Here is a 55,382-nt window from a genome sequence, read left to right as displayed (position 1 = left end):
GGGTGGGCGGCGGGACGGTGGGGGGAGCGGCCGTCCCGCCGCCGGGGAGAGGGGTCCGGGGTCAGCCGTTGGCCCAGCCCGAGCCCCGCAGTTGGGCGAGGAAGCGGTCGCGGATCGTGGGGTTCGCCTGGATGCGGGAGTCGCCCCAGTAGCCGTTGGCGCAGCCGGGACCGCCGGCCTGGGCGCCGTCGGCGCAGCTCCACTGGGCCTGGCCGTCCCAGTCGGTGTTGATGTAGGCGGCGGCCCGCACCACGTCCCGGTTGTCGGCGATCCAGTCGAACCAGGGCTGGTACCACTCGTTCCAGATGGTGTCCGCGTCCGTGGCGGCCGGGCCCTTGCGCATGATGCAGCTCTTGGTGCCCGCGCCGTTGTCGTACCCCTGCGGCGCGGACTCGGCGACCATCACCGGCTTGCCGTGTCCGCGGGCGAAGTCGAGCACGCGGTCATGGAGATCGGCCGGCGCGGTGTCGGTCGCGCTGCACCCCCACTGGGTGGCCACGGACCCGGCGGAGTAGAACGAGGACAGGCCCACCCAGTCGACGTACTGGTCACCGGGGTACCAGGCGTCGAAGTGGTGCGGGTCGGTGACGACGTAGTTCCACTCGGGGTGGTCGGTGCTGGTGTTGAGCGGCCACGCCGCGGTCTGCCAGACCGTGGCGACCTTCGTGGCGCCGAGGGCGTCGATGCGGCCCTTGATGTAGGCGAAGGCCTGCTTGTAGAAGTCGGCGTTGTAGCAGTTCCAGGGGCCGTCGAACTCGTAGCCGATCCGCAGGAACACCTGACGGTCGTAGCTCTTGAGCCTGGTCACCATCTCGTCGACCTTGTCGCGGTAGCGCGTGATGAGGTTCGGGCTGCCCGAGGTGACGTCGCTGTCGTTCGTGCCGAGGATGGCGCGCAGCGGCTGGTTGTTGCAGCCGGTGGTGGCGTCGGAGAGATAGAGGCCGACGGCGACGGCCGCGCCCGGGTACTGGGCGAGGGTGCTGGAGAAGTCGACCTTCCCCGCGCCCCAGTCGGCCGGTCCGTTCATCCCGGCGAGCGGCTCCGGGGTCCCGCCGAGCACCAGGTTCGTCGTCGCCCGGCTCGTCGCCGCGCTCCCGCCGGGCAGCTACCTCACCCTCACCAACGCCTCGCCGGACTGGCGGCCCGACCTCGCCGCGCAGGTCGTCGACGAGTACGAGCGCGCGGGCATCCGGCTCGCCTTCCGCACCCGGGCCGAGGTCGCCCGCTTCTTCGACGGTCTCGACCTCCTGGAACCGGGCCTGGTCGCGGTCACCGACTGGTACCGCGGCGACACCGCGCCCGCTCCCGAGGAGAGCGGGATCTACGGCGCGGTGGCGCGCATCCCCTGAGCGGTTCAGGACCCGGTCAGGACCCGGTCAGGACTTGGGCAGGACGCACACCGCGTCGAGCCCGAGGACGTGGTTGAGGCGGCCGAACGCCAGCCAGGAGCCGATGGCCATGCTCAGCTCCACGATCTGGGTCTGGCTGTAGTGCGCGGTCATCCGCTGCCAGAACGCGTCGTCCAGGCCGTGGTGGTCGAGCGCGTACCGCTCCGCGTACTCGGCGGCGAGCCGGGTCCGCTCGTCGAAGGCGTCCGTGGTGCGCCACTCGGCGACCGCGTCGATGAAGGACTCCTCGACCTTCTCCTCGCCGTCGCGCTCGGTGCGCCAGTCCAGGCAGAACAGGCATCCGTTGATCTGCGCGATCCGCAGCCGCGCCGCCTCGAACTCCCGCAGTCCCAGCGTCGAATGGTCGTAGACGGACATGGAGAACTGCGCCGCTGCCACGCCGATGCCGGGCACCATCTCGCCCCACACGTACGCGATCGGGTCCTTGTCGTCAGGTACGTCGATCATCATGACTGCGGCTTCCTTCCGAGGCGGCCGGTGGCGGGGAGCAGGGGCACGTCGAGCGCGTCGTACAGGCCGGGCTCGGCGGCCACCAGCCACTCGACGGCGCCGACGAGCCGGCCGACGGCGGTCGCGTTGCCCCCGGCGGAGTGATTGCCGCCCTCATCGGTTGCCTGCACGGTGACCTCGATGCGCGGGCGGCCCTCGATCACGACCCGGTGCGCTCCCGCCCCGCCGCCGGGCGGCGTCGGCCAGTCGGGCGCGCAGGACGGGTGGATCCGGGTGACGTGCTCGACGACGAGCCGTATCTCGCCGTCGACGACGCCCTGCACCTCGAAGCGGACCGCGCCCTGGGTGCCCGCCGCGAAGTCGCCCATCGTCGCCGTCGTCACGTCGCTCTCCAGCGCCCGGCGCTCCAACGACTCGCGTATCTCGTCGACCTGGACCCCGAGCGCGCGGGCGAGCAGCCGGATCTGGCCGCCCCACACCATCGTCGGGATCGACTCGGCGAGCATCAGGGGTTCGTAGTCCATGGGGTGCCCCATGCCGATCAGGTCGCGGACCGCGTCCGGCTGGTCGTACGTCGAGTAGTCGAAGATCTCCTGGCAGCGGACCGTGTCGATGTGCGTGCCGAGGCCGCTGACCAGGAGCGGCAGCACGTCATTGGCCCAGCCGGGGTCGACGCCGGACACGAACAGGGAGCCGCCGCCCTCGGCGATCGCCGCACGCACCGGGTCCGTGAAGTCGGGCGGCGCGCTCGCCGGATCGTAGAGCGGGTAGAGGGCGGGCGTGACGACGACGGCACCGGCGCGGACCGCCCGGCAGATGTCGTCCAGCGCCTCGTCGGGACGCAGATCGCCGGAGGCCGCGTACACGACGGCACCGGGGCGGGCCGCGAGCACCGCCTCGACGTCGGTCGTGGCCGCCACCCCGAGGGCGCGGTCGAGTCCGGCGAGGTCGCCCGCGTCGCGGCCGGCCTTCGCGGGATCGTGCACGAGTACACCTGACAGGGCGAGCGCGGGGTGAGCGGAGACGGCCCTGATCGCCGCGCGGCCCACGTTGCCGGTGCCCCAGACCACCGTGGATGTCATGCGCCGGAGCGTAACCTGATGGAGTGTCAGTTCATAGACTCATCACGTGAGTTGGCTACGAGCGGCGGCCACGGCCTGGGCGGCGTAGGCCCGGCCGAAGAGCACCGTGTGCACCAGGAGCGGGAAGAGCTGGTGCAGTCGGATGCGCTCGCGCCAGCCGTCGGCGAGCGGCGCCGCGTCCTGGTAACCGGCCAGGATCCGGTCGAGGTGCGGCGCGCCGAAGAGGTCCAGCATCGCGAGGTCGCTCTCGCGGTGCCCGCCGTGCGCCGCCGGGTCGATGAGCCAGGCGGCGCCGTCGCCGTCCCACAGCACGTTGCCATTCCACAGGTCGCCGTGGAGCCGTGCGGGCGGCTCGGCGGGACCCGCGAGGCCGGGCAGCAGCGCGCAGACCCGCTCGACGGTCCGGGCCTCGTCGGCGCGCAGCGTTCCGCCGTCCACGGCCTGCCGCACATAGGGCAGCACCCGCTGCTCGGCGAACCACTCCGGCCAGGTGTCGCCCGGCGCGTTGCGCATCGGCGCGAGCCCGATGTACGCCTCGGCGGGGCCGTCCGGTGGCGGGGCGCCGAACGCCGGGGCGCCCGCGGCGTGCAGCGCGGCCAGATCACGGCCGAACCGCTCGGCGCCCGCGGCGCTCGCCCGCCCCTCGGCCACCCGGTCGGTGACCAGCCAGGTGCCGTCGTGCCCGTGCACCGCGGGCACCCGCACCGCGTCCGCGGCGGCCAGCCAGCGCAGTCCGGCCGCCTCCGCCCGCGCGGCCCCCGGATCGTCGCAGTGCTTGACCACGACCACCCGCCCGTCAGTGAGCGTGACCTCCGTGAGCCCGCGGGAGAGACGGTGCTCGCCGACGGCGGTCGAGCCGGTGAAGTGTTCCGCGGCGGCGGAGGGGGTGGCGGGCACAAGGGCAGCGTAGAGGGGCGGCCCCGCCGTTGACGCGCGCCGCCACGCCTTGATCTGCTGCCTTCCGAGGGGCAGATCGTCGTGAGGGCGGAGGAGTTGCGGATGGTGCCGGGTGAGCGTGCGAGCGGTGACGTCCTCGTGGTGCAGCACACCCCGAGCGGCGGCCCGCGCCGGGTCGGCCGCTGGCTGGCGGAGGCCGGATGCGGGGTCCAGGTGGTGCGGGCGTACGCGGGAGAGGCGCTGCCCGCGACGCTCGGCGGACGCCCGCTGCTCGTGCTCGGCGGCGGCTACCTCCCCGACGACGACGCGCGCGCCCCCTGGCTCCCGGCGGCCCGGCGCCTGGTCGCCCAGGCGCTCGACGACGGCAGCCCGTTGCTCGGGATCTGCCTGGGAGGACAGATGCTCGCCCAGGTGGCGGGCGGCACGGTCGAGGCCGAGCACGGCACACCGGAGTACGGCAGCACGCCGGTGCGGCTGCGCCCGGAGGCCGCCGCCGATCCGCTGCTGCACGGGCTCGGCCCGGTGGTGCCCGCGATCGAGCGGCACGTCGACGCGATCACCGCACTGCCGCCGGGGGCCACCCTGCTGGCGTCCAGCGAGACCTGCGCGTACCAGGCGTTCCGAGTGGGGGAGCGGGCGTGGGGCGTGCAGTTCCACCCCGAGGCCGAAGCCGAGCGGATCGCCGCGTGGGACCGCGATCAGCTCGCCGCGCGGGGCGTCGACCGCGACCGGCTCCACGCCCGCGCGCTGGCCGACGAGCCCGCGGCGGTCGCGGCGTGGTCGGTCTTCACCGCGCGATTCGCCGCGGTGTGCCGGGGCTGACTTCGGCCTGGGCGGGCACGGGGGCGGCAGGCGTCCTGCCGCGCCGGGCCGAGGTGATCAGACTGGTCAGCGCTCCGGCGAGCAGCCCCCAGAACGTCGAACCGATCCCCAGGAGCGTGACGCCGGACGCGGTTGCGAGGAAGGTCACCGCCGCCGCCTCGCGCGCCGAGGGATCGGAGAGCGCCGCGGCCAGGGCCGCCTCGATCGTCGCCAGCAGGCCGACTCCCGCGACCGCCATGACGAGCGCGTGCGGCATCGCGGCCAGCAGGGAGACCACGGTCGCGCCGAGCAGCCCGACGCACAGATAGAAGACGCCCGACCAGACCGCCGCGAGATAGCGCTGGGCCCGGTCGGGGTGCGCCTGTTCGCCGGTGCAGATCGCGGCCGTGATGGCGGCCAGGTTCAGCCCGAACGCGCCGAACGGCGCGAGGACGGCCGTGACGGCGCCGATCCACGTCATCATCGGCGACACCGGCACCTGGTAGCCGGAGTTGCGCAGCACCGCGACGCCGGGCAGGTTCTGCGAGGCCATCGTCACGACGAACAGCGGGACGCCGACGCTGATCAGCACCTTCCAGTCGAACGACGGCGCGGTGAACACCGGCTGGGCCAGTGAGAGGCGGATCCGGTCCAGGTGCCAGCCGCCCGCGAGGACCGACGCCGCGACGCCGCCGCCGAGCGCGACGAGCACCGCGTACCGGGGCAGCAGCCTGCGGGCCAGCAGGTACAGGACGAACACGGGGAACGCGATGGCGAAGCTGCCGTCCATCGAGGCGAAGAGCCCGGTGCCGAAGTGCAGCAGCACCCCGGCGAGCAGCGCCGACGCCAGGGGCACGGGAATGCGGTCCATGGCCTTGGCGAACCACCCCGTCACGCCGCTCACGACCATCAGGACCGCGCTGAAGACGAACGCCCCCACGGCCTGCGCCATGGACACCCCCGCCAGACCGGTCGCGAGGAGCGCCGCCCCGGGTGTCGACCAGGCGGTCACCACCGGCGCCCGGAACCGCAGCGAGAGCCCGATGGACGACACGGCCACGCCGATGCCGATCGCCAGCATCCACGAGGACGTCTCCCGCGCGTCCGCCCCGGCGGCCCGCGCGGCGGTGAACACGAGGGCGGCCGAACTCGTGACGCCGACCAGGACGGCGACGAGGCCCGCGGCCACGGCCGAGGGCGGCGCGGCCGCGCGTATGCGGGCGAACGGTGAGAGGGAGGGCGGCGGGGACGCGGACATGCGGGCATCACTTCCGGGGACGTACGGCGGGCGAGTGTTCCATAAACAGAACGTTCCGTTTATGGAACACTAGAGAAGCGGGCGACGGCCCGTCAACCAGCTATGGACGGGAGCCGGGGCGTTGGGCCTGAACGACGAAGTGGGGCGCCGGCTGAAGGAGCTGCGCCAGGACGCCGGTCTGTCGCTGTCCGAGCTCGCCCGTCGCTCGGGCGTCGGCAAGGGCACCCTCTCGGAGCTGGAGAGCGGCCGCCGCAACCCCACCCTGGAGACCCTGTACGCGCTGACCACCGTGCTCGGCCGCCCGCTCAGCGCGGTCCTGGACGACCCGCGGGCCGGGGTGGGCGAGCGTGCCGCCGGCGTCTCCGGCAGTGCCGTCACCGCGGTGCTCATCGAGCGGTACGAGGACGAGGAGGCCGCCACCGACGTCTTCCGCGTCACCATCGCCGACGGGGCCACCCAGGAGTCGGCCGCGCACGTCCCGCGCACCACCGAGAGCCTGATGGTGCTCTCCGGTACCGCTGTCGTCGGCCTGCCGCACACCCCGCAGACGGCGGGCCCGGGCGGTCATGCGCACTGGCCCGCCGACGTGCCCCACGTCTACGGCGCACCCCGTGGAGAGGTGCACGGCGTCCTCTTCGTCCGGTACCCCAAGGCGCCTTCGGACTCCTAGGCGCTTCAGGACTCCTAGGCCTGCGGCGGCGTCTCGTCCGGGTTCACGTCGTGCAGCTGGGAGACGTCGACGGACTCGCCCGGGGACGGGGTCGCCGAGGGGACCGGCTTGGCGTAGTCGGTCAGGGTCATCGTCAGGTTCTCGTCCGCGCCCTTCTCCGTCGCCTTCACCAGGCGGTGCGGCGCGTCCGTGGTGATGTACATCGTGAGCGTGTCGCCCTTGTCGCTGCCGGTCAGCGGCACGACAGCGGTGCCGTCGACCTCCGTCGCGTCGCCCTTGGACAGCTTCTGCTGAGCGGCGTGGGCCGAGCCGTCGTCCAGCTGCGCGCGGAACGCGTCGAGGTCGCACGTGTCGGCGAAGCTCTTGAGCATCTCGTCGTCGGTCGTGCCGTGCACGTACTTGCCGTCGAACAGCTGCGCCGCCAACGTGCCCGCGCCGCCGCCGACCTGCGTCTTCCAGAAGGTGCCGTCCGGCTTCATCCAGACCTCGTCGCCCCGCTTGACGAGGTCGACCGAGCCGCCGTTCGCGCCGCCCACGCCCATCCGCAGCGAACCGGTGCAGTTGCCGTCCTCGTCGAGGCGCAGATCGAACCGGGCCGGGGTGCGGACGTCCCGCTCGGCGTCCGACCGGTTCGTCACGGTGATGTGCAGGGACGTCGCGTCGAGGAGTTCCTGCTTCGCCTCGTCGGCCAGCTGTCGCGCGGAGAGATCCGCGGCTCCGCCGTCGTCGGCGAGTGCCGGCGCCGCGGCGAACACGCTCGCGCACACGCACACGGCCGCCACTGTCGTTCGGGTCATGAGGTCACCTCGCCGTCCAGGGCGCCCGCATCGGGACCTGCGCTTCCGAGTGCCCGGAATACCCGTAAATTGTACGTTCGTTCCCTCGGAGGTGTCCTGGTGGGAGCGGCGCCGTCAGTCGCCCTTGCCGCACACCCGCAGTCCCACCGGGGTCCCGCACGGCAGGTGGCCGTGGGCGGCGACCACGCCCTTGCCGGTGCCGTTGTCGACCGCGTACGACAGGAAACTGGAGGCCAGCGAGTCGGCGGGCGGACGCCCGTAGGTGTAGGCGTACTCGATCTCGCGGTACGGGTAGCCGCCCTTGTCGAGCCGGTCCGGGTCGGGGGTCCGGCCGTCCAGCGTCACCGTGTGCAGTCCGTGCGGCGCGTCCGGTGGCGACCCGGCGCGCAGCTCGCTGTAACCGAGGGCGCCGGGGGTGCGGGCGACGGCCTGGAGGACCTGCTCGGTGGAGTCGAGTTCGCAGCGCAGGACCGACGACGTGCCGCGCACGGTGCGGTTCACGCAGTCGTCCGACGTGGCCGGCGGCTCGTCCGTGCCGCCGAGGACCCGGTTGGTCAGCGCGGAGCGGGTGCCGGACCCGGAGCTGCGGCTGACGAGCACGACCGGCAGACGCGGGCCGCCGAGCTGCGACCAGTCGCGGATCTCGCCGCGGTAGAGGCGGCGCACGTCGCTGACGGAGAGGTTCTTCAGGCGGACGTCGTCGTGCACGACGAGGGTGAACAGCGAGACCGCGATGCGGCTCTCGCCGAGCCCCGTGTAGCTCGCCGGGCGCGGCCCGTCCGAGAACGCGACGACACTCGCTCCCTGCTGCGGCTCGCCGCCGGACAGGGCGAGTTCGCGCACCCCGGTGCGGCTGCCGTACGCGGCGACGGTGATCGTCGGCCTGTCCTGGCAGTGGTCCCGGTACTGCTTCGCGAGCTCGTTCAGGACCGGCTCGAACGCGGTCGAGCCGGTGAGCCGCAGGGAGCCGGTCTCGCAGTCGGCGGGCAGCGCGGGGGGCAGCAGCAGCGGGAAGGTGACCGAGGCGATCAGGCAGAGGCCGAGCACGACCGTGGTCCAGCGGGCCCGCTTGCTGAACACCGGCGGCTTCTCGTCCGGAGTGAGGCTGTGGTTCTCGTGCAGGCTGCCGTCGCGCACGTCCCCGGTGACCGTGACCGGGTCGCCCTCCTCGCCGCCCGTGAGCAGCACGAGGATCTTGTAGAACGCGCCCGGCCGCAGCGGCACCCGGGGGATCAGCAGGGTGCTCGACCCCACCACGCGCAGTCCCGGTTCGTCCTCGAAGTAGCCCATCAGGTTGGTGTGCCCCGGCGGCAGCGTGACGTCCTGCGCCTCGATGCGCCGCCCGGTGAACTCGGCCGTCAGCCCGTACTCCCGCGGGGAGTGGATGTAGTCGGACTCCTCGATGTGCCGGGTGCCGTCGTTCTCGATGCGCAGCAGCACGAGCGTCGCGTCGCGCATCGAGGGCAGGTCGTTGAAGAGGCCGAGCCGTGGATCCGACGCGTGCGGCGGGCCGTTGTGCCCTATGGCGATGTCCATCTGCTTGCGGAAGCCGATGCGTCTGCTGCGCCGCGCGCGCAGGTCGGCGATGAACGGCGTGGCCATGGAGAGCACGCCGAGCGCCAGGCCCGCGATCGTGAAGGTGATGTCGAGCCGTCCCATGCGTTGACGGTACGGACTCTCCCGGCCGCCCAGGAGAGTCCGGCGCCGCCCTTCGCCCAGTGTTCGACGGCTGTTCAACTACGCTGCCAGACAAGGGTGTTGGGTCAGCCTCCGGTGGTCGAACCCGGCCGGACGATCATCAGGACCGTGACCGAGGCCCACAGCAGGTTGAAGATTCCGGTGACCATGGCGAGCCGCCCGGCGGACAGCCGCGGCCCTCCGGCGCCGGGCTCCTCGACGGCGGCGAGGGCCGCCTCCTGGCCGGGCAGGATCCCCACGATGAGCACCACGGCGGCAGCGGCCGTGAGCACGATCGACACGATCAGCCACGGGCTGCCGAGGACGCCGAGACTGCTCGCCGTGGCGAACCCGAACAGCGGCACGGCGAGCCCGACACCCGCGTACACCCGGCAGATGCGGTGCAGGACGCGCAGGGTCGCCGCCGTGTCGCCCCCGCCCGGCGAACCGGGCGCCGCACGCAGCGTCGCGGGGAACATGCTGGCGGCCACGGCGACCGGTCCGACGGCCAGGACGGCGGCCAGCACGTGCAGGATGAGCAGGAGCTTCGTCATGATCAGGCACCGTCCGCCGGGGCGGCCGCCCGGCGGCTGCCGGTGACCTTCGAGGCGGGCAGCCGCCCGGCCCTGGACGTCCCGGCGAGGGTGTCGCCCTCGACGGTCACGGCGAACGCGAGGTTCAGCCGCAGCGGCCTGGTGACGGCCTGCCGCCAGGAGAGCCGGTCGCCGTCGAGCGCGACGTCCGTGAGGGCGACCTCCTCGCCCGCCCCGTGTGCCACGCCCGTCAACTCACCGTCCTTGTCGTGGAGTTCGAGAACGGCCTGAAGGGTGCCGATCGGAGTGGAGACGGTCAGGTCCCAGGTGCCTGCGACGTTCATGTGGATGTTCCTCAAATGATGGTTGATCGGTTCTTGCGGGGGAGCGGGCGGTCAGAGGACGGCCGGGAGCGGCCCGTGCGGGTGCCACACCGTGCCGCGCCGTTCGTACCCGAACAGCTCCTCGACCGCGTGGGCGATCCGCGGCCCCACCTCGCGCTCCAGCAGATACAGGCCGAGGTCCAGACCCGACGTGACGGCGGCTGCCGAGACGAGATCCCCGTCGTCGACGACCCGGGCGCGCACGGCGATCGCGCCGGTGGCGTCCAGCAGGTCGTGGCCCAGGTGATGGGTGGTGACGTGGCGTCCTTCGAGAAGGCCCGCCATGGCCGGGACGAGCGCGCCGCCGCACACCGTCGCGAGGACGGTGCCGGGGCGGTCCAGGGCGGCCTTCAGCAGCGCGGGCAGCTCCGTGGAGAGCGTGCGGCCGAGCAGTACCGGGATCGACGGCTCGGCCGCGTCCGGGTCGGGTTCCCCGTCCGGGTCGCCGACGCGGCCGGCGGCGCCGGGCACCAGGACGACACCGGATCGCGCGGGATCGAGGGCGGCGGTGGCCCGCAGCGCGAGACCGCCGGTACCGCCGACCACCTCCCGGGGGCCCTCGGCCGACACGAGCTCGACGCTCACCGCCCCGTCCGAGGCGGCACCTCCTGCGTGCAGGACCTCATAGGGGCCGATGACGTCGAGCGGGTCGAAGCCGTCGAACAGGACGATCTGTACGTGCATGGGGCGAGTCCTTCATGGTCCTTCGTCGGGGACGGCCCCGGTCCGCGCCGGCGCCGTCCCCGACGCTAGACAGCGGATGATCTCCCTCCCAGTGGCATTCATGACACCTTTCGACGGGATAGCGACAGCGTGGTGAGAGGGGCTGCTGCCACACCATCGCTGACAGACGCCTCTGGCGACTTTTCGTTGGTGGGGTAAATTCTGGCCATGCACACCATCGCGCTGCTCGCCCTGGACCAGGTGATCCCCTTCGACCTGTCCACCCCCATCGAGGTGTTCGCGCGGACCCGGCTTCCCGACGGCCGTCCCGGCTATCAGGTGTGGGTCTGTGCCGAGACGCCCGAGGTCGACGCCGGCGCCTTCCGGATCCGGGCGCCGTGGGGGCTCGACGGGCTGCGCGGCGCGGACACGGTCGTCGTGCCCGGGACGGCCGAGCCCCTGGCGCCGCTCCCGCCCGCCGTGCGCGACGCGCTGCGCGCGGCCGCGGCGGACGGTACGCGGATCGCCTCGATCTGCTCCGGCACGTTCCCGCTCGCGGCGACCGGACTGCTCGACGGGCTGCGCGCCACCACCCACTGGATCGCCGCCGACGCGCTCGCCGCCGCGTACCCGCGGATCGACGTCGACCCGGACGTCCTCTACGTCGACAACGGGCAGATCCTCACCTCGGCGGGCGCCGCCGCCGGACTCGACCTCTGTCTGCACATGATCCGGCGCGACTACGGCTCGGCGGTCGCGGCCGACGCCGCCCGGCTGTCCGTCATGCCGCTGGAGCGCGAGGGCGGACAGGCCCAGTTCATCGTCCACGCCCAGCCGCCCGCCCCGCGGGGCTCCACGTTCGAGCCGCTGCTCACCTGGCTCCAGGACAATCTGAGCCGCGATCTCGCCCTGGCCGACATCGCCGACCGCGCCGGGGTCAGCACCCGCACCCTGATGCGCCGCTTCCGCGAACAGACCGGCACCACACCGCTGCAGTGGCTGCACCGCGCGCGCATCCGCCGCGCCCAGCACCTGCTGGAGACCACCGGACACCCGGTCGAGCGGATCGCCGCACAGGTCGGCTTCGGCTCCCCGACGGCCTTCCGCGACCGCTTCAAGCGCACCACAGGCGTCAGTCCGCAGGCGTACCGGCGCAGCTTCAGCTGACGGCGGCCCGGCCCGCACGGGCGGCGCCGCGCAGCCACCCGTACAGGACCAGCGAGCAGACGGCGGCGCAGGCGCACCACGTCGAGATGAACTCCCAGCGCCACAGCGCCGCGCACAGGGCCGCGCCGACCCCCGCCAGCACACCGAGCAGGACGAGACCGGCCTCGCCGGACAGCAGCAGCGAGCCGATCGTTGCGAGCAGATATCCGGCGAGCAGCCACGGAGCGTGCGGCAGCCCGATCGCGTAACCCATCGTGTGCCCGCGCACCTCGGCCGTGACCGTACTCGTCGCCAGCACCTGGGCGAGGACCGCCGACGTGACGACGCCGGACGCAAGCGGCAGCGCCAGTCGACGGCGCGCGTGGGGCGGCGCGGCGCACAGGACGCCCAGCGGCACCCACAGGGGGAGCAGTGGCAACGCGATCACCGCCCACGCCACGGTGGCCGGTCCGCTGCCGCCGGCGTCGTTCCAGATCAGCGCCTCGACGATCTGGTGCGCCCCGAGCAGCAGCGGGAGGGCCGCCAGCGGCAGGGCGCGGGGGCGGGTGCGGGCGGCGCGGGCCACGCAGGCGATCCCCACCGCGCCGATCGCGCTGCCCGCCACCAGATCCGCCGTCGCACTCCAGCACATGCCGGTCACGCTACGTCGCCCCGGCCCCGCGCGACATCGGGGCGGCCCCCCTGCGCGAGTGGATGTATTAGACATGTATATTCTTTCTATATGCATCTATCTGAGGGGTCGCGCGGCGGTCCGGTCGTCGACCCGGTCGACGTCGGGACGCAGCGCATCGAAAGTGCTGCCCGAGGGCTCCTGCGCGGGATCGCGGCACTGTCCCAAATGCTGTTCAGGGCGGGCGAGTTCGGACTCACCCGCAGTCAGGTCGCGGTGCTCGACGCGCTGGAGCAGGGGCCGAGCCGGGTGACCGCGCTCGCCGCCCGCACCGGGATGGCCCAGCCCCGGGTCACCGTCATCCTGCAGCAGCTCCAGGAGGCCGGGCTCGTCGAGCGGCGCCGCTGCGAGGACGACCGGCGGGCCGTGGAGACCTCGCTCAGCGCCGCCGGGCGCGGCCTGCTCGAGCGGGGCCGGCAGCGGATGGCCGCCGCCCTGCTCACCGCTCTCGACGGAGGCGCCGGGAGCACCGATGAGTCCGAGCGCGCGGTCGCCGCCGCACGCAGCGCCATCACCCCGCTGGTGGATGCCCTGATCGCCCAGAACACTTCCGCGAAGACCGTTGAATCGGAGGCCAGTTGACCACCCCGGGCACCCTGCCTGACCTGTCCGTCACCACCGAGAGCACCGCCGACGCGGGTCTCGCCCCGCACCGGGTCGCCGGACCCCGCAGATGGTGGGACTGGGTGCTCGCCGCCGACCCCGGACTCGGCCAGCTGCAGTCGGGCTGGCGGTCACTGGTCGCCATGGTCACCTCCCTCGCCGTCGGCTACTGGATGGCCCAGGCGCTGAACATCCCCGCCATGATCGGCATGATGGTCGCCGGGATGATGGGCCTGATGAGCGCCTTCGCGGTCGCCGAGAACACCTGGGACCGGCTCGCCCGCGCCATCCTGTGGATGCCGTTCCCCTACAGCGCGGTTCTCTGGGTGTGCGCGAGCCTGGACGGGCGGCGCCTGACGCAGATGACCCTCATGGTCGCCGCGCTCGCCCTCACCTTCCTCCTCGCCAGGTTCGGGCCGTTCGCCCTGATCACCGGCATGATGCTGTTCAACGGCCTGATGGTCGGCATGCTCGCCGGGATCCCCGCCTCCCTCGTCGGCAAGGCCTTCGCCGTCGCCCTGGTGGCCGCGGCCGCCGTGCTCGCGACCCGGCTGCTGCTCTGCTTCCCGATGCCCCGCGAGGACCTGCTGCGCACCCAGCGCGCCTTCGTCGTCGAGGCCCGCCGGGTCGCCGACGCCGCCGTCGACGCGCTCGACCCGGACGCCGACCAGCAGCGGGCCGTGCGTCGGATGACACGCGCCCTGCGCCGCCTCAACGTCACCACCGTCACCATCGACGGCCGGCTCGCCCAGCCCGAGGTCGCCGCCGACCCGGCCGCGGCCGAACTCCTGCACCGCCACCTCTTCGACGCCGAGCTGGCCCTGCGCGGCATCGGCCAGGCCGCCGCCGATCTGACCCGGCTGCCCGTGCCGGGACCGCTGCGCGAAGCCCTCGCCGTCGGCCTCGTCCTGGCGCGCGACACCCCGCTGGGCCGCGCCGAGGGGCTGCGTCCGGCCGCCGCCCACATCCAGGAGCGGGCCGAGGCGATCCTCCGCGACGCCACGGCGTCCCCCGACGACGTCGAGGCCGCCGTCCTCGCCCGGCGCACCGGCGACCTCCTGAACACTCTCGCGGACGCCCTCGGCAACTGGCTCGCCCTCGGCCGGCGCACCTGCGCCAACCCGGCCGACGTCCCCTTCCAGCCCACGGTCGCCCTGGAGAACAACCGCCTCCCGGGCTCCGCGGGGCCGGCCCGCCGGGTCCTCGCCGCGGGCTCCGAGACCGGCTGGCGCCGCGTCGTCCCCTACATCCGCGTCCCCGCGCACGCCGCGATCGCCGCCGCCATCGTCTGCCCCATCGCCGACGCCATCGACCCGCACCGCTTCTACTGGGGCCTGGTCGGCGTGATGATCACGCTGTTCGGCACCAACACCACCCACGAACGGCTGCGCAAGTTCGCCCACCGCATGGTCGGCACCGCAATCGGCGCCGTCCTCGGCATCGTCCTGCTCCACCTCATCGGCCGCGACCACGTCTACGCCACGCTCGCCGTCATCGTCGCCGGGCTGTCCCTCGGCGCCTGGGGCATCCAGCGCGCCTACGCCTGCTGGGTCGTCGGCCTCGTCGTCGCCCTCACCCAGCTCTACGGCATGACCACCCCCGACAGCGGCATGGAGCACCTGCTGGGGGAGCGGATCCTGGACAACGGCATCGGCATCCTCGTCGCCACCGCCTGCGCCGCGCTGATCTTCCCGCTCTCGCGCCGCACCGTCGTCAAGGAGGCCGAGCGCGGCTGGGTCGACGCGCTCGCCCAGGTGATCCAGCAGGTCGAGCAGCGCTGGGACGGGCCCGAGGCGCCGGTCCGGCTGCGCGGCGCCGCCCGCACCGTGGACGCCGCCCTGCTCCAGGTGCAGGGCATCGTCCAGCCACTGGTGCGGATGCCGCTCGGGGTGCGCGGCCCGTCCGCCGACCACCGGGTGGCACTGCTGGCCACGGCGACCGGACACGCCCGCTCGCTCGCCGCGGCCGCCGACATCGACGTCGACCTGCCCCCGCGCCTGGCCGAACGGGCCCGCCTCGTGACCCAGACGCTCACCGCGTCCCTGAAGGAACTCGACCGGTTCTACGCGACCGGCGAACCGGAAGGCGCCTGGCGACGGGTCGGCCCGCTGGTCCGTGAACTGGAGACCGAGCTGGCCCCCGCCGCGCCCGGCCCCCGCGCCGGCCGGCTGCGGACCGCGCTGCGGGAGATCGCCGCGCTGGACGAGACACTCGCCGCCTACGCCGAGCAGGCCGGCCTCCCGGTGGCCGCGCCGGGCCGCACGGCGCCCGCCGCCACCACACCGATGCAGCGCACCACCCGCGCGCTGATGGCCGCCTGGGGCGAACCGCAGGCCCGTACCCGCGAGACCGGCACCACCCGGCTCACCGGCACCGTGCGCTGCGACCTCCACCCCGAGGGCTGCCCCGCCTGGATCACCGTGATCAGCGCCCGCGGCAAGCGCCTCGCCAAGGCGCAGGTGCACCACGGCGCCTACACGGTGGAGACGGTCCCGGCCGGCACCCACACCCTGGTCGTCTCCGGCGAGCGGCACGCGCCCCGCGCCGAACTGGTCACGGTCGCCCCGGACGCCGGGACCGTACGGCACGACATCACGACGACCCCCTGACGGACGGGGGCGGCGTGTCCGCCGTGCTGGCGGAATCCGGTCAGCGCGCGGCGCGGAGCTGCGGGGCGACGGCGAACGAGCCGCTGTAGGCACGGGCGCCGCCCGCGCGGGCGGCCAGCTCGATCGCGTAGCCGTCGCCGTTCACGACGGTCGGCAGCACCGTGGCGGACTCGCCCTCCGCCGCCCCGCTCAGCTTGGCCGCGAGCCGTATCACCCGGCCGTCCCCGCCGTGCACGAGCCACATGTCCAGCTCCTGTCCCGTGGTGTTGCGCCAGGTCACGAAGACGCTGGCGCCCGCCCGGTGCACCGAGCCCGTGGCGGGTGCGGTGACGGTGAGCGCGCCGTCCCCGGCCGCCGTGCCCGAAGGAGCGACGACCAGCACGGGGAGCGCGGCCAGGGAGAGGGACAGGGAGAGGAATCCGGTGCGGCGCATGCGACGACCTCGTTCCGCGGGAGACGACGGACGGATCTCCCGCGCCGTGCGGCACGGGAGGCGGACACGACAAGGTTTCCACCCCGGCAAGATCACTTAAGGGATCGCGGCGCAGCCCCACCCCATGGGGTACCTCCCTGTCCCCGAACCGGCGGGTTCGGCAGGACAGCTCCGCCGCGCACGCGCATCCTCGCGCCCGCGCGCCCGGGGGAGCCGCATCACACCCGTCGCGCCTGCACGGCCGACGGGCGTGATCGGGCGCAGACTGGATAGGCGACAGGGACGGAAGACAACGGGGATCCCGGAAGGAGGAGACACCGGATGACCGAGCCGAGTGACATGACGGCCATGGGTGACGAGGTGTACCAGCCGGGTGATCCGGACGCCCGGGAGGACGAGGGCATCCTCGAGGTGGAGGACACCCTCTACGACCGCGGGGTCGACCCGTACGACGAGGGCTGGTCGCCGCCGGAGCGGCCGCTGGGTGTCGAGCACAGCGGGACCACGGCGGCGGAGCGACTGCACGGCGAGACCCTCGACGAGCGGCTGGCCGAGGAGCGCCCGGACCCCGTCGTCGAGGAGTACGAGGCCCTCGAGTCGGGCGAGGGAGCCGATGACGGCATCGGTGACCTGACCGGCGGCGCCGGAGAGCCGTTCGACAACGAGGTGGGGACGCTGCGCGCGGGACGGCTCGTCGCCCCTGACGAAGGCGCCCACGAGGACGCCGAGAAGGACATGGTCGCCACGGACGTGGGATTCGGCGGCGGCGCCGCGTCGGCCGAGGAGGCCGCCATGCACCTGGTGGAGGAGGGCGAGGGGACGGCCTACTGATCACTGGCCGGTGTAGGCCGCGGCCAGCATCAGCGCGACCGACAGCAGAGCGGTGCACAGGGCGGTGAGGGGTGGTGTGAGCGCGAAACGGTCCGTCGCGAGCCGGCGGGCCGTGAGACCTATGCAGACCACACTGACCGCCCCCAGGATCATCGCCACGTAGATGAGCACGAACCGTCCTCCTTGTGCGGGCCGGGATCCGGGCTCAATGATCGCGTGACGTACGGCGCGGCGCACCCGGACCGCGCGCGGGGGCACGGAGGGGATTCATGGACGGAAACACCTGGCTCGTACTGGCGGCGATCGTGGTCCTCGCCATGGTGGTGGCCGCGGCGGTGCTGCTCGTGCGGGTGTTCAAGGCCCGGCGGCTGCTCGTCGACGCGGGGATCCCGCTGCGCGACAAGGCCCTGTTCTGGACCGCGGTGATCTACACGATCTCACCGGTCGACCTGCTGCCCGACCCCATCTACCTGGACGACATCGGGGTCCTGATGGTCGCGCTCAAGGTCCTCCACTCCGCGGCGCAGCGCGCCGGTCTGGAGCGCGCGGGCCACGAGCGGGCGGACCACCAAGGTGTGGGCCGCGAAGAAGTGGGCCGCGACTGAAGGAGGGCGGCCGGGGCGGCCACGGACATGAGCCCGGACCGCGTCCCCGGCCGCCCCCGGCGCATCGTCAGACCGTCGCGCCCCGCGCGTCCTCCACCGGCACACCGCCCGCGGGCCGCTCGCCCAGCTGCGGCGTCGGCACCCGGAACGTCTCGCGCGCCGTCAGCGCCGCGATCACCGGCGGTACGCACAGTGCCGCCGTGAACAGCGCCACCGCGAACCAGTCGTCGCCGTCCGGGCCCGCGATCTGCGCCGCGAACGTCACCGCGAACCCGGCGACCGCGAAGCCGATCTGCGTACCGATCGCCATCCCGGAGAGCCGGACCCGGGTCGGGAACATCTCTCCGTAGAACGCCGGCCACACCGCATTGGCCGCGCTGTAGACGACACCGAAGGCCAGGATCCCGAGCGCGAAGGTGAGGATGTACGAGCCCGTGGAGATCGCCCACAGGTAGCCGGACATCGTCAGCATGCTGCCGGCGGCGCCCACCAGGTACACCGGGCGCCGCCCGATCCGGTCGGCGAGCCGGGCCCACAGCGGGATCGCGCCCAGCGCCACCACGTTCGCCAGGGCGCCCACCCAGAGCATGGCCGACCGGTCCATGCCGACGGCGTCGCTGGTCGCGTACGACAGGGCCCACACCGTGAAGATCGTGCTCACCGAGGCGACCAGCGCACCCGCGACGACCCGGAGCAGCCCCGCCCAGTGCTCGGTGAGGAGCACGACGAGCGGCAGCGGGGCGGCCTTGCCGGTCCGGGCCGCCTGCCGGGCGAACTCCGGCGGCTCCTCCAGGGTGCGCCGGATGACGTAGCCGACGACGGCGACGACGAGGCTCAGCCAGAACGGGATCCGCCAGCCCCACGACAGGAGTTGGTCCTCCGGCAGCGCGGCGACCGGCAGGAACACCAGGGTGGCCAGGAGCTGACCGGCCTGCGTGCCGCTCAGCGTGAAACTCGTGAAGTACGCGCGGCGGTGCTCCGGCGCGTGCTCCAGGGACATCGAGCCCGCGCTGGCCTGCTCGCCGGCCGCGGAGACGCCCTGGAGCACCCGGCACAGGACCAGCAGGACCGGTGCGAGCCCGCCGACCTGGTCGCGGGTCGGCAGACAGCCGATGAGGAACGTCGACAGGCCCATCAGGACCAGCGTGAACACCATGATCGTGCGCCGCCCGAGACGGTCGCCGACGTGTCCGAGGAAGAGCGCGCCGACGGGGCGGGCCGCGTAGGCGACGCCGAACGTCGCGAGGGAGAGCAGCGCCGCGTTCGCCGGATCGGATTCGTCGAAGAAGACCTTCGGGAAGACCAGCGCGGCGGCACTGCCGTAGATGAAGAAGTCGTAGTACTCCAGGGCGCTGCCGATCCAGGCGGCGAGAGCCGCCTTGCGTGGCTGGCCCTGCGGCGGCGGGGGTGCGGGGACGGACACACGGGCTCCTTCGGGGGACGGGAAGCACTCGGCTCGGCATCCGGTTAATTAACCCACTGGATAGTTAGTAGTGGATGGCCTGAGATGTTGCGCCGGTGTCAACGGCCTGTCAAGAGGTGTGTCGCGGCCGGTCGTCGGTCGAGGGCTAGGAAGCCGTGAGGTACGCGATCACCATGTCGCCGAGCATGGTCCGGTAGTGCTCGCGGCGGTCCGCGGCGGTCAGGTCGCGGCCGAACAGGGCGCCGAACGTATGCCGGTTGGAGACCCGGAAGAAGCAGAACGAGCTGATCATCGCGTGCAGATCGACCGCGTCCACGTCCGCCGTGAACACGCCCTCGGCCCGGCCCGCCTCCAGGATCCGGCGGATCACGTCGATCGCGGGGGAGTTGAGCGAACTCAGCGTCTGCGACGCGGTGATGTGCTCGGCGTCGTGGATGTTCTCGATGCTCACCAGGCGGATGAAGTCCGGGTGCGCCTCGTGGTGGTCGAAGGTCAGCTCGGCGAGCCGGCGGATCGCGGCGACGGGGTCGAGGTGCTCGACGTCCACGTCCTGCTCGGCCTCGCGGATCACCGTGTAACTGCGCTCCAGGACCGCGGTGAACAGCTGCTCCTTGCCGCCGAAGTAGTAGTAGATCATCCGCTTCGTCGTACGGGTGCGGGCGGCGATCTCGTCGACCCGGGCGCCCGTGTACCCGGCCCGGGCGAACTCCTCGGTGGCCACCGCGAGGATCTCGGCCCTGGTGCGGGCCGCGTCGCGGATGCGGCCCTCGCGCCGCGCCGGTTCTTCCGTGGTGGTCATCAGGATCGATCCTTCGGGCGGCGGGCGGACGTGCGGTGGCCTGTACTGGTGGTGATTGTAGAAGCCGCCTTTCCGGTCCGGCGGTGTCGCGTCCCTTCCCAGGAGGCGCTGCGCTTGATATGAGTAACGAACCAGTTCGTACATTAACCGGGAGTCCGCCGTGCGCACCTCCATCGCCACAGTCTCGCTCAGCGGCTCGCTCACCGAGAAGCTCACCGCCGCCGCCCGCGCCGGCTTCGACGGCATCGAGATCTTCGAGAACGACCTGCTCGCCAGCCCGCTGACCCCCGAGGAGATCCGCGCCCGCTGCGCCGACCTCGGCCTGACCGTCGACCTGTACCAGCCGATGCGCGACGTCGAGGCGGTGCCCGCCGACGTGTTCGCGCGCAACCTGCGCCGCGCCGAGCACAAATTCCGCGTCATGCGGCGGCTCGGCGCCGACACCCTCCTCGTCTGCTCCAGCGTCTCCCCGCTCGCCCGGGACGACGACGCGCTCGCGGCGGAGCAACTGGCGCGTCTCGCGGACCGGGCCGCCGAGTCCGGGATCCGGATCGCCTACGAGGCGCTCGCCTGGGGGCGCCACGTGAACACGTACGACCACGCCTGGCGCATCGTCGAGGCCGCGGACCACCCGGCGCTCGGCACCTGCCTCGACAGCTTCCACATCCTCGCCCGCGGCTCCGGTCCCAAGGACCTCGAAGGGATCGAGGACATCCCCGGCGAGAAGATCTTCTTCCTGCAACTGGCCGACGCGCCGCGCCTCGCGATGGACGTGCTGCAGTGGAGCCGCCACTACCGCTGCTTTCCCGGGCAGGGCGACCTGGACGTCGCCGGTCTGCTGCGGCACGTGCTGCGCGCGGGCTACCGCGGGCCGCTGTCCCTGGAGGTCTTCAACGACGTGTTCCGGCAGGCCGAGGCCGGGCCCGCCGCCGTCGACGCCCTGCGCTCGCTCCTCACCCTGCGGGAAGCCGTGGGGGAGGGGGACCTGCCCGCCCCCGTCGTCCCCACCGGCATCGCCTTCGCCGAACTCGTCACCCCCGACATCGCCCCCGCCGCGGACCTGCTCACCGCCCTCGGCTTCACCCGCACCGGCCGCCACCGCGGCAAGCCCGTCGACCTGTGGGAGCAGGGCCGGGCCCGCATCCTGCTGAACACCGGGCCCGCCGCCCGCCGCGACGGGACCGTCGTCGCCGCCGTCGGCCTGGAGAGCCCCGACCCGGCCGGCGCCGCCCGCCGCGCAGAGGCGCTGCTCGCACCGGTGCTGCCGCGCCGCCGCGGCACCGGCGACGTCCTCCTCGACGCGGTCGCCGCACCGGACGGCACCGAACTCTTCTTCTGCGCCACCGACCGCCCCGGACTCCCCGACTGGAAGGCGGACTTCGCACCCACCGGCGAGGAGCCCGCGCCCGGCACCGTGCGCCGCGTCGACCACCTCGCGCTCACCCAGCCCTGGCACCAGTTCGACGAGGCCTCGCTCTTCCACCGCGCGGTCCTCGGCCTCGACGCCCGCGCCAGTGTCGACGTCGCCGACCCGTACGGACTGCTGCGCAGCCGCGCCTTCTCCACCGCCGACGGCAGCGTCCGCTTCGCCCTCGGTGTCGGCCCCGGCCCCGCCGACGACCACGACCGGGCCCAGCACATCGCCCTCGCCACCGACGACGTGATCATCGCCGCCCGCCGCTTCCGTGCCGCCGGCGGCCGACTCCTCGCCGTACCCGGCAACTACTACGACGACCTCGCGGCCCGCCACACGTTCGCCCCCGGCGAGCTGGAGGCCTACCGGGAACTCGGCATCCTCTACGACGAGGACGACCACGGCACCTTCCGGCACTGCTACACCCGCACCGTCGGCCGCGTCTTCTTCGAGCTCGTCCAGCGCGACGGCGGCTACCGCGGGTACGGCGCCCAGAACACCCCGGTGCGGCTCGCCGCGCAGCACGACTCGGCCTGAGTGGCCGCACGCTGACGGAGCGTCACCTCCGGTCGCGGATTTGCCTCTATCTCATCCGTTCCCAAGAAACCCCGCATACGCTCAAGGCGCGACATGTCCGAACGCCGACGGGCCGTCCTGACGGGGAGAGCGATGACGAAGGCGAAGTTCCCGGCCGCCCGGGCCCTCGCCGCCCTGCCGTACGCGGTGATGGGCGTGGTGGTGCTCGCCGAGCTGGTCACGCCGACCGGCTTCGGCCTGCTGTCCCTGATGGCGCTCGGCCCCGCCTTCGCCGGACTGAGCGGCGGCAAGCGGCGCACCGCACGGATCGGCGCGTTCGCCGTACTTCTGTGCGTGCTGCTCGCCGCGTCCGACGGGACCCTCGGCAAGCGCCGCGTCTACATCGCGTCCATCAGCGTCGCCGGAGTCACCGCGGCCGCCCTCGGCGCGGTCGTCATGCGCGAGCGCCGCGACGCCGAACTCGCCAGTGTCCGCTCCATCGCCGAGGTCGCGCAGCGCGTCCTGCTGCGGCCGGTCCCGCGGGTCGCCGGTGCGCTGCGCGTCGCCGTCTCCTACACGTCGGCCGTCGCCCAGGCACGGATCGGCGGCGACCTGTACGAGGTCGTGGTCGCCCCGGGCGGCACCCGCGTCATCATCGGCGACGTCCAGGGCAAGGGCCTGGAGGCCGTGGAGACCGCCGCGCTGGTGCTCGGTGCGTTCCGCGAGGCCGCCCACGACGAGGCCGAACTGGCGGGGCTCGGCAAGCGCCTCGAGCGCGCCCTGGAGCGGGAACTGCTCGGCGAGCGGTTCGTCAGCGCCCTGCTCGTCGAGGTGGCCGCGGGCGGCCGCGAGGCGACGTTCCTCAACTTCGGACACCCGGCTCCGCTGCTCGCCCGCGCCGACGGCACCACCGAGTTCCCCGAACCGCCGCACTACGCCCTGCCCCTCGGCCTCGGCGTGCACGGCGGCGACGAGCCCGTACCGTACGCCGTCCCCTTCGCGCCCGGCGACCAACTGCTGCTCTACACGGACGGGGTGAGCGAGGCCCGCGACGGCGACGGCACGTTCTATCCGCTGGAGGAGCGGATGTCCTTCCTCAAGGACACCGATCCGCAGGCCGCCCTGGAGCGGCTGCGCACCGATCTCGTCGAGCACGCGGCGGGCCCGCTGCACGACGACGCGGCGATGCTGCTGCTGCGCCACCGAGAGGACTGAACCGGCCGGACGGCCACCAGGGGAGTGACGTACGCGGACGCGCCGCCGCGGCCGACGGCCTTCCCCCGGCGCGCGCATCCAGAATGGCGCGTCCACCCCGTTCCACCACTGGAGTGCGCCGTGTCCCGATCCACCACCCCGCGCGGGGCGAGCGTCTGATGGCCGCCCAGCGGAAGACGTACGCGGGCCAGGACATCGAGGTCACCTTCGAACCGGCCCGCTGTCTGCACGCCGCCGAGTGCGTGGGCGGTCTGCCGGAGGTCTTCGACACCGCGCGCCGCCCCTGGATCGCGCCGGACGCGGCGGCCGCACCGGACGTCGCCGAGGTCGTCCGCCGCTGTCCTTCGGGCGCCCTCACCTACCGGCTCGCCGACGGCACCGGCGAACAGCCGCGGACGCCGACGAGCATCGCCCGGACCGCGTCGGGCCAGCTCGCCGTGCGCGGGGATCTGGAGACGCGGACGGGCGCGGGCCCCCGGAGGGAGACCCGCGCCCTGCTCTGCGCGTGCGGCGCCAGCGCCCACCAGCCGTACTGCGATCACTCGGGCCCCTGCGGACACGACGGCTGAGCACGGCGGCCGGCGCCTCCGCTCAGGACTCCAGCCGCAGCGAGATGTCCGCGAGGTGGCGGCCCTGGTAGCGGGCGGCCTCGAGGACGGCCTCGTCCGGGCCCTCGCCGCCGCCGCTGGGCCAGCTCACGCCGTAGGGGTTGCCGCCCGCGTCGAAGATCAGGGGGTCGGTGTAGCCGGGCGGCACGATGACACAGCCCCAGTGGTAGAAGACGTTGTTCAGCGCGAGGATCGTCGACTCCTGGCCGCCGTGCCGGTTCATCGCCGAAGTGAAGCTCGTCGCGGGCTTGTTGTGGAAGACACCCGCGTTCCACAGCCCACCGGTCGTGTCGATGAACTGCTTGAGCTGCGCGGCCGGCGTACCGAACCGGGTGGGCGTGCCGAAGGCGTACGCCGTCGCCCACTCCAGGTCCTCGAGCGTCGCCTCCTGCACCGTGTCCCGGGTCGCGTCGACGTGCGCGCGCCAGGCCGGGTTGGCGTCGATCGCGGCGTCCGGCGCCAGCTCGGGCACCCGGCGCAGCCGCACGTCGGCATTCCTGCTCCGGGCACCTTCGGCGACGGCCTCCGCGAGGGCGTGGACGTTGCCGGTGGCGCTGTAGTAGACGACGGCGACACGTGCTTGCATCGGGTTCTCCTCGGACGGGAATTTCGGCGTCACGGACATCCTCGCCCGGCGTGACCGGTGGCGAACGGGGCTTTGGGCCAGGGGAGTGAGGCCCTTCGTCCCGGCCGTCGCGGGCTCAGGTCCCGGACTCGTGCCCGGTCTGCGGGGCGCCCGGTCCGGCCTCCCGGGCGATCCGCTCCAGCCGGTCGCGGAGCTCCTCCCACCAGGCCGGATCGTGCGAGGGCAGCGAGTCGTTGTCCTGCCGGTACCCGACCGTCCCGTCCAGTCCCTCCCGCAGGACGTCGGCGTGGCCCGCGTGCCGCTGGGTGTCGGACAGCGTCCGGACCAGCGCGTGGTGCAGGGTGATCGCGGCGCGCTCCGCCGGCCACCACGGCACCGTGCCCGACGTGTCGAGCGGAAGGGCGCGGACCGTCGCGTCGGCCAGGGCCCAGGCCCTGCGGTAGCGCTCCACGATCAGCTCCCGCGACTCGTCGGCGGCGGCGAACATGTCCGCGTTGGGATCCGCGCCGTCCTCGAAGTCGGGCAGCGGCTCGCCGTGCGGCCGGCCGAAGGTGTCGCAGAGATACCCCAGTTCCACCCCGGTGAGGTGCTTCACCAGGCCCAGGAGGTTGGTTCCGGTCCCGGTGAGGGGGCGGCGCACGTCGTACTCGCTCAGCCCGTCCAGCTTCCACACCAGCGCCTCACGGGCGTCCTGGAGGTAACGCAGCAGGTCGTTCTTGTGATCGTTCTCGGTCATGGGGGCAGTCTGCCGGGGCGCGGAGCGGCGCTCCATGGGTTTCGATGGACGGGTGCGACACGACCAGGAAGGCCCCCCGGGCGACCCGCTGAGCGGACTCCTCGACCAGGTGCGCCGCAGCCTGCGCGATCTGGGCGGCGGCGCGCCCGCCTCGTACATCCCCGAGCTGAGCCGGGTCGACCCGGACCTCTTCGGGCTCAGCCTGTGCGCCCTCGACGGACAGGTCTACGGCAGCGGCGACACGGACGCGCCGTTCACCGTCCAGTCCGTGTCGAAGCCGTTCGTGTTCGCGCTCGCCCTCGCCGACCGCGGCCTGGAGGAGGTGCTCGCCCGGGTGGGCGCCGAGCCGAGCGGCGAGGCGTTCAACTCCATCCGGCTCGAACCCGGCACCGGGCGCCCGCCGAACCCGATGGTCAACGCCGGGGCCATCGTCACCACGTCGCTGGTCGCAGGAGACACCCCCGAGGCGCGCTTCGACCGCATCCTCGACGGGCTCAGCGCCTTCGCCGCCCGGCCGCTCGCCGTCGACGAGGCGGTCTACGCCTCCGAACGCGCCACCGGCGACCGCAACCGCGCCCTCGCCTACCTCATGCACAACGCGGGCTCCCTCACCGGCGACGTCGAGGACCAGCTCGACGTCTACTTCCGCCAGTGCTCCGTCCTCGTCACCAGCGACGACCTCGCCGTCATGCACGCCACCCTCGCCGCGGGCGGCATCAACCCCGTCTCCGGGACACGCGTCGTCGCCCCGCGCCACGCCCAGCACGTCCTCGCCGTCATGGCGACCTGCGGCATGTACGACGCGTCGGGCCAGTGGATGCTCCAGGTCGGCATGCCCGCCAAGAGCGGTGTCTCCGGCGCCATCGGGGTCGCGCTGCCCGGCCAGTTCGGCATCGGCGTGTTCAGCCCGCCGCTGGAGGAGAAGGGCAACAGCGTGCGCGGCATCGCCGCCTGCCACCTCCTGTCCGACCAGTTCGGGCTGCACCTGATGCGGGCCAGCGTGCCCGAGCGGCGCCCGATGCCGCCCCGCTCGCTCGACCCCGCGCCGCTGCGCTCCCTGCGGCACCGCCCGCGCGACCAGCGCGCCGCACTCGAAGCCCACCCGAACCGCATCCGCGTCCACGTCATGCAGGGCGACCTCGACTTCGCCACCGCCGAACAGACCCTGCGCGCCGCCCGCGAACTCCCTGCTGCGGTGGGCTGGTTCGCCCTCGACCTCACACGTGTGGGACGCATCGAACCCGTCGCCGCCGACCTGCTGCGCGCCCTCGGCGAGAGCCTGCGCGGTCGCGACGTGCGCATGGTGCTCGCCGACCCCGACCAGCGCCAGGCCATGGTCCACGCCGCCGACGAGTTCCCCGACCTCGGCCGCGCCCTGGAGTCCTGCGAGGACGCCTTCCTCGCCGAGCTCGGTCTCGACCCGGCCGCACCGGTGCCGCTCGGCGAGTGCGACCTGTTCGGCCGCATCGACCCGGGGCTGCGGTCCGCCCTCGCCGACGCCTTCGACACCCTGCGGCTCCCCGACGGGGAGAGCGTCGCACCCCCGGCACGGCAACTGCGCGAACGCATCGTCCTCTGGTACGTCGAATCCGGCCGCCTCGCCGTCTGCGCCGACGCGGCCAAGGCCGTACCCGCCCTGCGCACCTGGTCCGCCGGTCCCGGTGCGGCGCTCACCCCCGCCGACTTCCCGGCCCGCATCGCCCGGCGCGTCCTCGCCGAGGGCGACACCGTCTGCCGCACCCTCACCGCCTCCGGCCTGATCCGGCTGCGCTCCCTCGCCCCCGAAGCCGTGGCCCATCTCGAACGGGCCCCGCTGGAGGGCGCGGACACCGTGGACCGGCCGGACGCCGGATAGTCACGCGCCGCGCCTGCGCCTGCGGGCCGCGACCGCCTGCGGGTCGATCTCCGGATGCGACCAGGCGGCCGCCAGCGCCAGCGACTCGGCGCGCCCGTCCGCGACGTGGCCGAGGGCGAGCGCGGCCGCACGGTCCGCGGCGCCGGCCGCGATCGCCTCGTACAACTCCTCGTGCTCCGCGCACTGACGGGCGGCGTCCCGCTGCGCCGTGAGCCGGAACAGCCAGAGCGTGCGCGCCTCCAGGGGGCGCATCATGCTCGTCAGGAGCGGGTTGTCGGCCAGCTCCACGATGTCGGTGTGGAAGCCCGCGTTCGCCGCCGCGATCGCCGCCCGGTCCCGCCTCCGCGTCGCCGCGCGCGCCGCGTCCAGCCGGCTCGCGAGCCGCGCCAGCCCCTCCGCGTCGGCCCGCTCGGCCGCGAGCCGCGCCGCGAGGGACTCCAGAGATTCCCGTACGTCGAACAGATCGCGGACGTCGGAGGGCGTGAACGGCGACACCAGGGCCCCGCGCCGCGGCACCAGGACCACGAGCCCCTCCGCCTCGAGGCGGCGCAGCGCCTCGCGCAGCGGGATCCGGGAGACCTCCAGCTCCGCCGCGAGATCGCGCTCCACCAGCCGCGCGCCGGGCTGCAGTTGAGCCTCCACGATGCGCCGCCGCAGCGTGTCGTACGCACGGTCGCGCAGCGAACCGCGCTCCGCGCCCGCCGCCTGTGCCGCTGTCACCAGGGTCTCCTCCGCTCGGGTCCGGATCTCACAGTAAGCGGACCGCGGGGGAGTGCGCGCAGTGCTAACCGGCCGCTAACACACGGGCAACATGCGGCTCCCAGACTGAGGGCGCGTAACGGTATACCACTAACGGGCCCACGGGCCCCGCCCTTTGGAGGCACCTCAGTGGCACACACCCCTCTTCGCCTGCCCGGCGCGCTGGCGGCCGGAGCCTGTCTCGCCCTGCTCACCGGATGCGGCGGCGCGTCCTCGGCGCAGGACGCGCCGAAGGGCTCCGGCGACGGCCTCACGGTCGGCGTCCTCTTCCCCGGTTCGCTCTCCGACGACGGGTTCATGGAGTCGGCGTACCGGGGCTATCGGCGCGCCGCGGAGCAGCACACCGGCAAGGTCGCGTTCAGCAAGGTCGAGCAGGTGCAGGCCGCCGACTACGAGCAGGCGCTCGTCCGCTTCGCCACCCACTCCGACCTGGTGATCTCGCTCGGCGGGCAGACCGACGCCGCCGTGCGCAAGGTCGCCGCCCGCTTCCCGAAGGTGAAGTTCGCCGAGATCGGCGGCCCGGCCGACGCCGAGCCCACCGCGAACCTCGCCCTCTACGACCCGCAGCAGGCCCAGGCCGCGTTCCTGTCCGGCGCGGCGGCCGCCCTGCTGTCGAAGAAGGACACCGTCGGCTTCGTCGGCGGCGCCGAACTGCCCGCCATCGTCAACGCGGCCAAGGAGTTCGAGCGCGGCGCCGAGGCCGCCGACCCGAAGGTCAAGGTGCTCGCGCCGCAGTACGTCGGCGACTTCAACGACGCCGCCAAGTCCAAGCAGTCCGCGCTCGCCGACTACGGGGCGGGCGCCGACGTCCTCGGCCAGGTCCTCAACCTCGGCCACAAGGGCATCGCGCAGGCCGCCGCGGGCCGCGGCGGACGCCTCGTCGGCGGCCCCCTGGCCCACGACTGCGCCGCCGACACCGCCTACGCCGGATACGTCGAGACGGACATCGGCGCCGAGATCGAGTACGCCACCGACCAGCTGGTGAAGGGGTCCTGGAAAGCGGAGTCGGTGCACTTCGGCCTCACCTTCGACACCCCGCACAACGACCTCGTGCTGTGCGGCAGCGGCGACACGGTGACCGCCGCCAAGAAGAAGCTCGACGCCATCAAGGCGAAGCTCGTGTCCGGGGAGATCACCACTCGATGACGCACCCGGCACCCGCACTCGAGATCACCTCGCTCGCCAAGTCCTACGGCGGCGTACGGGCGTTGGACGGCATCGACCTCGTCGTGCGCCCCGGCACCGTGCACTGCGTGCTCGGCGAGAACGGCGCCGGGAAGTCCACCCTGTGCCACGCCGTCGGCGGATCGCTCGTCCCGGACACCGGCACCCTCGCCCTCTACGGACGGCCGTACGCCCCGCGCCGCCCCGCCGACGCGCTCGCCGCCGGAGTCGCCCTCGTCCACCAGCACTTCAGCCTCGTCCCCACCCTCACCGTCGAGCAGAACCTGCGGCTGCTGCGCCTGCCCGGACTCAACCGCGCCCTCGCCCGGGTCCGGGACACCCACGGCCTGGAGGTCCGGCTCGACGCCCGGATCGAGGAGCTGCCGGTGGCCGCCCGGCAGCAGGTCGAGATCGTCAAGGCGCTGCTGCGCTCGCCGCGACTCCTCGTCCTCGACGAACCGACGGGCGTCCTCGGCCCGACGGAGACCGACGCGCTGCTCGCCACGTGCCGGAGCATCGCGGACGCGGGCGGCGCCGTCGTCCTCGTCACGCACAAGCTCGGTGAGGCGCTGCGCGCCGGCGACGAGGCGACCGTGCTGCGCGGCGGCCGGGTCGCGGGCGGCGGCCCGCTCGCGGAACTCGGCACCCGCCGACTGGTGCCGATGATGATCGGCCGCGCCGCCGACTCCCTGGACCCGGCTCTCGCCGGAGCGGTCGGCCTCGCCGAACCGGTCGCCGTCGCCGAGCGGGAGACGTCCCGGGCGGCGGGCTCCGCCCTCGCGCTGAGCGGTGTCACCGTGCGCCGCCCCGACGGCACCCACGCGCTCGACGGCGTCGACCTCGACATCGGCAGCGGCGAGATCGTCGGCATCGCCGGGGTCGAGGGCAACGGGCAGAGCGAACTCATGGCCCTGCTCGGCGGTTCCCTCGCACCGGCCGGCGGCCGCATCGCCCTCGGCGGGCGGGACGTGACCGGTGCCGGACCCGCCGCCCGCACCCGCGCCGGGCTCGGCGTGGTCCCCGAGGACCGCCATCACGAAGGCTGCGTACCGGAGTTGTCCATCGCGGAGAACCTGCACCTCGGGCGGCTCGGCCGGTTCCGCAAGTGGGGCGTCGCCCTCGACCGGCCCGCGCTGGCCCGGGCCGCCACCGATGCGATCACCGCTCACGGCATCCGGGCCCCGGGGCCGGACGCGCCGATGTCCGCCCTGTCCGGCGGCAACCAGCAGAAGGTCGTCCTGGCCCGCGAACTGGCCCTGGACCCGCTGGTCGCCCTCGCCGCCGCCCAGCCGACCCGCGGCCTCGACATCGGCGCCGTCGACGCCGTGCACTCCCGGATCAGGGAAGCCGCCGCACGCGGCGCGGGTGTGCTCCTCGTCTCCGCGGAACTGGACGAACTCCTCGCCCTGAGCGACCGCGTCCTCGTCGCCTACCGGGGCCGCCTCCTCGGCCCCGTCGACCCGCGCGACACCGGGGCCCGTGACCGGATCGGGGAGCTGATGGTGGGTGCGGACCCGGCACATGCAGCCGCACCGGCACCGGCCACGTCCTGACACGCCTTCCCACCCCTCCGTCCCGTACCGAGACCTTCCGAGGAAGCCCGTGACCGCCACCACCACCGCGTCCCCGCCGGGCCGCCGAACGCTCCCGCGCCCCACCGACCTCGCCCGGCATCCCGTCTCCGTCGCCGTCCTGGCCGCCCTGCTCGCCCTGGGCGTCGGCATCCTGCTCGTCGTCGCGGCCGGCGCCGACCCCGCCACCGCCTGGGCCGCGCTCGACGAGGGCATGTTCGGCTCCCCGTACGCCATCGGCAGCTCCCTGAACTCCGCCGCCGTGCTGGCCCTGATCGCCACCGGCTTCACCGTCGCCCACCGCGCCGGACTCGTGAACGTCGGCGGCGAGGGACAGCTCTGCGCGGGCGGCACCGCCGCTGCCGCCACCGGGCTCGCCCTGCCCGCCGCCGTGCCCGGCGCGCTCGGTGTGCCCCTCGTCCTGCTCGCCGGGTTCCTCGGCGGCGCCGCCTGGGCGGGCATCGCCGCCTGGCTGAAGGTGCGGCGCGGCACCAGCGAGGTGATCACCACCCTGTTGCTGAACTTCATCGGGCTCGGCCTCGTCTCCGTGTCCGTCCACGAAGCGGCCCTGCTGCGCCAGCCCGTCACCTCTTCGGAGACGCTGCCGCAGTCCGCACCGCTGCCCGCCGGCGCCCAACTGCCGCTCATCGGCGGCGCCGAGTCGCCCGCCACGGCCGTCGTCGTCATCGCCGCCGTCCTCGCCCTCGGGACCGGAATCGCCCTGCGGCACACCGCGACCGGGGTGCGGCTGCGCGCGGTCGGGCACTCGCCCGCCGCCTCCGCCCGCCTCGGGCTGCCCGTCGCCCGTCTGGAGGGCGGCTCGCTCGCCTTCGCCGGCGGCCTCGCGGGGCTCGCCGGGGCGGCCCTGATCGCCACCGCACCGTACGTGCTCGCCGAGAACTTCTCCTCCGGCTACGGCTTCTCCGGCCTGGTCGTCGGACTGCTCGCCCGGGGCTCGCTGACCGCCGTCGCCGCCGCCAGCCTGCTCTTCGGCTTCCTCACCAGCGGCGGCATCAACCTCCAGCTCGCCGCCCAGGTGCCCGCCCAGACCGTCCAGATCGTGCAGAGCCTGCTCGTGCTGTTCATCGCCGCCGCCATGCTGATCACCCACCGGACGAGGAGCCGCTCATGAGCGCCGTCGTCGACGAACTCGCCTCCGGCGGCGTCCGCATGGCGCTGCCCCTGCTCCTCGCCTCCTCCGGTGAACTGCTCAGCGAACGCGCGGGCGTCCTGAACCTCTCCGTCGAAGGCATGATGCTCACCGGGGCCTTCGCGGGCGCCGCCGGGGCCCACGCCTCCGGCAGCGCGGGCGTCGGCGTGCTCACCGCTCTCGCGGCGGGCCTGCTCTTCGCCGCCCTTCAGGCGCTCCTCAGCGTCACCCTGCGCGCCGACCAGATCGTCACCGGCATCACCGCCAACGCCCTCGCGCTCGGCGCGACCACCTTCGGCTCCCGGCTCCTGTTCGGCGACGGCAGCCGCGAGAGCGCCCTGCCCGGCTTCGACCCCCTGCCGGTGCCCGGACTGCACGCCGTCCCCGTGCTCGGACCCGCACTCTTCGAGCAGACGGCCCTCGGCTACGCGGCGTTCGCGATCACGGCGCTCCTCGCCCTCACCCTGAGCCGCCGGACGACCTGGGGGCTCGCCGTCGACGCCGTCGGCGAGGACGCGCTCACCGCCGACCGGTGCGGGCTCCCCGTCCGGCCGATCCGCTACGCCGTCGTCCTGCTCACCGGCGCCACTTCCGCCCTCGCGGGCGCCCACCTCGCCCTCTCCGAAGTGCACGCCTTCAGCGACAACATCACCGGAGGCATCGGCTACCTCGCGGTCGTCGCCGTCATCGCGGGCCGCTGGCGCGCCTGGCCGACCCTGCTCGCCTGCCTCGTCTTCGGCCTCGCCCAGTCCCTCCAGTTCGCGGCCCCCGCCCTCGGCCTGCACCTGTCGGCACCGCTGCTCGTCACGCTCCCGTACGTGTTCGCGCTGCTCGCCGTGAGCGGCCTCGTCGGCCGCAGCCGCGCCCCCTCGGCCCTTACCGTGCCCTTCGTGCGCGGCAGTTGACCCGCTACGCACCCGCCCACGCACCCGCACCCGCATGTCCTACGTCAGGAGCACCCCCACCATGACCCTGATCCTCACCCGGTCCACCATCCGCGAGCTGCTGGCCGACCAGGTCGAGGAGGTGGAGGCGGCCGTGGCCCGCGCCCACCGCGACCTCACCCTCGGCGCGGCCGTCCTGCCCGCCCCGCCCGCCCTGAGACTCCCGGGCACCCAGGACACCTTCCTCGCCATGGCCGCCGCCTCCGCGCCCGACGCCCTCGCCGTCGTCAAACTCCTTGCCGACCTCCCCGGCAACCGGGACCACGGCCTCCCCGTCCAGCGCTCCGCGGTCCTCGCCACCGACACGGAGAGCGGCGCCTGTCACGCCCTGCTCGACGGCGCCGAACTCACCCGCGTCCGTACCGCCGCCGCCACCGCCGTCGCCACCCGTGCCCTCGCCCGCGCCGACGCCGGCACCCTCGGCCTGATCGGCACCGGACCGCTGGCCCGCGCACACGCCAGGGCCCTGCTGCCCGGCCGCCCCTACACGCAGGTCGTGCTCTGGGGCCGCACCCCGGCGGGCGCCCGCGACCTGGCCGCCTGGATCACCGCCGAACTCGGCGTCCCCGCGAAGGCCCTGGACGGACCACGGGCCGTCACCGAGGCCTGTGACGTGCTGTGCACCCTCACTCCGTCCCGCGAACCACTCGTCGAAGGAGCCTGGCTGACGCCCGGTCAGCACATCAACGCCGTAGGCGCCCCGCCCCGGCCCGACCACCGCGAACTCGACACGGAGGCGATGCGCCGCTGCCGCATCGTCGTCGACGCCTACGACACGGCCCGCAGCAAGTCCGGCGAGGTCCTGATCCCGCTCGCCGAGGGCGCGCTGCGCGATGACGACTTCCGCACCGAACTCGGCGACGTCCTCGCGGGCACCGCGCCCGGCCGCACCGCCGACAGCGACCTGACCCTCTTCAACTCCGTGGGCGTGGGCCTCCAGGACCTCGCCGTGACCCGGCTGCTCACCGACCTCGCCGAGCGGAAGGGGCTCGGCACCCACATCGATCTCGGGGCCTGACGCCCGTCCGCGCCCGCCCCCATAATGACCGCGTGACCCTGTCCCGGGAACCCAACTCACCTGTTGCGGAACGCTGTTCTGTGGTCGTCGTCGGAGCGGGCCCGGCCGGACTCACCGTCGGGAACATCCTGCGCGCCGCCGGCCTCGACTGCGTGGTCCTGGAGTGCGAGACCCGCGCGTTCATCGAGCACCGCCCGCGCGCGGGCGTCATCGAGGAGTGGGCGGTCCGCGCCCTCGACCGGCGCGGCCTGGCCACACCCCTCCTGGCGCACGCCGAACGGCACACCGCCTGCGCCTTCCGCTTCGAGGGCGAACAACACCGCCTCGACTACCACGCACTGACGGGCCGTCACCACTACGTCTATCCGCAGCCGCTGCTCGTCACCGACCTGGTGCGCGAGTACGCCGACGTGCGCGGCGGCGACATCCGCTTCGGCGTCCGCGACGTCACCCTGCACGACGTGGAGTCCGACCACCCCGCCGTCGCCTACACCTGCCCCGACACCGGGCGGCGCCGCCTGCTGCACTGTGACTTCGTCGCGGGATGCGACGGCGCCCGCGGCACCGGCCGGGCGGCGCTGCCCGCCGGCCGGGTCCGCACGGCCCGGCACGACTACGGCATCGGCTGGCTCGCCCTGCTCGCCGAAGCGCCGCCCTCCGCGGACTGCGTGCTGTTCGGGGTGCACCCGGACGGCTTCGCCGGACAGATGCCGCGCAGCCCCGAGGTCACCCGCTACTACCTCCAGTGCCCGCCGGGCGACACCCCGGACGCCTGGCCCGACGACCGCGTCTGGGCCCAGCTGCACCGCCGCCTCGCCGCCACCGGGTCCGACCCCCTGACCGAGGGCCGCCTCGTCGAGAAGCGGATCCTGGACATGCACGACTACGTCGTCGAGCCGATGGCGGTCGGCCGGCTCCTGCTCGCCGGAGACGCCGCCCATCTCGTCGCCCCCATCGCGGCCAAGGGCATGAACCTCGCCCTGCACGACGCCTTCCTCCTCGGCGACGCGCTCGCCGCCCGCCTCACCGGCGCCGACCCCGACGGTGTCACCCTCACGGGCTACTCGCCCACCTGCCTGCGCCGCGTCTGGGACTACCAGGAATTCTCCCAATGGCTGTCGGAGGTCTACCACGGCGCGGCCGCGGGGGACCCGTTCCGCACCGGCACGAGCCTGGCCAGGCTGCGCCGTCTGTTCACCTCGGAACGGGCCGCCGCCGCGTTCGCCGAGCAGTACCTGGGCACGGCCGAGCGCTACTGATCGGTAGGGGGACATTCGGGCCGTCGCGCGGTCCCGTCACCGTGCCGATATGGTGACGAAGCGGTACACCGGAGAGTCATATGGGCCCTGCACACGAGCCGGAGATCGGCCTCGAAGAGCGACTGCGACTGACCGGCATGGGCAGCTTCGACTGGGATCTGGAGGGCGGCACCCTCCGCCTGGACGACAACTGCCTGGCCGTCCTCGACCTGCCCCGGGAGGAGTTCCGGGACACGGCGGAGTCCGTGCTGTCACGGATCCCGCCCGAGGAGGCCGTCCGCGTCACCGCGGTCATCAACGAGGCGGTCGCGACCGGCAACGACGCCTACGGCGCGTACTTCCAGATCGGCATGCGGGACGGCACCGCACGCCTGACCCACGTCTCGGGGCGCATCCTGCGCGACGCGCGGGGGCGGGCCGTGCGGGTCGTCGGCGTGGTGCGCGCCGCCCCGCACGAACCGGCCGAGCTGGCCGGACTCGACGACGCCGACGGCAAACGCCGCCGAGTGGCCCTCATGGTCCAGGGCACCACCGAGGCGCTGTCCCGGGCCGTGACCGTCGACGACGTCGTGGCCGTGCTGTCCGGCGCCGGCGGCCTCGACCGGTTCGCCGCCGACGGGCTCGTCCTCGGCCTGGTCGAGGGAGCCGACCTGAAGCTGATCGCCCTGGTGGGCCAGTCGATGCAGGCCCTCGACGAACTCAAGCTGCACCAGATCGACGACTCCCTGCCGCTCGCCGAAGTGGTCATGAGCCGGCAGCCCCGGTTCGTCGGGGACCTGTCCGACCTGGCCCACCGCTTCACCCGTCTGGCCCCTTACATCGACCGGCTCAGACTGGAGGCCGCGGCGTTCCTGCCGCTGGTCGCCCAGGACCGCGCCATCGGCGGGCTCGCCCTGTTCTACCGGGGCCGCCGGGAGTTCTCCGACGCCGACCGCAATCTGTGCATCGGCCTGTCCGGCATCGTCGCCCAGTCCCTCCAGCGGGCCATCCTCTTCGACGAGGAACGCGACCTGGCCCGCAGCCTCCAGGCGACGATGCTGCCCAAGTCCGTCCCCGAGGTCCCCGACACCGAACTCGCCGTGCGCTACCACGCCGCGTGGGGCGGGCGGCAGGTCGGCGGCGACTTCTACGACGTCATCGTGCTGCCGCGCGGCCGGTTCGGGATCGTCGTGGGCGACGTCGAGGGGCACGACACCCACGCGGCGGCGATCATGGGCCAGCTCCGGATCGCGCTGCGGGCGTTCGCGGGCGAGGGGCACCCGCCCGCGACGGTGCTCTCGCGGGCCTCCCGGTTCCTGGCCGAACTGGACACGGACCGCTTCGCGACGTGCACGTACGCCCAGTTCGACCCGGCCACCGGCATCGTCCGCGCCGTGCGGGCCGGACACCTGCCCCCGCTCGTGCGGCACACCGACGGCCGGGTCGGCATTCCCCGGCTGCGCGGCGGACTGCCCCTGGGTCTGGCCACCGAGTTCGAGCAGGACGACTTCCCCGAGACCCGCCTCGACCTCGTCCCGGGCGAGACCCTGGTGCTCTGCACCGACGGCCTCGTGGAGGAGCCCGGCGCCGACATCGACGAAGGGCTGCGCGCGCTCGCCGACGCGCTGAGCGCCGGGCCGCCCACGGCGGAGCAGATCGCCGACCACCTCTCCCGCTCCCTGTGGGAGAAATGGGGCAGCGGGGACGACGTGGCGCTGGTCGTCCTGCGCAGGGTGCCGGACTCGGGCACCCCGCAGGCGCCCCGCATGCACCGCTACGTCCACCAGGCCGACCCCGAGGGCCTGGCGGACGCGCGGGCCGCCCTGCGCGAACACCTCACCGCCTGGGGGCTCGGCAGCATGGCCGACGACGTGGAGACCGCCGCCGGCGAACTGCTCGTCAACGCCCTCATGCACACCGAGGGCGGCGCCGTGCTCACCCTCGAAGTGCTCACCGGGCCGCCGCGCGCGGTCCGCCTGTGGGTCAAGGACCGCTCCAGCTCCCGCCCGCAGCGGCGCACGCCGGGGGAGACGGCCACCTCCGGACGCGGCATGGTCATGGTGGAGGCGATGGCGTCGCGCTGGGGAGTCGAGCCGCGCGGCGAGGGCAAAGCGGTGTGGTGCGACTTCGCCGTGCCCGACTCCTGAGAGCCTTTCTTCGCCCCCCTGTCAGCGCAGCTTGTTCACCGCCGTCACCGTCGTCTTCTTGAAGGCGGCCACCGGCGCCTGCGCGAAGGAGCCCATCTCGCCCCACTGGACGACCGTCACGACCGCGCCGTCCCGGCCGACGGAGAAGAGATTGATGTCGGAGGCGCCCCACGAGGCCTCGGTGTGCACGCCGTAGACGTACGCACCCTCCTCCACGGACAGCTTGCCGTAGTACTTCTGCTTGGCGGTGACCTCGGGGTCCGCTGCCATCACGTCCTTCGCGCAGCTGTCGAGGTGCCGGCGCAGCAGCGCCACGAACTCCTTGGCGGCCCGTGCGTCCCGCTCGACGACCGTCACCTGGAGCGCGCCGGTGTCGAGGTCGGTGCGGTAGACGCGGTGCACCGACGTCGACGGCAGGGCGTCGCCCACGCACAGCGGCAGCGGATCGGGCTGTCCGGCCGTGACCGGCCCCGCGGTCCAGGCGGAGGAGGAGTGCGGCGGCAGCTCCGACTGCGACAGGAAGCGGGGCGTGCCCGCCGCCGACGCCGGTGCGGCCAGGGCGGCCACGGCCACCACGGCCGCCGCCGCGCCCGTCGCGAACAGTGCCCGGTTCTCTCGTACGTTCATCAGTGTCATCCCCCGTGTCGGTCGTTCGGCCGGACGGTCCGGCCCCGGCGTTCCCCGCCGCACCTGTTACGACCCGCGATCCCCCGCGTGCGTTGCCCGCACCTTTGTCACAGCTTTGTCCCCGATGTCATCGGCGGTCGCGTCGAGCACCGCGAGAGGGCGGTCAGCCGGTCGGCGTGCCGGGCTCCGCTCTCGGCCGCGATCTCGTCGAGGGTCTGGGCGTCGCGTACGGGCACGAACCGGACGCCTCCGTCGGCGTCCGTGGCGTATCCGTGCACGCCGGGCCTCGGCAGGCTGTTGTAGGCCCAGGGCGTCGAGAAGTAGTAGGCGCCGGTGTCGCGCAGTACGACGAAGTCGCCCTCCGTCAGCGGCGGCAGCGCACGGTCCTCGGCGACGACGTCCCCCGCGAAGCAGCAGGGCCCCGCCACGTCCTGGGGCACGGGGACGCCGGTCTTGGGGCGGCCCTGCGCGTCGAAGGCACCCACGCGCAACGGCCAGGCGCCCGGCATCAGCACGGTGCGGGTCGCCGTCTGCGCTCCCGCGTGCGTCACCGCGATCCGGCGGCCTCCGGCCTCCTTCGCGTACTCCACGCGGGCCGCGATGAAGCCGTTCTTGGCGAGCAGCGACCGGCCGAACTCCGTGACCAGGCCGTACCGGCCGTCGAACAGGCGCGGCTCCGCGGCGCGCAGGGCCCGCGTGTAGTCCTCGTAGGTGGGGCGTACCTCGTCGTCGGTGAAGTTCACGGGCAGTCCGCCGCCGATGTCGAGGCTGGTGATCTGCTGCCGGCCGACCGCCGTGTTGATCTCCTCGGCGAGCCGGTACGTCTCCGCGACACCCTCGGCGATCAGCTCCAACGGGCAGCCCTGCGAGCCGACATGGGCATGCAGCCGGGTCAGCCAGGGTCGGCGGGTGAACGCCCGGACAACACGCTCGCGCGCGCCCGCGTCCCGCAGCGCGACGCCGAACTTGGAGGTGGCGGTGGCCGTGCTCATCGCACCGATCGAGCCGGAGCCGACCTGCGGGTTGACGCGCAGCCCGATCACGGACGTGCTGCCGGCCGGGCGCAGCGCGTCGACGCGCTCCAGCTCGTCGAGGTTGTCGGCGTTCAGCGCCACGCCCAGGGCGAGCGCCTCGGCGATCTCCTCGCGGGTCTTGGCGGGCGAGTCGAGAACGATCCGGCCGGGAGCGCAGCCGGCGTCCAGGGCCAGGCGCAGCTCGCCGGGGCTCGCCACCTCGCAGCCCATCCCCAGATCGGCCAGCAGCCGCAGGACGGGGACGAGTGAGGATGCCTTCACCGCGAAGGTGTGCAGCACGTCGGGGAGTTCGCCGAACGCGGCGTGCAGCGCGGCGACGGACGCCCGGATGCCGTCGGTGTCGAGGAAGCCCGCCACAGGCTGCTCGGTGCCGACCAGCCTCCGGTCGACAGCGTGCCGCAGCACAGTGGCGACGCGCTCCTCTGCCGTGCGCGGGTCGAGGATGGGGGCGGAATCCAGAGTCACGGGGCGGCCTTCGTCACGGGAACGGGGGAGATGCCCCGAGCCTGGCCGCCGCCGAGGGACACGTCTTCGTATGCCGGGCCAAAACAGCGGCCTTCTTTTGTGCGCTGCTCCGAACACCCTCTCGAACCGGGTCAAATCTCCGTGACGTCCCGGGCGTTGTCCGAGGTGGCCAGCCGCATCGCGAGGGTGACGATCAGCCGGGTGTCCGGATCGTCGAGGTCGAGGCCGAAGCGCTCCCGCACCCGCTTGAGCCGGTACCGCAGCGTGTTGGGATGCAGCACCAGACGCCGCGCAGCGCGCGGTATGTCACCCGCAGCGTCCAGGTAGGCCGTCAGCGAGCGGACCAGATCGCCCCCGGCGGCCCCGTCCGCGGCGACCATGGCGTGCACCGGACCGCCGTGCCGCTCCCACAAGGGCCGGACCGCGTCCAGGACCCGGAGCACCGCCACGCTCTGCCGGACGTCCTCGGGGCCCGCGTGCCGCAGCGGCGGCTCGCCGTCGGATCGCGCGGCGCGCACTTCGCGTTCCCGCAGGGCGCGCACGATCAGCCGGGCCTCCTCGGCGGACTCGGTGGCCGCCAGCGGCGACGCCACGACCGGGCCCGCGCCCACCCGCACCGCGGGGGCGTCCGGCATCGCGGCGGCCAGGGAGGCCAGATCCCGGGCGAGCACCACCGCGTCCCGGTCCTGTCCGTCGGGGACCGGGATCAGCACGGTGAGCCGGCGGCTCTCGCGCAGGTACCGCGTGCCCGACCTGTGGGCCCTTGCCCGGAGCGCCAGCGCCTGGAGGACGCGCTCGGGAAAGGGCGCGGTGGACTCCTCCTGCTCGGCGACGACCACCGCGCAGGGCGTCCGCGCGGTGAGCCCGAGCGACCACATGTGGGTGCGCCGGTCGCCCTCGCCGGACAGCAGCCCGCGCAGGGCGTGCTGCTCGCGGCGCCGCTCGGAGCCGACGCGCAGCCGGTGCTGGAGCAGATACGGCACGGCCACCTCGGCCGCCCGGCGCAGCGCTTCCGGCGCCTCGGGCGTGAAACCGCCGCCGTCGGCGGCCGCCCAGATCGAGCCGAGCATTTCGCCGCCGTTGCGGATCGCGACGATGAGCCGCTCCGGGTCGCCGCCGTCCGCGGCGCGGTGGATGACGTCGCGGGAGCTCCACAGCGCGCGCAGCAGACCGGCCCGCCGCAGCTCCGCCACCCGCCAGTCGGGGACCTTCCCGCCGAGGATCGTCGACTGCCGGACGGGATCGGCGTCGGGTCCGGTCGCGGAGTGCGCCAGCACCCGGAAGCGGGTGTCCTCCACAGTGATCGAGGCGCCGCAGTGCCGGGCGACCTCGGCGGCCAGCAGAGCGAGTTCGCCGCCCGCCAGGTCCCCCACGAGCCGGTCCGCGGTGCCGAGCGCCGCGAAGGCGCACGCGGAGCGGACCAGTTCCACGGCGTCCGCCCAGTCGGCCCACCCGGCCCGCACCAGCAGGGCGAGACCCGTCTCCCGCGCGGCCGCGACGATCTCCGCCGGGGGCGGCCCGTCGCCGGTGTCCCTGAGGACGAGGGCGGTGGCGCCCCGCCGTGCCAGCTCGTGCATGTGCTCCACCGCCGCGACCGGGTCCGGCGTGAGCCCCGCCCCGAGCACCAGGTGACCGTCGTGCGGCCGGTCGGCGCCCTCGTCGCCGATGAGCACCCCGCGCACCGGGGCATCGGACCCGGACGGGGCGAGGACGAGGCGCAGCACACCGTCCTCGTCGTGGTCGAGGACCTGGCGCAACGTGGCGTCCCTGGGCGAAGTGATCACAAGGGGCAGGATACGAACGCGCTCCGGGCCGTTCGCCCGTACCGGTCGTGACTTTAGACCTTAAAACTTAACCATCCGAATATATGGTGCGCGATCCGGGCATCCCAAGAGGGGTGCGACGTCAGGGGCGCACACTCAGGGGCCGAGCGGCAGGGGGCGCGAGGAGAGGAAGAGGCGGTTACGTGGCGAGGGACATGGTCGTGCGAGCGGCGGGTCCGCCCGGCCCGGGACGTGCGCCGAAGCGGGTGTACGCCGTGCTCGCCGCACTGGCGGCCCTGTACGTGATCGGTCCCGTGCTCAGGGCCGCCGCGGGACCCTCGCTCTCGCGCGACCTCGGCGTGAGCCGGGAGTCGATGGCCGCGGGCGAGGTGATCGGCGCCGTCGCCGGGATCGTCGCGCTCTTCGTCACCGGCAGGGCGGGCGACCGGCTCGGCCGCCGCCGGGTGCTGGTCTGGTCGCTGGCCGCGTTCGGCACCGGCTGCCTCTTCGTGGCCTTCGTCGCACAGCCCTCCGCCTACATCGCCGGACGCGTCCTGGTGACCATGGCCGCCTCCGCGATCTTCGTGACCTGCCTGGCCTTCGTCCCGTCCCTGTCGCTGCCCGGACGCCTGCGCCAGATCATGGGAACCTGGCTCGCGATCATGTCCCTGGTGTTCATGGGCGTCAGCAACGCGGCCTCGGTGATCGTCTCCGCCGTGGGCTGGCGGACCGTCTCCGTGGCCTTCGCCGTGCTCGCCGTCGCGGGTACCGTCGCCGTGCTGCGCATCGTGCCCGAGACGGCCGTGTCGGGCACCTCGACCCGCCTCGACATGCTGGTCTCCGGCTGCCTCGGCGCGGCGGTGCTGCTGATCACGGGCCTCTATCTCGCGCCCGTGCGCGGCTGGTCCGACCCCTGGGTGCTGGCGCCGCTCGCCGCGTCGCCCGCCGCGGTCGCCGCCGGTCTGCTGGGCTCGCGCAGCCGCCGACGCCTGACCGGTGCCCCGCTGCGCCAGCCCGGCACGGCACTCGCCGCCGGAGTCGTCGTCGGTTTCACCCAGATCGTCATCGCGCTCGCCCTCCCGGCGCTGGTGATCGCGGGCGGCGGCACGCGCACCCAGGGCGTCCTGGCCGTCTCCGCGTTCGGCCTCGGCGGCGCCGCCGCCTGCCTGCTCGCCCGGCGCACCGCCTTCACCCCGCTGACGGGCTGCTCGCTCGGGCTGCCCCTCGCGGCGGTGGGCCTGGCGCTGCTGCACACCGTCCCCGCGGGCGCGGTCGCGGCGACGGCCATGTGCTGCGCGATGTCCGCCCTGGTCGGCTTTGGCATCATGACCGCCCAGACCCCGCAGATGGCGGGCTTCCTCGCCGCGCTGCCGCACTCCCGCCTGGGCGCCTTCTCCGCCCTCCACCCGACCGCCATCGTCCTGGGCACGGCCGCCGCGCAGGCCATGCCCGCCTCCTCCGTCCTGCGCACCGGGCCGACCTCCGCCGAGACCGGCGAACTGCTCTGGGTCGCCGTCGCCGTGGTGTCCGCCGCGGCACTCGTCGTCGGACGGCCCGCCGTCGCCCTGGCCGTCGCGGGCACGGCCGGCCTGGAGTACCTGCTCATCCGCGGCTTCGCCGGAGAACAGGTGGCGCAGCGGCCCGGCACCGTCGTCACGGCCCTCGCCATCGGCGTTTTCGCGGGTGTCCTGACGTTCCTGCGGCGCCAGCAGACCGAACGGCACGCCCGCACCGAACAGGCCGCCGGGGCGCTCCAGCACGCCGTGCTGCACCCGATCCCGTCCCGGCTCGGCGGTCTGCGGCTGGCCGGTCTGTACCGGCCCGCCACCGTCGGCACCGGGATCGGCGGCGACTTCCTCGAAGCCGTCGACACCCCCTTCGGTACCCGCATCCTCGTCGGCGACGTCCGCGGCAAGGGCATGCCGGCCGTGCAGACCGTCACCGACGTCCTCGGCGCCTTCCGGTGCCAGGCGCACGAGGTCGCGGACCTCGGGGAACTCGCCGCCCGCCTGGACCGGCAACTGGTGCGCGCCGCGGGCGCCCGCGGCGACGAGGAACTGTTCGCCACCGCCGTCCTGCTGCAGCACGGCGGCGCGGGCGACGCGGTCGACGTGGTCAACTGCGGCCACCTCGCGCCCCTGGCCGTCTCCCGGCGCAGCGTGCAGGAGATCGCCGTACCGGCCCTGCTGCCGCTCGGCTTCGGCGCTCTCGGCGACGACCTTCCGCTTCCCTCCACCGTCGAACTCGCCCCCGACGAGACGCTCCTCCTGCACACCGACGGGCTCAGCGAGGCCCGCAACTCCTCCGGCGAGTTCTACCCCCTCGCCGAACGCCTGGAAGTGGCGGCGGGCACCGAGCCGGGCGCGCTCGTCACCCACCTCAACCGGGACGTCCACGACTGGACCCACCACCTCACCGACGACATCGCCGTCGTCGCCCTCACCCGCGAGACGGCGCCCGCGCCGCACTCCCGGCAGGCGGACCTGTCCCTGGCCTGACGACCCGTCATTGTCAGTGGCACCAGGCAGGATGAACTGCATGACGACGACTTCTGCCGTTCCCTCCGGCCTGCCCGCGCTGTCCGATTCCGCCGCCTACACCCGGGCCGTGCGGGACGCCCGCCGGGCCGCCGCCGCGTACTACGACGGCGGCACCTCCGCCCTGGACGACGACGCCTACGACCGGCTCGTGCGGGCGATCACGGTGTACGAGACCGAGCATCCCGACGAGGTGCTGCCCGACTCGCCCTCGGGCAAGGTCGCGGGCGGCGCGGTCGAGGGAGACGTCCCGCACACCGTGCCCATGCTGAGCCTGGACAATGTGTTCTCCGGCGAGGAGTTCACCACCTGGGCGGCCTCCCTGGAGCGCCGGATCGGCCGCGAGGTCGCGAGCTGGAACGTCTCGCCGAAGCTGGACGGTCTCGCCATCGCCGCCCGCTACGAGGACGGCCGCCTCGCCCGCCTCGTCACCCGGGGCGACGGCACGGCGGGCGAGGACGTCTCCCACGCCATCGGCACGATCGAGGGCCTGCCCGACCGGCTCACCGAGCCCGTCACGCTGGAGGTGCGCGGCGAAGTCCTCATGACCGCGGCCCAGTTCGAGTACGCCAACGAGGTGCGCACCGGACACGGCGGCGACCCGTTCGCCAATCCGCGCAACGCCGCGGCAGGCACCCTGCGCGCCAAGGACCGGGCCTACACGGTGCCGATGACGTTCTTCGGCTACGGACTGCTGCCGCTGCCCGGCACCGACGCGGCCCTCGCCGCCGAGCTCCAGGAGTCCGCGCACGGCGCCCTCATGGACCGGGCGGCGGCCTGGGGCGTCAACACCCCGGCGAGCACCCAGGTGCCCGGCGTCGTCGTCACGAGCGTCGAGCAGGTCGTGGAGCAGGTCGAGCGGATCGCGGGGCTCCGCGCCGACCTGCCGTTCGGGATCGACGGCATCGTCGTCAAGGCCGATCTCGCCGCCGACCAGCGGACGGCGGGCTCCGGCACCCGGGCGCCGCGCTGGGCGGTGGCGTTCAAGCTCCCGGCGGTCGAGAAGATCACCCGGCTGCTCGACGTCGAGTGGAACGTGGGCCGCACCGGCATCATCGCGCCGCGCGCCGTCCTGGAGCCGGTCGAGATCGACGGCTCCACCGTCACGTACGCCACCCTGCACAACCCGGCCGACATCACCCGCCGCGGCCTGCTCCTCGGCGACCAGGTGATGGTCTACAAGGCGGGCGACATCATCCCCCGCATCGAGGCCCCCGTCGCCCACCTGCGCACCGGGGAGGAGCGGGAGATCGTCTTTCCCGCCGCGTGCCCGCAGTGCGGCTCGGGCATCGACACCAGCGAGCAGCGGTGGCGGTGCGAGCGCGGCCGCAACTGTCATCTCGTCGCGTCGATCGCGTACGCGGCCGGGCGCGACCAGCTCGACATCGAGGGCCTCGGTCACACCCGGGTCGTCCAGCTCGTCGAGGCGGGCCTGGTCACCGCCCTGCCCGACCTCTTCGACCGGCTGACCCGTGAGCAGCTTCTCGGTCTGGAGCGGATGGGGGAGACCAGCACCGACAACCTGATGGCGGCGCTGGAGGCGGCCAGGGCCCAGCCGCTGTCCCGGGTGCTGTGCGCCCTGGGGGTGCGCGGGACGGGCCGGTCCATGTCCCGCCGGATCGCCCGGTACTTCGCCACGATGGACCGGATCAGAGCGGCGGACGCGGAGGCGATGCAGCGGGTCGACGGCATCGGCGCCGAGAAGGCCCGCGTCATCGTCGCCGAACTCGCGGAGCTGGCCGAGCAGATCGACCGTCTCGCGGCAGCCGGACTGAGCATGACCGAGCCCGGCGCCACCCCGCCCGCCGAGGACGACCCGGACGCGCCGGCCGCCGACGCGGGCCCGCTGGCGGGTCTGAAGGTCGTCGTCACCGGCGCGATGACCGGTCCCCTGGAGCAGCTCTCCCGCAATCAGATGAACGAGCTGATCGAGCGGGCCGGCGGCAAGTCGTCGGGCAGCGTCTCGAAGAACACGAGCCTCCTCGTCGCGGGGGAGGGCGCGGGAGCCAAGCGGGCCAAGGCCGAGAGCCTCGGCGTCCGGCTCGCCACCCCGGACGAGTTCGCGGCGATGGTCGCCGACTTCCTCGGCTGAGCGAACGGTGACGGCGACGGCGTCGGTCCCTCCGCGACCGGGCGTCCGGAACCGCCGGACACCGTCGCGACGTGCTTGATCATATGGACGTCGAGGAAGCTGAGCAGAGGACGGAGCGGACACGTGGCGGCACACGCCGATGGATGATCGCGGCCGGTGCGGCGGTCGCCGCCGTCGCCGTCACGGCCGCGGTGGTGCTGGCCCGGTCCGCAACCCCCGGCATCGCCGGACCCCGCGCCTGCCACACCGCTGCTCACGGCACCGCATCCTCCGGCGCCCCGGCGAAGGACGGGCGGGCGCCCGCCGGTACCGCGCCGGCTGCCGACTTCGACGGTGACGGTCACCCCGATCTGGCCATGGGAGCACTGGGCGACGTGGCGAACGCCGCCTCCGGCGGCAGCATCGCGGTGGCGTACGGATCGGGTGAAGGAACCGGTCTCGCCCGTTGCCAGTACCTCTCGCAGAACGACGCGGCCATACCGGGAAAGGCCGATGACGAGGCGTTCTTCGGGACCGACGTGGTGGCCCGTGACCTGGACGGGGACGGGTACACCGACCTCGCCACCGTCGTCTTCGACGACGAACCGAGCGTGATCGTCATGTGGGGTTCCCCGGACGGTCTGCGGAGCGCCGCCCGCGTACCGGGCACGGACCGCAGCCATGTCTCCTGGGCGCTGGACCAGGCGCTGGAGGAGCACCTCGTCGCCGGGGACTTCGACGGCGACGGGCATGCCGACCTGGTCTTCGGGCTCGGTTCCGACAAGGGCCTGCTCAAGGGGCCCTTCACCCGCGACGGCTCTCCGGCGGGCACCGGCCCGGTGTCCGCACCGCGCCGACCCGCACGGGACATCGGGTCCGCGACCTACGAGGACCTCGTCGCGGGAGACCTGGACGGCGACGGCGTCGACGAGCTGATCGCCTTCCACCACGACGAGCCCCTCGGCACCGCCACGTTCGAGGAACGCTGGCCGGTCAGCTACTTCCACGCCCGCCGAGGCGGGCTGGCCCAGCCGGACGACATCGACCTCCCCGACGCGGCGGCGGGTGCGGTCGGCGACGTCGACGGCGACGGCCTCGCGGACCTCGTGCTCAGCCCCCGGCGCGGCAAGGCGAGCCACAGCTCGGTGACCGTCCTCCACGGCTCCCGGGCCGGTCCGGGGAAGGACGAACGGCCGGTGACCGTCGACCGCGACACCCCCGGCGTGGAACCCCAGGACGAGGACGCCGCCTTCCCCTCCCTGGACACCGGCGACGTCAACGGCGACGGCTACGCGGACGTGGTGGCCGGCTCCCCCCGGAGCAAGGAGGACGCGAAGACGGGCCCGGAAGAAGTACTGCTCCTGCTCGGCGGCCCGAAGGGCCTGACCGGTGAGGGGGCCCAGGTCGTCGACGCGGGCGACATCGGCGGAGAGAAGGACGCACGCGCCGCGTTCGGCCTGGCGGTGCGCCTCGTCGACCTGGACGGCGACCACCGGGCCGACCTGACGGTGGCCGCGCCGGGCGACGACCGGGTGCGCAGCTCCACGTGGGTGCTGCCCGGCACGGGCCACGGGCTGTCGACCGGCGGCGTCACCCGCCTGTACGGCGACAGTTTCGAGCACGACGGGAAGCTGCGCCTCTACATGGGAGGCGGCGGTATCGCCCGCTAGGCCAGGACAGGGTCCGCCGGACCGGCCCTAGGGCAGGATCGAGTCCACGTATCCGCCGTCCACGCGCAGCGCCCCGCCCGTGGTGGCGCTCGCCTGCGCCGAGGCGAGATAGACGACCATGTTGGCGATCTCCTCGGGCTCGATGAGGCGCTGCAGCAGCGACTGCGGGCGGTACTCGCGCATGAACGTCCGCTGGGCCTCCTCCCAGGGCAGGTCCCGGTCGACCAGTCCGTAGACGAAGTCCTCGACGCCGCCGGTGTGGGTGGGCCCCGCGATGACCGAGTTGACGGTCACCCCGGTCCCGGCCGCCTGCTTGGCGAAGCCGCGGGTGACCGCGAGCAGCGCCGTCTTGGACATCCCGTAGTGGATCATCTCGGCGGGGATCACCACCGCCGAGTCGCTGGCGATGTTCTGAATCCGGCCCCAGCCGCGCTCGGCCATGCCCGGGAGGTACTGGCGGATCATGCGGACCGCCGCCAGCACGTTCACCTCGAAGTAGCGGCGCCACTCCTCGTCGCTGATCTCCAACGGGTCTGCCGAGTCGAAGATGCCGAGGTTGTTGACGAGGATGTCGACCCGCGGCAAGGCCTCGGCGGCCCGCCGGGCTCCCTCGTCGGTGGTGACATCGGCGACCACGGGCACCAGCTCGGCGCCGGGGGCGTCGGCGCCGATCCGCCCGATGGCCTCGTCGACCCTTTCCCGTGTACGGCCGTTGACGCCGACCCGGGCCCTGGCCCGGGCGAGACCGGTGGCGATCGCGGCGCCGATGCCCTGGGTGGAGCCGGTGACCAGCGCGGTCCGTCCGGCCAGATCGATCTGCATACGGGCGACTCCTCATGATGGTGACGGGTGTGCGGGTGAGCCCTACCCGGTGCGCGGGTCGTGCACCGGCCACGTGTGGACCGTAGGAGTGGTGGGCGGGTGCTCCGGCCCCGTCCGGAGACCGGGGCGACCGGGATCATCGGTCGATCCGGGCGACCTGGGAAATTCCCTGCGGGAGCGCTCCCACCGTGGCAGGGTGCGGCGCATGAAGAACCCTCCGTTCGTCCGCCCCTACCAGCCGTCGGACCGGGAAGCGCTGCGGCACATCTGTGTCATGACGGCCTATCAGGGACAGGACTCGTCGTCGCTCTACCCCGACCGTGAACTGATGCCGTCGATCTTCGCCTACCCCTACGTGCACCTGGAGCCGGACTTCGCCTTCGTCCTGGACGACGGGGAGGGGACCGCCGTCGGATACGTCCTGGGCGTCCCGGACACCCCCGGCTTCGCCGCCCGCTTCCGCACGGAGTGGCTGCCCGAGGTGACCGGCCGCTATCCGCGGAACGTCGGCGCGGCCCGCACGCCCAGCGAGGAGATGATCGGCCTGCTGCACACCCCCGAACGCATGGTCAGGGACGAACTCACCGCGTTCCCGGCGCACTTGCACATCGACCTGCTGCCGCCCTGGCAGGGCAAGGGGTACGGCCGCACCCTCATGGGCACCCTGCTGGACGCGCTGCACCGGCAGGGCGTGCCGGCCGTCCACCTCTGCATGGTGCGGGCGAACACGGCGGCCCGGGCGTTCTACGACCGTCTGGGCTTCCGGCAGTTGACCGTCCCCGACCCGGGTCCGGTCTGGTACCTGGGCCGCTCCACAGCCGCGGCCGGATGAGGCCGCGCCGTCGCGAGCGGGAACCCGGGGTCGACCGTCAGCTCTCGTCCTTGCCGTAGCGGCGCTCGAACGCCGCGACGCGGCCCTCGGTGTCCACGGTGCGGGCCTTCCCCGTGTAGAAGGGATGGCTCTCCGCCGAGATCTCCACGTCGACCACGGGGTACGTCTCCCCGTCGTCCCACTCGATCGTGGCGTCCGTCCGTGCCGTGGACCGGGTCAAGAACGCGTAGCCGGCGGCCTTGTCCCGGAAGACCACGGGCCGGTAGTCGGGATTGTCCTGAGCCATGCCTGCTCCTTCGCTTCGGCCTGAGGCCATCGTCGTCCACCGGCCGGACCGGCGCCATGCGAGACGCACGTCTGGGCGCTCCCGCTGTTTGTCCCGGCCGGATCCGGCTATTCGCACACCATGGCGAACACACAGGGCAACGGAGAGATGACCGCACGGACCACCGGTACGGCGCAGCCGGCCGTGGCCAAGGCGGCGGAGAAGACCGCGGAGAAGGTCGCGGCCAAGGCGGAGGCGGCCGGTGCGGGTGCGGGCCGCGTGGCTCGGGCGGCGGGCGCCGAGGGTGCCGGCGCGGCGACCACGGCGAGCGCCGCGCTGGACAGCGCCCGTTCCACCGTGACATCGGCGGCGGGACAGGCGGCCTCGGCCGCGTCGACGGCCTGGACCGCCCTCAAGGACCACAAGATCGTCGCCGCCGGTGTGACGGCCGGTGCCACGGTCCTGGCCGCCGGCTCCTTCGCGGCCGGACGCCGTGCGGAGCGCGGCGGCCAGGGACCGTTCACGCGTCTGACCGGCGGTCGCGTCTGACGGGCGGAGCGCCGCTCGCGGTCCTTCCCTCCGCACGGTCGGACCCGAGCGGCACCCCCGCCGCGCCGGCGAGGAGTCGGCCGGCACGCGCTCACCGTGACATGACGACGGGGGCGCGTCCTCGTCCCAGGACGCGCCCCCAGCTCATCGGATCCCGCGGCGCGGAGGGCGGGACCACACTCCGGGTGCCCTCGTCGGCCCGGCGCAAACACCGGCTCGCACAGTGTCGTGCGCGGTGTGCTCAAGCGGCCTGCGGTTCGTCCGACCCGCGGGCCGCGGCCTGCTCCAGGACCAGGTCGGCGGCGGCGAGGGCGTCCCGGATGGTGCGGGTCCCGGTGCACACGCACAACGTGTAGGTCACGTCGTCGAGCTGCCAGCGCAACTCCTGCGAGGGGCGCTCGCAGTGCCGCATCTGCAGATCGGCGTAGCGACTCAGCAGCGTACGGACGAACGCGGCGTCGGGCATCAGCATGGAAGGCCTGCTCTCGCTCGGGGGGCGGTACCTCCCCATGCCCCGCCTGTCACGGTCCATGCACACCGCGTGCGTGACGTGACCTGATTCACTCGCGAACGCGCCCTGGTGGACGGCTAGTTGACGGCCTTGTGGGCCGCTTCCGCCTCTGTGTCGGCCGAGCCGGTGCGCAGCGAACCGCCTGCCGTCTCCAGATGCGCGCGGACGAACCACTGGAACTGCTCCAGGTCGCGCAGCTGGCCGATCAGCAGGTCCTCCGTGGCGGCGTCGATGGCGCCGGCCGCCGCGATCGCCTTGCGCAGGTCCTCGAGGAGCCCGGTGTAGACGACGTCGAGTGCCCCGAGATGGGCGATGGCGTCGGCGCGGCCCACGCTGTAGTCCTGCCACGACCGGGCGGCCACGAGCGCGCCGGGCGTGCCCTGGCTGACCCCGCCGAGGGCCGCAGCCCGCTCGGCGACGTCGTCGGCCATCGCACGGACCTTGTCGACCTGCGGGTCGAGCATCTCGTGGACGGCGATGAAGTGCGGACCGACGACGTTCCAGTGGACGTGCTTCAGCGTCAGATGGAGATCGTTGAGCGCGTGCAGGCGCATCTGGAGAATCTCGATCAGCTCTCCGGCCTGGTCCACCGTGAGGCCGGGGACGGTGTACTTCGGAGTGCTCTGCAGAGTCATGGGGGTGTGTCTCCCTTCGTACCGGATGGGCTGTCCTGCCCCACTACCCGCCTGACGGGATTCATACCTGTCCGTCACCCGCGAGAAGGATCACCCTGGGCCGGCCCCGGGCGTGCGCGCAGTACCGGACCCGGGTTTCCGCCCTGTCGGCGCGTCGGGTTGACACCTCGGCGTCTGCCGCAGTGACCCGCATCGATCGTGTGACGTACTGCGCCCGCTCCCCGGCACCGCCGGGGTGACGTGCCTAGCCTGGGGGATCCGTCGACGAGGAGGTGCTCTGATGCCCGAGGACGAGCCGCAGCGCGCGGGACTGCTGGGTGTGGAGATGCGGAGTGTGCCGCTGGACGACGGCAGCGTGGTGACGATCGTGTGCGACGCGGGCCTCTCCGCCGAGGAGGCGCGGGCTCGCGCCCAGAGCGTCGCGCAGGAGAACCGGGGCCGTTAGGGATGAGGTGGCCGATGTGGACGAGCCCGGTTTGGCGGACGAGGTCAATGCGAGCTGGTGTCGCATGGCGGTGGAACATGGCTTGCTCAACCAGGAACGAGAGTTCTTGCGCGCAGTCGAATTCGCGCTTCCTGAGGACGAGGGCGCCGCGGGGCGTGTCGGTCACCTCACCCACACCGTGACGCCCTGGTCATGCACGACCATGGTGAACGGCGACTGCTCTGGCGCCGTCTCGGTCACCACCGTGAGCTCCTCACCAGGATGCATCCAGTGATCGGTTCCCCACGGCTCGGCCCACAGGCAGACCATGTTGTCGGTCTCGATGCTCACGCTCATTTAGACACCCTGGCACCCTGACCAGCAACATGACCGGCCGGACAAGTCCTGGCCCCACCCGGGGAGCGAGCGATCACTGTGACCGACGACTTCGGATTCTTCCGGGCCTCGGAGGAAGACCTCGCCGCCCGGACCGCACTCGCCGACCAGGCGGTCTCCGCCCTGCGCCGGGCGGGACTGCCCGCCTGGCGGGAAGGCGTTGACGACCCCGCGACCTCCGGAGCCGTGGTCCGTACCGAACCCGACGCCGAACTTGCCTCCGCCGCGGTCTCGGCAAGCCGGCGCGCGTCGGACGACGTACTGGACGCGGCGGTGGAGTCCCTGACTGCAGGACGACCGGAGGCTCCCGAGGCCCGACGCCCGGGACTGGAGGGCCTGCGGATGCGATCCACGCTGATCGAGGTGCTGATCTGCGCGGACCTCCTCGACGAACTGGTACGAACAAGACCGCTTGTCGCTCCAGGACATTGCTGACCGTGAAGGAACGAGCCTGGCCACCGTGCGCCTCGCCTTCCTCAAGAATGACGTCCCGATCCGCCCACCGGGTCCTTCCGACGCCGACTGTGAGGTGGCGAGGGCGCTCGGCAGACCCTCGCCGCGGGAGCCAACGGGGAGGGCACGGGCCTAACAATGCGCCAGATCTGTGGACGCAAGATACGGGCGAATGTACTGAACCGCTGATCTGCCGGTGCACTCGGAGGTCTGGCGTGCCTGGGGCCACGCCAGACCGCGCCATCCGTCCCGGCAGTCGGCGGGGTCGCACCTGCTCCGCTCTGCACAGCGTCCAGTCGCCATTAGCGATTCACAAGGCCCTGCCACGGGTGGGGCTGGTTCGCGGGTGGGCCCTTCACGAGGGTTCTGGCATCCGAGAAGAGGCGAGCGCAGACGGGCTGCCCGGTCTGTCGCCCGCCCCTTGGAGTTGGGTGGGTCAGGCGTCCAGGCGGCGCCGGGCGAGCCAGGTGACGATCTCGGGGTCGTGGTGGTCGAAGAAGAGGGAGCTGCCGGTGTCGAGGGTGGCGATCCGGGCCATCTGTTCGTCGGTGAGCTGGAAGTCGAAGACGTCGATGTTTTCGGCCATGCGCTCGGCGCGTACGGACTTGGGGATGGCGATGACCCCGCGCTGCGTGAGCCAGCGCAGCACAACCTGGGCCACGGACTTGCCGTACTCCTTGCCCATCTCGGCGAGCAGCGGGTTGGTGAACAGGTCGTTCTTGCCCTCGGCGAAGCCGCCCCAGGACTGGATCTGCACCCCGTGCTCGCGCATGAGGTCCTGGTAGTCGGCGCGCTGGAAGAAGGGGTGGGTCTCGATCTGGTTGACCGCGGGGACGATGTCGTTGTTGACGATCAGGTCGACCAGGCGGTCGGGGTAGAAGTTGGCCACGCCGATCGCCTTCGCGAGGCCCTCGCGGTTGATGTCCTCCATGGCGCGCCACTGGCCGTAGACGTCACCGAAGGGCTGGTGCATCAGGTACAGGTCGAGGTGGTCCAGGCCGAGCTTGGTCAGGGACGTCTCGAAGGCGTGCCGGGTGTTGTGCTGGGCGGGGGCGTCCTGGACCCACAGCTTGGTGGTGACGAACAGGTCCTCGCGCGGGATGCCGCTGGACTTGATGGCGCGGCCTACGGCTGCTTCGTTGCCGTAGGCGGCGGCCGTGTCGAGCAGGCGGTAGCCGGCGGCGAGCGCGTCGGAGACGGCACGTTCGGTGTCTTCGGCGGGGATCTGGTAGACGCCGAAACCGAGGAGCGGCATCTCGACGCCGTTGTTCAAGGTCGTGTACTGCATGAGGGAAGTCCTTTGTGGTGCGGGTGAGGTGGGGGGTCAGGGGCGGATGAGGGCCTTGAGGACCTGGCGGTCGGCCATCGCCCGGTACGCGTCCGGCGTTCGGTCGAGCGTGAATTGCTGGTCGAAGACGCGGCCGGGGGTGATGGTGCCGTCCAGGACGTTGGGCAACAGCTGCTCGATGTAGGCGCGGGCGGGGCTGGCGCCTCCGGTCAGGGTGATGTTCCGCATGAAGACGGCCGGGCCGATCGGGCCCTGCTCGTACTGCGGGACGCCCAGTCGGCTGATGGTGCCGCCGTCCAGGACCGCGCCGAGCGCGGTGTCGAGGGCTTGGCGGGTGCCGACGGCCTCGATGACCTTGTCCACGCCGCCGGTCAGTTCTCGGATGCGGGCGATGCCCTCCTCGCCGCGTTCGGCGACCACGTCGGTGGCGCCGAAGTGCTGGCCCAGGGTGGTGCGGGTTTCATGGCGTCCGGCGAGCACGAGCCTCTCGGCGCCAAGACGCTTCGCGGCGATCACCGCGCACAGGCCGACCGCACCGTCCCCGACGACCAGGACCGCGTCACCGCGGGTGACGCCGGCGGTGACGGCGCCGTGGTGGCCGGTCGTCATCACGTCCGACAGCGCCAGCAGGGACGGCAGCAGTGCGGAGTCGGCGGTCACCGGCAACTTGACCAGGGTGCCGTCTGCGTGGGGGACGCGAACGGCTTCGCCCTGTCCGCCGTCGACGCCGTCGACGCCGTACCGGCCGCCGTTGCGGCAGGAGATGTGCAGGCCCCTGGCGCAGTAGTCGCAGGTCTTGTCGCTGTACGTGAACGGGGCGACGACCAGGTCACCACTCTTCAGACCGGTCACATCGGCGCCGGTCTCCTCGACGACGCCGAGGAACTCGTGCCCCATGGGGCGGCCGGTGTCGGTGGCGGGCATCGAGGCGTAGGGCCACAGGTCGCTGCCGCACACACATGAGGCGAGCGTGCGGACCACGGCGTCGGCCGACTGGACGATCTTGGGGTCGGGCCGGTGTTCGACTCGGACGTCACCGGCTCCGTACATCACTGCTGCGCGCATGAGGGGGCTACTCCAAACGGGGTCGTGCTGAAGGCGTGGCGGGTGTCAGCGTTCGAGCATCCGGGCCTGGGCCTCGGTGTGGGTGGCGCCGGCGGCGGGCGGCAGGCTGGAGAGTTTCTCGAGCTGCTCGGCGCTCAGCGTGATGGCGTCGGCGGCGGTGTTCTCCTCGACGCGGGCCACGCGCTTGGTGCCGGGGATCGGGGCGATGTCGTCGCCCTGGGCGAGCAGCCAGGCCAGCGCAACCTGGCCGGGCGTGGCACCGGCCTCATCGGCGAGGGCCTTGACCTCGTCGGCCAGCGCCAGGTTGCGCTTGAAGTTCTCGCCGGTGAAGCGCGGGTTGTCGCGCCTAAAATCGTTCTCGTCGAACTGGTCGGTGGAGCGCACCGTGCCGGTCAGGACACCGCGTCCCAGCGGGGAGAACGGCACCAGGCCGATGTTCAGCTCCCGCAGCACCGGCAGCACCCGCCCCTCGATGCCGCGGGTGAACAGCGAGTACTCGGACTGCACTGCGGTGACCGGCTGGACGGCGTGCGCGCGGCGGATCGTGTCCGGGCCCGCCTCCGAGAGACCGAAGGCGCGCACCTTGCCCTCGGCGATCAGCTCGCCGACGGCGCCGGCGGTCTCCTCGACCGGCGTGTCCGGGTCGACTCGGTGCTGGTAGTACAGGTCGATGTGATCCGTGCCGAGCCGCTTCAGCGAGCCCTCGACAGCGGTGCGGATGTTGGCCGGGCTGGAGTCCAGGTTCCAGGCGCCCTCTCCGCCGTGCGAGACCAAGCCGAACTTGGTGGCCAGCACCACCTGGTCCCGGCGGCCCTTCAGCGCCCGCCCCAGCAGCTCCTCGTTGATGTAGGGGCCGTAGATCTCGGCGGTGTCGATGAGGGTGACGCCCAGCTCCAGCGCCCGGTGCACGGCCCGGATCGACTCCGCGTCGTCGGTGCCGGAGCCGGTGTAGCCGTGGGACATGCCCATCGCGCCCAGCCCGATTCTGGAAACCTCCAGGTCACGCAGGTTGATGTACCGCATCTCGCCCTCTTTCGATCCGTGGCGTACCCGGCCCCCTCACTCTCACCCGGCCCAGCAGAACCGGCCTGGGATGACGGGGAAGAGACCGGGATACCGGCGTCTTGCTCCTTCACCTTCGCCCGGATTGCGCCCATGTGGCAGGGCGGGCTCTTCAGGGGTAATGACAGGGCCCCTCTCGACCCTGCGGGCACGGTGCCCATCGGGTGAGACTGGAGCCATGGCATCGACGAGCGCGCACAGCGAGGGCGTGGAACTGGGCCGCTACCTGCGC

56 protein-coding genes (1 of these 56 cut by a window edge) are annotated in these 55,382 nt (G+C 73.3%); 27 read left to right on the top strand and 29 right to left on the bottom strand.

The genetic code is table 11. The annotated features are described in order from the left end of the window. Positions 1–61 precede the first annotated feature (61 nt). The gene (locus ABT127_RS26380; RefSeq protein WP_351454759.1) at positions 62–1,027 is read right to left on the bottom strand and encodes a glycosyl hydrolase; all 966 of its coding nucleotides are present in this window, start codon (positions 1,025–1,027) and stop codon (positions 62–64) included. Between ABT127_RS26380 and ABT127_RS26375 the strand changes: the two genes are divergently transcribed. Then, positions 978–1,349 carry an SAM-dependent methyltransferase gene (locus tag ABT127_RS26375; protein WP_502971783.1) on the top strand — a complete coding sequence of 124 codons (372 nt, stop codon included), beginning with the start codon at positions 978–980 and terminating at the stop codon, positions 1,347–1,349. The genes ABT127_RS26380 and ABT127_RS26375 overlap by 50 nt on opposite strands. A gap of 27 nt (positions 1,350–1,376) precedes the next feature. Here ABT127_RS26375 and ABT127_RS26370 read toward each other — a convergent pair whose 3' ends face one another. From ABT127_RS26370 to ABT127_RS26360, 3 genes are read right to left on the bottom strand one after another with little or no spacing between them, the layout of a single operon-like run. Further along, the gene (locus ABT127_RS26370; RefSeq protein WP_351454756.1) at positions 1,377–1,859 is read right to left on the bottom strand and encodes a carboxymuconolactone decarboxylase family protein; all 483 of its coding nucleotides are present in this window, start codon (positions 1,857–1,859) and stop codon (positions 1,377–1,379) included. Next, positions 1,856–2,941 (bottom strand): NAD(P)H-dependent amine dehydrogenase family protein, encoded by a 1,086-nt coding sequence (locus ABT127_RS26365; RefSeq protein WP_351454753.1) that lies wholly within the window; start codon positions 2,939–2,941, stop codon positions 1,856–1,858. The genes ABT127_RS26370 and ABT127_RS26365 overlap by 4 nt, the downstream gene beginning before the upstream one ends. 42 nt (positions 2,942–2,983) lie before the next feature. Beyond that, positions 2,984–3,838, bottom strand: coding sequence for a fructosamine kinase family protein (locus tag ABT127_RS26360; protein WP_351454750.1), 855 nt, complete (start codon positions 3,836–3,838; stop codon positions 2,984–2,986). 102 nt (positions 3,839–3,940) lie between these two features. Between ABT127_RS26360 and ABT127_RS26355 the strand changes: the two genes are divergently transcribed. Continuing rightward, positions 3,941–4,660: a type 1 glutamine amidotransferase gene (locus tag ABT127_RS26355; protein WP_351454747.1), complete on the top strand. Its 720-nt coding sequence runs from the start codon at positions 3,941–3,943 to the stop codon at positions 4,658–4,660. Here ABT127_RS26355 and ABT127_RS26350 read toward each other — a convergent pair. Continuing rightward, positions 4,626–5,897: a benzoate/H(+) symporter BenE family transporter gene (locus ABT127_RS26350; RefSeq protein ID WP_351454744.1), complete on the bottom strand. Its 1,272-nt coding sequence runs from the start codon at positions 5,895–5,897 to the stop codon at positions 4,626–4,628. The genes ABT127_RS26355 and ABT127_RS26350 overlap by 35 nt on opposite strands. A gap of 121 nt (positions 5,898–6,018) precedes the next feature. Here ABT127_RS26350 and ABT127_RS26345 point away from each other — a divergent pair, with 121 nt between their 5' ends. Continuing rightward, positions 6,019–6,567: a helix-turn-helix domain-containing protein gene (locus ABT127_RS26345; protein ID WP_351454742.1), complete on the top strand. Its 549-nt coding sequence runs from the start codon at positions 6,019–6,021 to the stop codon at positions 6,565–6,567. A gap of 14 nt (positions 6,568–6,581) precedes the next feature. Here ABT127_RS26345 and ABT127_RS26340 read toward each other — a convergent pair whose 3' ends face one another. The 5 genes from ABT127_RS26340 to ABT127_RS26320 all read right to left on the bottom strand — a co-directional run bounded on the left by ABT127_RS26340 (position 6,582) and on the right by ABT127_RS26320 (position 10,641). Next, positions 6,582–7,364 (bottom strand): LolA-like protein, encoded by a 783-nt coding sequence (locus ABT127_RS26340; protein WP_351454741.1) that lies wholly within the window; start codon positions 7,362–7,364, stop codon positions 6,582–6,584. A gap of 114 nt (positions 7,365–7,478) precedes the next feature. Continuing rightward, on the bottom strand, positions 7,479–9,023 hold the full coding sequence (locus ABT127_RS26335) for a PstS family phosphate ABC transporter substrate-binding protein (RefSeq protein ID WP_351454739.1): 1,545 nt from the start codon (positions 9,021–9,023) through the stop codon (positions 7,479–7,481). 104 nt (positions 9,024–9,127) lie between these two features. After that, complete coding sequence (locus tag ABT127_RS26330; protein WP_351454736.1) at positions 9,128–9,595, bottom strand: hypothetical protein; 468 nt, start codon at positions 9,593–9,595, stop codon at positions 9,128–9,130. A 2-nt stretch (positions 9,596–9,597) separates the two neighbouring features. Beyond that, complete coding sequence (locus ABT127_RS26325; protein ID WP_351454734.1) at positions 9,598–9,918, bottom strand: hypothetical protein; 321 nt, start codon at positions 9,916–9,918, stop codon at positions 9,598–9,600. Between the two features lie 51 nt (positions 9,919–9,969). Continuing rightward, positions 9,970–10,641, bottom strand: coding sequence for a DJ-1/PfpI family protein (locus ABT127_RS26320; RefSeq protein WP_351454731.1), 672 nt, complete (start codon positions 10,639–10,641; stop codon positions 9,970–9,972). Between the two features lie 207 nt (positions 10,642–10,848). On the opposite strand from ABT127_RS26320, the gene ABT127_RS26315 reads away from it, so the two are divergent. Next, positions 10,849–11,787, top strand: a complete 939-nt coding sequence (locus ABT127_RS26315; RefSeq protein ID WP_351454728.1) for a GlxA family transcriptional regulator — start codon at positions 10,849–10,851, stop codon at positions 11,785–11,787. Here the strand turns inward: ABT127_RS26315 and ABT127_RS26310 are convergent. Further along, entirely contained in the window at positions 11,780–12,418 is a 639-nt protein-coding gene (locus ABT127_RS26310) for a DUF6629 family protein (RefSeq protein ID WP_351454725.1), read from the bottom strand. The two genes, ABT127_RS26315 and ABT127_RS26310, sit on opposite strands and share 8 nt — an antisense overlap. 90 nt (positions 12,419–12,508) lie before the next feature. Here ABT127_RS26310 and ABT127_RS26305 point away from each other — a divergent pair, with 90 nt between their 5' ends. Together ABT127_RS26305 and ABT127_RS26300 are read left to right on the top strand one after the other, a co-directional pair. Then, complete coding sequence (locus ABT127_RS26305; RefSeq protein WP_351454723.1) at positions 12,509–13,039, top strand: MarR family winged helix-turn-helix transcriptional regulator; 531 nt, start codon at positions 12,509–12,511, stop codon at positions 13,037–13,039. Beyond that, complete coding sequence (locus ABT127_RS26300; protein WP_351454720.1) at positions 13,036–15,669, top strand: FUSC family protein; 2,634 nt, start codon at positions 13,036–13,038, stop codon at positions 15,667–15,669. The genes ABT127_RS26305 and ABT127_RS26300 overlap by 4 nt, the downstream gene beginning before the upstream one ends. A gap of 40 nt (positions 15,670–15,709) precedes the next feature. On the opposite strand, the gene ABT127_RS26295 is transcribed toward ABT127_RS26300, so the two are convergent. Next, positions 15,710–16,102: a Ser-Thr-rich GPI-anchored membrane family protein gene (locus ABT127_RS26295; protein ID WP_351454717.1), complete on the bottom strand. Its 393-nt coding sequence runs from the start codon at positions 16,100–16,102 to the stop codon at positions 15,710–15,712. A gap of 321 nt (positions 16,103–16,423) precedes the next feature. On the opposite strand from ABT127_RS26295, the gene ABT127_RS26290 reads away from it, so the two are divergent. Next, positions 16,424–16,933: a DUF5709 domain-containing protein gene (locus tag ABT127_RS26290; protein WP_351454715.1), complete on the top strand. Its 510-nt coding sequence runs from the start codon at positions 16,424–16,426 to the stop codon at positions 16,931–16,933. Here the strand turns inward: ABT127_RS26290 and ABT127_RS26285 are convergent, their stop codons facing one another. Then, positions 16,934–17,104 (bottom strand): hypothetical protein, encoded by a 171-nt coding sequence (locus ABT127_RS26285; protein ID WP_351454713.1) that lies wholly within the window; start codon positions 17,102–17,104, stop codon positions 16,934–16,936. A 98-nt stretch (positions 17,105–17,202) separates the two neighbouring features. Here ABT127_RS26285 and ABT127_RS26280 point away from each other — a divergent pair, with 98 nt between their 5' ends. Then, a complete protein-coding gene (locus tag ABT127_RS26280) occupies positions 17,203–17,538 on the top strand; it encodes a YkvA family protein (RefSeq protein WP_351454710.1) in 336 nt (111 codons plus the stop codon). 67 nt (positions 17,539–17,605) lie between these two features. Here ABT127_RS26280 and ABT127_RS26275 read toward each other — a convergent pair whose 3' ends face one another. Next, positions 17,606–18,961: an MFS transporter gene (locus ABT127_RS26275; RefSeq protein WP_351454707.1), complete on the bottom strand. Its 1,356-nt coding sequence runs from the start codon at positions 18,959–18,961 to the stop codon at positions 17,606–17,608. A 145-nt stretch (positions 18,962–19,106) separates the two neighbouring features. Further along, positions 19,107–19,760 (bottom strand): TetR/AcrR family transcriptional regulator, encoded by a 654-nt coding sequence (locus tag ABT127_RS26270; protein WP_351454705.1) that lies wholly within the window; start codon positions 19,758–19,760, stop codon positions 19,107–19,109. Positions 19,761–19,920: 160 nt separating this feature from the next. Between ABT127_RS26270 and ABT127_RS26265 the strand changes: the two genes are divergently transcribed. From ABT127_RS26265 to ABT127_RS26255, 3 genes are all read left to right on the top strand, one after another. Then, positions 19,921–21,711 (top strand): bifunctional sugar phosphate isomerase/epimerase/4-hydroxyphenylpyruvate dioxygenase family protein, encoded by a 1,791-nt coding sequence (locus ABT127_RS26265; RefSeq protein WP_351454702.1) that lies wholly within the window; start codon positions 19,921–19,923, stop codon positions 21,709–21,711. Positions 21,712–21,843: 132 nt separating this feature from the next. Continuing rightward, positions 21,844–22,905 (top strand): PP2C family protein-serine/threonine phosphatase, encoded by a 1,062-nt coding sequence (locus ABT127_RS26260; RefSeq protein ID WP_351454699.1) that lies wholly within the window; start codon positions 21,844–21,846, stop codon positions 22,903–22,905. Between the two features lie 158 nt (positions 22,906–23,063). Then, on the top strand, positions 23,064–23,474 hold the full coding sequence (locus tag ABT127_RS26255) for a (4Fe-4S)-binding protein (protein WP_351454697.1): 411 nt from the start codon (positions 23,064–23,066) through the stop codon (positions 23,472–23,474). Positions 23,475–23,496: 22 nt separating this feature from the next. Here the strand turns inward: ABT127_RS26255 and wrbA are convergent, their stop codons facing one another. Beyond that, positions 23,497–24,099: an NAD(P)H:quinone oxidoreductase gene (gene wrbA, locus ABT127_RS26250; protein ID WP_351454695.1), complete on the bottom strand. Its 603-nt coding sequence runs from the start codon at positions 24,097–24,099 to the stop codon at positions 23,497–23,499. A 115-nt stretch (positions 24,100–24,214) separates the two neighbouring features. Beyond that, on the bottom strand, positions 24,215–24,835 hold the full coding sequence (locus ABT127_RS26245) for a DinB family protein (RefSeq protein WP_351454693.1): 621 nt from the start codon (positions 24,833–24,835) through the stop codon (positions 24,215–24,217). A 52-nt stretch (positions 24,836–24,887) separates the two neighbouring features. Between ABT127_RS26245 and glsA the strand changes: the two genes are divergently transcribed. After that, on the top strand, positions 24,888–26,690 hold the full coding sequence (gene glsA, locus ABT127_RS26240; protein WP_351454690.1) for a glutaminase A: 1,803 nt from the start codon (positions 24,888–24,890) through the stop codon (positions 26,688–26,690). Here glsA and ABT127_RS26235 read toward each other — a convergent pair whose 3' ends face one another. Next, positions 26,691–27,410: a GntR family transcriptional regulator gene (locus ABT127_RS26235; RefSeq protein ID WP_351454688.1), complete on the bottom strand. Its 720-nt coding sequence runs from the start codon at positions 27,408–27,410 to the stop codon at positions 26,691–26,693. A 168-nt stretch (positions 27,411–27,578) separates the two neighbouring features. Between ABT127_RS26235 and ABT127_RS26230 the strand changes: the two genes are divergently transcribed. From ABT127_RS26230 to ABT127_RS26200, 7 genes are all read left to right on the top strand, one after another. Then, the gene (locus tag ABT127_RS26230; protein ID WP_351454685.1) at positions 27,579–28,595 is read left to right on the top strand and encodes a BMP family ABC transporter substrate-binding protein; all 1,017 of its coding nucleotides are present in this window, start codon (positions 27,579–27,581) and stop codon (positions 28,593–28,595) included. Next, on the top strand, positions 28,592–30,166 hold the full coding sequence (locus ABT127_RS26225) for an ABC transporter ATP-binding protein (protein WP_351454683.1): 1,575 nt from the start codon (positions 28,592–28,594) through the stop codon (positions 30,164–30,166). Before ABT127_RS26230 ends, ABT127_RS26225 begins: the two co-directional genes overlap by 4 nt. Before the next feature lie 49 nt (positions 30,167–30,215). Continuing rightward, entirely contained in the window at positions 30,216–31,316 is a 1,101-nt protein-coding gene (locus ABT127_RS26220; protein WP_351454680.1) for an ABC transporter permease, read from the top strand. Next, positions 31,313–32,239, top strand: a complete 927-nt coding sequence (locus tag ABT127_RS26215; protein ID WP_351454677.1) for an ABC transporter permease — start codon at positions 31,313–31,315, stop codon at positions 32,237–32,239. The genes ABT127_RS26220 and ABT127_RS26215 overlap by 4 nt, the downstream gene beginning before the upstream one ends. A gap of 61 nt (positions 32,240–32,300) precedes the next feature. Continuing rightward, on the top strand, positions 32,301–33,296 hold the full coding sequence (locus tag ABT127_RS26210) for an ornithine cyclodeaminase family protein (protein WP_351454674.1): 996 nt from the start codon (positions 32,301–32,303) through the stop codon (positions 33,294–33,296). A 38-nt stretch (positions 33,297–33,334) separates the two neighbouring features. After that, entirely contained in the window at positions 33,335–34,555 is a 1,221-nt protein-coding gene (locus tag ABT127_RS26205; protein ID WP_351454829.1) for a 4-hydroxybenzoate 3-monooxygenase, read from the top strand. An 80-nt stretch (positions 34,556–34,635) separates the two neighbouring features. Then, positions 34,636–36,681, top strand: coding sequence for a SpoIIE family protein phosphatase (locus tag ABT127_RS26200; RefSeq protein WP_351454672.1), 2,046 nt, complete (start codon positions 34,636–34,638; stop codon positions 36,679–36,681). Positions 36,682–36,702: 21 nt separating this feature from the next. On the opposite strand, the gene ABT127_RS26195 is transcribed toward ABT127_RS26200, so the two are convergent. From ABT127_RS26195 to ABT127_RS26185, 3 genes are all read right to left on the bottom strand, one after another. Next, a complete protein-coding gene (locus ABT127_RS26195) occupies positions 36,703–37,317 on the bottom strand; it encodes a hypothetical protein (RefSeq protein WP_502971782.1) in 615 nt (204 codons plus the stop codon). A 98-nt stretch (positions 37,318–37,415) separates the two neighbouring features. Next, positions 37,416–38,801: a type III PLP-dependent enzyme domain-containing protein gene (locus ABT127_RS26190; RefSeq protein WP_351454828.1), complete on the bottom strand. Its 1,386-nt coding sequence runs from the start codon at positions 38,799–38,801 to the stop codon at positions 37,416–37,418. 137 nt (positions 38,802–38,938) lie between these two features. After that, entirely contained in the window at positions 38,939–40,591 is a 1,653-nt protein-coding gene (locus ABT127_RS26185) for a helix-turn-helix domain-containing protein (RefSeq protein WP_351454666.1), read from the bottom strand. 182 nt (positions 40,592–40,773) lie between these two features. Here ABT127_RS26185 and ABT127_RS26180 point away from each other — a divergent pair, with 182 nt between their 5' ends. From ABT127_RS26180 to ABT127_RS26170, 3 genes are all read left to right on the top strand, one after another. Continuing rightward, positions 40,774–43,068 (top strand): MFS transporter, encoded by a 2,295-nt coding sequence (locus tag ABT127_RS26180; protein WP_351454663.1) that lies wholly within the window; start codon positions 40,774–40,776, stop codon positions 43,066–43,068. A gap of 31 nt (positions 43,069–43,099) precedes the next feature. Next, entirely contained in the window at positions 43,100–45,199 is a 2,100-nt protein-coding gene (gene ligA, locus ABT127_RS26175) for an NAD-dependent DNA ligase LigA (protein ID WP_351454826.1), read from the top strand. A gap of 143 nt (positions 45,200–45,342) precedes the next feature. Next, positions 45,343–46,848, top strand: a complete 1,506-nt coding sequence (locus ABT127_RS26170) for an FG-GAP repeat domain-containing protein (RefSeq protein ID WP_351454660.1) — start codon at positions 45,343–45,345, stop codon at positions 46,846–46,848. A gap of 27 nt (positions 46,849–46,875) precedes the next feature. Here the strand turns inward: ABT127_RS26170 and ABT127_RS26165 are convergent, their stop codons facing one another. Then, positions 46,876–47,670: an SDR family NAD(P)-dependent oxidoreductase gene (locus ABT127_RS26165; protein ID WP_351454657.1), complete on the bottom strand. Its 795-nt coding sequence runs from the start codon at positions 47,668–47,670 to the stop codon at positions 46,876–46,878. Positions 47,671–47,875: 205 nt separating this feature from the next. Between ABT127_RS26165 and ABT127_RS26160 the strand changes: the two genes are divergently transcribed. After that, entirely contained in the window at positions 47,876–48,502 is a 627-nt protein-coding gene (locus ABT127_RS26160) for a GNAT family N-acetyltransferase (RefSeq protein ID WP_351454655.1), read from the top strand. Between the two features lie 37 nt (positions 48,503–48,539). On the opposite strand, the gene ABT127_RS26155 is transcribed toward ABT127_RS26160, so the two are convergent. Further along, positions 48,540–48,788, bottom strand: a complete 249-nt coding sequence (locus tag ABT127_RS26155; protein WP_351454653.1) for a type B 50S ribosomal protein L31 — start codon at positions 48,786–48,788, stop codon at positions 48,540–48,542. Positions 48,789–48,908: 120 nt separating this feature from the next. Between ABT127_RS26155 and ABT127_RS26150 the strand changes: the two genes are divergently transcribed. Further along, positions 48,909–49,316: a hypothetical protein gene (locus ABT127_RS26150; protein WP_351454651.1), complete on the top strand. Its 408-nt coding sequence runs from the start codon at positions 48,909–48,911 to the stop codon at positions 49,314–49,316. Between the two features lie 241 nt (positions 49,317–49,557). On the opposite strand, the gene ABT127_RS26145 is transcribed toward ABT127_RS26150, so the two are convergent. After that, entirely contained in the window at positions 49,558–49,788 is a 231-nt protein-coding gene (locus tag ABT127_RS26145) for a DUF5133 domain-containing protein (protein WP_351454648.1), read from the bottom strand. A gap of 116 nt (positions 49,789–49,904) precedes the next feature. Beyond that, a complete protein-coding gene (locus ABT127_RS26140; RefSeq protein WP_351454646.1) occupies positions 49,905–50,462 on the bottom strand; it encodes a Dps family protein in 558 nt (185 codons plus the stop codon). A gap of 280 nt (positions 50,463–50,742) precedes the next feature. On the opposite strand from ABT127_RS26140, the gene ABT127_RS26135 reads away from it, so the two are divergent. Further along, positions 50,743–50,907 (top strand): hypothetical protein, encoded by a 165-nt coding sequence (locus tag ABT127_RS26135; RefSeq protein ID WP_351454645.1) that lies wholly within the window; start codon positions 50,743–50,745, stop codon positions 50,905–50,907. 162 nt (positions 50,908–51,069) lie between these two features. Here the strand turns inward: ABT127_RS26135 and ABT127_RS26130 are convergent, their stop codons facing one another. Continuing rightward, entirely contained in the window at positions 51,070–51,237 is a 168-nt protein-coding gene (locus tag ABT127_RS26130; protein WP_351454642.1) for a hypothetical protein, read from the bottom strand. An 84-nt stretch (positions 51,238–51,321) separates the two neighbouring features. Between ABT127_RS26130 and ABT127_RS26125 the strand changes: the two genes are divergently transcribed. Next, on the top strand, positions 51,322–51,717 hold the full coding sequence (locus tag ABT127_RS26125; protein WP_351454641.1) for a hypothetical protein: 396 nt from the start codon (positions 51,322–51,324) through the stop codon (positions 51,715–51,717). A 454-nt stretch (positions 51,718–52,171) separates the two neighbouring features. On the opposite strand, the gene ABT127_RS26120 is transcribed toward ABT127_RS26125, so the two are convergent. Genes ABT127_RS26120 through ABT127_RS26110 form a run of 3 tightly spaced genes read right to left on the bottom strand, consistent with a single transcriptional unit; the run spans position 52,172 to position 55,111 of the window. Next, positions 52,172–53,023 carry an aldo/keto reductase gene (locus ABT127_RS26120; RefSeq protein WP_351454639.1) on the bottom strand — a complete coding sequence of 284 codons (852 nt, stop codon included), beginning with the start codon at positions 53,021–53,023 and terminating at the stop codon, positions 52,172–52,174. Positions 53,024–53,059: 36 nt separating this feature from the next. Continuing rightward, a complete protein-coding gene (locus ABT127_RS26115) occupies positions 53,060–54,088 on the bottom strand; it encodes a zinc-binding dehydrogenase (protein WP_351454638.1) in 1,029 nt (342 codons plus the stop codon). Positions 54,089–54,133: 45 nt separating this feature from the next. Then, positions 54,134–55,111, bottom strand: coding sequence for an aldo/keto reductase (locus tag ABT127_RS26110; RefSeq protein ID WP_351454636.1), 978 nt, complete (start codon positions 55,109–55,111; stop codon positions 54,134–54,136). A gap of 217 nt (positions 55,112–55,328) precedes the next feature. On the opposite strand from ABT127_RS26110, the gene ABT127_RS26105 reads away from it, so the two are divergent. Then, a protein-coding gene (locus tag ABT127_RS26105) for a helix-turn-helix transcriptional regulator (RefSeq protein WP_351454634.1) crosses the window boundary here: on the top strand, positions 55,329–55,382 show its 5' end (the start). The gene runs 855 nt beyond the window's last position; only the first 54 of its 909 coding nucleotides appear in the window; the start codon lies at positions 55,329–55,331; the stop codon falls past the right edge of the window.

This window comes from Streptomyces sp. NPDC001904 (genome assembly GCF_040297005.1).
GTDB lineage: Bacteria > Actinomycetota > Actinomycetes > Streptomycetales > Streptomycetaceae > Streptomyces.
This window is presented reverse-complemented; position numbering and strand designations above follow the sequence as displayed.

Excerpts from the sequence above, each read along its gene's own strand:
- ABT127_RS26380 (WP_351454759.1), bottom strand. The coding sequence starts at position 1,027 with ATGAACGGACCGGCCGACTGGGGCGCGGGGAAGGTCGACTTCTCCAGC.
- ABT127_RS26370 (WP_351454756.1), bottom strand. The coding sequence starts at position 1,859 with ATGATGATCGACGTACCTGACGACAAGGACCCGATCGCGTACGTGTGG.
- ABT127_RS26365 (WP_351454753.1), bottom strand. The coding sequence starts at position 2,941 with ATGACATCCACGGTGGTCTGGGGCACCGGCAACGTGGGCCGCGCGGCG.
- ABT127_RS26355 (WP_351454747.1), top strand. The coding sequence starts at position 3,941 with ATGGTGCCGGGTGAGCGTGCGAGCGGTGACGTCCTCGTGGTGCAGCAC.
- ABT127_RS26350 (WP_351454744.1), bottom strand. The coding sequence starts at position 5,897 with ATGTCCGCGTCCCCGCCGCCCTCCCTCTCACCGTTCGCCCGCATACGC.
- ABT127_RS26340 (WP_351454741.1), bottom strand. The coding sequence starts at position 7,364 with ATGACCCGAACGACAGTGGCGGCCGTGTGCGTGTGCGCGAGCGTGTTC.
- ABT127_RS26335 (WP_351454739.1), bottom strand. The coding sequence starts at position 9,023 with ATGGGACGGCTCGACATCACCTTCACGATCGCGGGCCTGGCGCTCGGC.
- ABT127_RS26330 (WP_351454736.1), bottom strand. The coding sequence starts at position 9,595 with ATGACGAAGCTCCTGCTCATCCTGCACGTGCTGGCCGCCGTCCTGGCC.
- ABT127_RS26325 (WP_351454734.1), bottom strand. The coding sequence starts at position 9,918 with ATGAACGTCGCAGGCACCTGGGACCTGACCGTCTCCACTCCGATCGGC.
- ABT127_RS26320 (WP_351454731.1), bottom strand. The coding sequence starts at position 10,641 with ATGCACGTACAGATCGTCCTGTTCGACGGCTTCGACCCGCTCGACGTC.
- ABT127_RS26315 (WP_351454728.1), top strand. The coding sequence starts at position 10,849 with ATGCACACCATCGCGCTGCTCGCCCTGGACCAGGTGATCCCCTTCGAC.
- ABT127_RS26310 (WP_351454725.1), bottom strand. The coding sequence starts at position 12,418 with ATGTGCTGGAGTGCGACGGCGGATCTGGTGGCGGGCAGCGCGATCGGC.
- ABT127_RS26305 (WP_351454723.1), top strand. The coding sequence starts at position 12,509 with ATGCATCTATCTGAGGGGTCGCGCGGCGGTCCGGTCGTCGACCCGGTC.
- ABT127_RS26295 (WP_351454717.1), bottom strand. The coding sequence starts at position 16,102 with ATGCGCCGCACCGGATTCCTCTCCCTGTCCCTCTCCCTGGCCGCGCTC.
- ABT127_RS26290 (WP_351454715.1), top strand. The coding sequence starts at position 16,424 with ATGACCGAGCCGAGTGACATGACGGCCATGGGTGACGAGGTGTACCAG.
- ABT127_RS26280 (WP_351454710.1), top strand. The coding sequence starts at position 17,203 with ATGGACGGAAACACCTGGCTCGTACTGGCGGCGATCGTGGTCCTCGCC.
- ABT127_RS26270 (WP_351454705.1), bottom strand. The coding sequence starts at position 19,760 with ATGACCACCACGGAAGAACCGGCGCGGCGCGAGGGCCGCATCCGCGAC.
- ABT127_RS26260 (WP_351454699.1), top strand. The coding sequence starts at position 21,844 with ATGACGAAGGCGAAGTTCCCGGCCGCCCGGGCCCTCGCCGCCCTGCCG.
- ABT127_RS26255 (WP_351454697.1), top strand. The coding sequence starts at position 23,064 with ATGGCCGCCCAGCGGAAGACGTACGCGGGCCAGGACATCGAGGTCACC.
- wrbA (WP_351454695.1), bottom strand. The coding sequence starts at position 24,099 with ATGCAAGCACGTGTCGCCGTCGTCTACTACAGCGCCACCGGCAACGTC.
- ABT127_RS26245 (WP_351454693.1), bottom strand. The coding sequence starts at position 24,835 with ATGACCGAGAACGATCACAAGAACGACCTGCTGCGTTACCTCCAGGAC.
- ABT127_RS26225 (WP_351454683.1), top strand. The coding sequence starts at position 28,592 with ATGACGCACCCGGCACCCGCACTCGAGATCACCTCGCTCGCCAAGTCC.
- ABT127_RS26215 (WP_351454677.1), top strand. The coding sequence starts at position 31,313 with ATGAGCGCCGTCGTCGACGAACTCGCCTCCGGCGGCGTCCGCATGGCG.
- ABT127_RS26210 (WP_351454674.1), top strand. The coding sequence starts at position 32,301 with ATGACCCTGATCCTCACCCGGTCCACCATCCGCGAGCTGCTGGCCGAC.
- ABT127_RS26200 (WP_351454672.1), top strand. The coding sequence starts at position 34,636 with ATGGGCCCTGCACACGAGCCGGAGATCGGCCTCGAAGAGCGACTGCGA.
- ABT127_RS26195 (WP_502971782.1), bottom strand. The coding sequence starts at position 37,317 with ATGACACTGATGAACGTACGAGAGAACCGGGCACTGTTCGCGACGGGC.
- ligA (WP_351454826.1), top strand. The coding sequence starts at position 43,100 with ATGAACTGCATGACGACGACTTCTGCCGTTCCCTCCGGCCTGCCCGCG.
- ABT127_RS26170 (WP_351454660.1), top strand. The coding sequence starts at position 45,343 with ATGATCGCGGCCGGTGCGGCGGTCGCCGCCGTCGCCGTCACGGCCGCG.
- ABT127_RS26165 (WP_351454657.1), bottom strand. The coding sequence starts at position 47,670 with ATGCAGATCGATCTGGCCGGACGGACCGCGCTGGTCACCGGCTCCACC.
- ABT127_RS26160 (WP_351454655.1), top strand. The coding sequence starts at position 47,876 with ATGAAGAACCCTCCGTTCGTCCGCCCCTACCAGCCGTCGGACCGGGAA.
- ABT127_RS26155 (WP_351454653.1), bottom strand. The coding sequence starts at position 48,788 with ATGGCTCAGGACAATCCCGACTACCGGCCCGTGGTCTTCCGGGACAAG.
- ABT127_RS26150 (WP_351454651.1), top strand. The coding sequence starts at position 48,909 with ATGGCGAACACACAGGGCAACGGAGAGATGACCGCACGGACCACCGGT.
- ABT127_RS26145 (WP_351454648.1), bottom strand. The coding sequence starts at position 49,788 with ATGCTGATGCCCGACGCCGCGTTCGTCCGTACGCTGCTGAGTCGCTAC.
- ABT127_RS26140 (WP_351454646.1), bottom strand. The coding sequence starts at position 50,462 with ATGACTCTGCAGAGCACTCCGAAGTACACCGTCCCCGGCCTCACGGTG.
- ABT127_RS26135 (WP_351454645.1), top strand. The coding sequence starts at position 50,743 with ATGCCCGAGGACGAGCCGCAGCGCGCGGGACTGCTGGGTGTGGAGATG.
- ABT127_RS26120 (WP_351454639.1), bottom strand. The coding sequence starts at position 53,023 with ATGCAGTACACGACCTTGAACAACGGCGTCGAGATGCCGCTCCTCGGT.
- ABT127_RS26115 (WP_351454638.1), bottom strand. The coding sequence starts at position 54,088 with ATGCGCGCAGCAGTGATGTACGGAGCCGGTGACGTCCGAGTCGAACAC.
- ABT127_RS26110 (WP_351454636.1), bottom strand. The coding sequence starts at position 55,111 with ATGCGGTACATCAACCTGCGTGACCTGGAGGTTTCCAGAATCGGGCTG.